Consider the following 57671-nt stretch of genomic DNA (forward strand, 5'->3'; position numbering starts at 1 on the left):
AACGATCAGTGCTTCCAGTACCGCGACCATGTCATCGGCCCGCAATATCGGGCCGTTACACATATGACGAACTAAAGCCAGACGCCGCTGTTTTTCCGTGCGACGTTTATTCCAGTGCGGTCCGGGTGATGCGCTCGCTACCATGGTTGCTCCAAGAATTCGATCATCTTGCAACCATCTTAGGGATGTGACCGGCGGGCAACAATCACTCCCAAGCGCACTTTATTACTGTAGAGTTAATTGTTGTTCGTGATTTGGGCTTTATCCTGGCGCCAGTGTTTCACATAATGCTAGCGTCAGCGGCATCTTGGCGGCGGATCATTTTTCATGCTGGTGCGTGAATCAGTGCGACAAAACGAGGGAATCATGGCAATCGATGAAGAAATCACGCTGAAAAAGCTGGAAGTGTTCTTGGCCTTCATGCAGACGAACAAATTGGCAAGCGTCGCGGAAACGCTGGGGCAGAGCACCGTCAGCGTGCACCGCGCCTTGCATTCGCTGGAGGAAGGCATGCGCTGCCCTCTGTACAAACGGGTGGGGCGCAATCTGGTCCCGCTGCATACGGCGTATAAGTTCGAGGAGTACGCCAAGCGCGTTTTGGATGAATGCGAAGAAGGCGTACGCAAGGTGCGGGAGTTGGCGGGTGTCAATGCCACGCGGCTTAAGATTGGCTCCCTGTACTCGCTCACCTTGCACTGTATTCCGCAGCTCGTCATCGGCGTCAAGTTGCGTAAGCCCGGACTCGACATTGATTTAACGCTCGGTTCCAATCAGGACTTGCTGCTGCATCTGGAAGAGGGCAGGCTGGACGCCATTGTTATCGGCATCCAACACCCCATTCACAATAGCGAACTGATGTCCGTTCCACTTTTTAACGATGATATTTTTCTCGCTGCGCCTTCGGAGTCACCTTATTCCGGGCTGCAGCAGATCGACCTGCAAGATCTGCGCACCGAAAAATTCGTCACGCTCAATGAAGGTTTCGTCACCTCCCAAAGCTTCACCCACGCATTCGAACTTGCGGGCTTTGCGCCAGATATCACGATGCGGGTTGGCGATATCTTCTCGCTAATCAATCTGGTCAGCGGCGGCATCGGATATACCCTGTTACCTGGCCGTGTCCGGACGTTCAGTCCGCGTATCCGACTCATCCCGTTGGCCCAAAAATACTCCTCTCACCAAAGCATCATTTTGCTTATGGCAAAATCCCGCGAACGAGACCCGAATCTACTCGCGCTGGCCGCGGAGTGCCGCATGTACGGACGACGCGATTTGGGCGGGCAAACAGCTCCGCTGCCAGATGATAGCCATTGCTAAACAGCTGTCTCACAGAGGCGTCGTCGGACCAGGTCGATAACAAGCAGGCCGCCCCCTGGCGTTCTGAGATAGGCGTCACCGGCTGTCACTTGTCAGCGATGCATGAGCTTACTTGTAGACGCCGCAGGTAATCACCACATCACCGTATTTTTCAATATACAAGGACTTAGGCTCGATTTTTTTGCTCACGGGATTAACAAAACTATAGTCCTGCCAACCTGTCCCTTTTGTCTTGGCAATTTCTAGCCGCTCTCGTATAAAGTACACCCCATTTTGATCTTTGATATCGATGAGATCCTTGCCCACCATCCGTGGGTTGGCCCCATGGGCCAGATTTTTGCCGGTCATGGTGTAAATCATGACATACAGGTCACGGTCGACGAATTTTCCATTGCGGTCATTGACCTCCTCTATGGTCGTTTCCAAGCCCTTTTGCTTGATCTCGGCGATGGCCTTTTTTACCATCGCAATCGCTTCTTCGCTAGTCCCCTTTTCAGCGCAAAAAGCACTGTCGAAATGGCCGAAAATCAATACTCCGACCATGATGTAGGCGTATAGCTTTTTCATGTTTTGCCTCCTTCTTTTAAGAATCAGTGAGTGATGCGGTATCGGGATGACTGGATTAAAAAATGCAATATATTGCAGCTCCCACATGCAGGATAACGCGCCCAGGTCTCAAGATCATTTAACGTGACAGTAATGATCGACTTTCCGGCTTGATTGATGGGCCAGCCACCGTTCCCTATCTTGTCATCAAGATGATCATTTCCCGGTCGCAATAATGAATGGTCTACCGGCGTCGCCTGCCATAGTGTCGCCAACCCAACCTCGGACCGGTCTAAATGAGTGCTTCGATGCCCGGCAAATCCAGTTCTACAACCTTGGTTTGTCTAGGTTAGGTCGGCGGGGCGGCACACGCGAGATTCAAGAGCTAGATCTGGGAGCAGTCACATGGGCATGAATACGAGAGAAAACGGTTACGGTTATACCGCGCACGACTTACTTTGGGCAGCTGACCCGCGCGACCTGACCGTCATGGCACCACTTCCCCATTGGATTGATGCCGATTGGCTCACTTGTGCGCCGGTTGTCGTCCGTCGCGAATCGGCCCCTGGCACGGCCCCGATTCCCGTCGGGATACGCGGCCAGGCCCGCAATGAACGTCACCAGACCTATCTGGCCAGAAAGTCTGTCATACGCAGCGTCAAGCCCGAGATGCTGGCGCGCGCGATGGCTTGCGGGTTGATGGCATTTCACCGTGAGTTCGCGGCATTGCGGACCTTACAAGTCCTTGCTCCTCAGCTTGATGCCATGGGTTTAGTTTGGGGACCAACCGGAGGCGTCGGCTTCGAATTGGCCAGCGGCTTACCGGTGCTACGTCCTGATAGCGACCTGGATCTGGTCGTCCGCGCAGCGGCGCCACTTTCCGTTGAGATAGCCGACGCGCTAAGGGCGATGAACCGGTCCGCGGGATGCCGGCTTGATATCCAAATTGACACGGGCCATGGCGCATTCGCATTGATGGAATGGAGAGCCGACTGTCGACAGATCTTGCTCAAAACTGACTCTGGTCCTCTGCTGACCAGTGATCCATGGCGTTTGCATATGCGAAGGACATCAGGTGAGGCGCGCCAACCATAACCATCGTACCTATTCCTAGTCGGGATGCCGCGCGCGCCTACATGCCGCAGCAACTGTCGAAACACGACGACGTGAGGTCTAGCCGCACCAGGTCGCTGCCGCTCCACACAGCCGCTATGGTGGTACCGCTGGGGCATCTAACTGTTTGTGCATCGACAGCACGGTGATTACAACGGCCACTTTGATTGCCCGGAACGTTTACTTCCACATTTTTTAGTGATATTGCGGTCCAAGCGTGTGCCGCGACTGACAGCAAGCGAGTAGTGACCGCCTGTTAAAACGTCACCGTTTTCGGCCAGATCGGTTCGGCGGCATATTGATTCATAGGACCTTGTAATGCGCGAAATGCGGCAATCCATTGCCCTACAATTTAAGGAGGCCAAATTGGACAGCATTTCTGCTGCAATCAAAGTGTTCAATTTAATGGGGGGCTCAACACGGACTACTGTTTTACGGCGATGCCCACCGTTATGTAAACGGATACTTATCATGCGGCTATGCATGTCGAAGCTCCTGAAATACGTGACCCCGGTCGTATTGGGTATGTTTCTATGTTCAGGCCAAGGCTGTTGCCTCACAAAAATTCGCGTCGCTGCTCAGTTAGGAACGGATCCAAAATTCATACAAATGGACGACGGCAGCATCATTGGTTTATGTATCGATATCATGCGTGCAATCGAACACGTGGATCCGACCTTGAAATTTATCGGTGATCAACACTGGATGCCGCTAACCAGGATATCTGCGGAACTGACTGCCGGCCAACAAGACGCAGCCTGCGCGATGCAATATACGGAAGCGCGTAACAACAAATTTCTTTTCCTGGAGCCAGCGCTTTATCCGGTCGACTTCATGCTCTTGGCTAGGGCCGATGATCCGATTCGAATCAGTAATTGGGACAATCTCCGTGAATTTATTCCCAAGCCTATCGTATTAGTCAATCGCGGATTCGGTGCCAGCGCCATTTTGGCAGAAGTGGGAGGGATTCAGGTCGACGCCAATACCACCGATACCAAACAGAACTTGAATAAATTGGTCGCGGGCCGCGCTCGCCTATATTTTCATCGAGGTCCAGGGTTGGTCCATATCCTGGAACGGGCGGGGGTCGTCCGGAAAATACGAGTCCTGCCAGTGTCCATGCTGCACACCACATTCCATTTCGTAGTCGGAAGGCATTTAGCCCCGGAAATTGTCAACCATATCCGATACGCGCTAGTACTGCTAGATCAAAATGGTGAACTTGACCGTCTGTATAAAAAGTGGAACTAGCGTAGTGGATTGTACAGAGGGAATGCAGAGCGCACCAAAGCACTTGCCCCAGCCTGTCTGCGCTGGGCGAGTATGAGGCATGAGGTTTGAATTTATGAAACGATGACGTAAGCCAACTGAACACGGAAATTGGAGAAAGAAAAATGAATATTGGAAATCTGAAAATCGGCACTCGTCTGGGTGCGGGCTTCGCCATCGTCCTGCTGCTGTTATTGTTCATCGCGGGACTCGGGATCAGCCGTCTGGCTGCCCTCAAGGACAATATGGACGAAATCGTCAATATCAACGATGTCGAGGGACGTCTTGCGATAGCGATGCGAACGACGATTAGCGACCGCGCCACCGCAATCCGCAATCTGATATTGCTCACAGACGAGGCAGAGATGCAGCCCGAAATGGGCCGCGTCAAGATGCAAAATGCGCTGTATGCGGAAGCGGAGGATAAGTTGGGAAAAATGTTCGCGAATTCACCTACCACTTCGAACCAGGAAAAGGCGTTGTTTGCAAAAATCAAGGTTGAAGAGCGCGCCGCGATGCCTGTATTGATGCGAATCGCCGAACTAGGACTGGCCAACAAAAGTGAAGAGGCTACCAAGCTCCTGTTCGTCAACCTTCGCCCGATGCAGAGGGCCTGGTTTAATAGCGTTTCCGAACTGGCCGACTTGGAAGACAAGATGAATCAAGAGTCCATCTCTGATGCGGAAAAGGCATATTCCAGCGCACGCACCCTGATGATAACGCTCAGCATCTTCGCCACAGCACTTGGCGCATTTGTCGCATGGCTAATTGCTCGTGGCATTACCCGTCCGATCGAGCAAGCGGTGCGCGTGGCGCAGATTGTCGCTTCAGGTGATTTGACCCATCAGGTCAACGTTGAAACTAGCGACGAGACCGGTCTGTTGTTGCAAGCGCTCAAAGAGATGAACGCCAGTCTGGTCAATATCGTTGGCCAGGTGCGCACCGGCACTGACACGATCGCCACCGCGTCTAGTCAGATTGTAGCGGGCAACCTTGAGCTATCCTCCCGCACCGAGCAGCAGGCCAGTTCGCTGGAGGAAACCGCATCCTCGATGGAAGAAATGACCTCGACCGTCAAGCAGAATGCCGATAATGCGCGCCAAGCCAACCAGTTGGCGATATCGGCATCCGAAGTCGCGATCAAGGGAGGAGCGGTTGTGTCGCAAGTGGTTGGTACCATGGAGTCGATCAACGCATCGTCCAAGAAAATCGTCGATATCATCGGGGTGATTGACGGCATCGCGTTTCAGACCAATATCCTGGCACTGAATGCGGCGGTGGAAGCGGCCCGCGCCGGGGAACAAGGGCGCGGGTTTGCCGTCGTCGCCAGCGAGGTCCGCAACCTGGCTCAACGTTCGGCCAGCGCCGCCAAGGAAATCAAGACCTTGATTGGAGATTCGGTAGACAAGGTCGATATCGGTACCAAGCTGGTCGACCAGGCCGGGTCGACCATGCAGGCCATCGTCGAAAGTATCAAAAGCGTGACAGACATCATGGAGGAAATCACATCGGCCAGTCAGGAGCAGACCTCCGGCATTGAGCAAATCAATCAGGCCATCACCCAGATGGATCAAGTCACCCAGAAAAATGCTGCGCTGGTGGAAGAGGCCGCCGCCGCCGCTGGATCGCTACAAGACCAAGCCGGCGGCTTGGCGCAAGTGGTCAGCGTATTTAAGCTCAACTCTATGCACGCAGTGGTCGTCGCACCGTGGCAGGCGACCGGCCCAGGGATTAACGCTGTTCCGAATCCGACCTCGTCTCGCAAGGCCAGCCTGCCGACGAAGAGCGTGAAGCCGTTGAAACAGGTAACGAATTCGTCCGCCTCCACAGGTAGTGATTGGGAAGAATTCTAATGCCGGTTGTCGTGGTGTGAGACTTGAGTCCGGTGGAGAACAGGGGGATGGCGTAAATTTTTGAGAATGTGTCCCTCGGGCGTGGGCGCCTGCCAGATCGATACGCATCCAGCCGTTGACGACGACGACGTTATCACGTGCCGTTGACTTGTTCAGCGCCGCAACGACCGAGGGGAACCGGCACAGCGGATTTTATCACGGAGTCGGACAGCACCTGGATGACGCAAGCGTCCAGCATCAACTTACCTTGGTTAGAGGCGCTATCACTAACACGTTTCTGCTAGCCTGAACTCATTGACGACTTGCGCCAGACCGCTGGCCTGATCTCGCAAGGATTGTGACGCAGCGGTGGCCTCCTCCACCAACGCGGCATTTTGCTGAATTGCTCCATCCATCTGAGTAACAGCTTGATTGATTTGCTCAAGGCTGGAGGCCTGCTCTTGACTGGTCGCTGCGATTTCATTCATCGCGACAGTCACGTTGTTAATGCTTGCAACAATGACTTGCATCGCTGTTCTTGCCTGCTCAACCAGCTGCGTGCCGGCATCAACCTGCTGTGCAGAGGCGCCGATCAATGACTTGATCTCCTTAGCTGCCCCGGCAGAGCGCTGCGCTAGGTTGCGAACCTCGCTGGCGACGACGGCGAAGCCCCTGCCTTGCTCTCCCGCACGGGCAGCTTCCACTGCTGCGTTTAAAGCCAGGATATTGGTTTGGAAGGCAATCCCGTCAATGACACCGATGATGTCCGCGATGGTCTTGGACGATTGGTTAATCGAGTTCATCGTATCGAACACCTTGAACATCACCACTCCCCCTTCGTCCGCCGCGTCGGAAGCGGACAGCGCCAGCTGGTTGGCTTGCCGCGCCCGATCGGCGTTCTCTCTCACGGTCGAGGTCAGTTCCACCATCGCGGCAGCAGTTTCTTCTAGTGCACAGGCCTGCCCTTCCGTTCGGATGGAGAGGTCGAGGTTGCCGCTGGCGATCTGGCCGGACGCGGTAACGATCGCGTCCGCGCCGCTGCGTACTTGCGAGACGATATTGCTTAAGCCGCCGTTCATATTCTTCAGCGCAGCCATCAGCTGGCCCGACTCATCGCGGGAATGTACGGCGATGTCGGCGGTCAAATCGCCATCGGCAACACGGTGGGCCACGGTGACCGCTTCGCCGAGCGGACGAGTAATACTTTTCGCCAGCCACCAGACGAAGACGACGCTAAACATCAGCGCCAGCAACATCAGCACCACGATCAGTATCGTGGCGGAGCGCGCCGCCGAGTCGATTTCATCTGCCATCGCATCAATCGTAGTGCGCTGTAATTTCAAAAAATCTTGCATGAGATTTTTGTATCTTGCGGTAGCGGGTACGAGTACTTGCGTGAAAATACGCTGGCTCTCTTCCAGTTTTCCGGCACTCTTCAGTCTGGACAGCTCGGTTCGGGAAGACAGATAAACCTTGCGCTGTTCGGAAATCTGCTGAAATAGCCTGGATTCGGCCTCGCCCTTGGGCAGCGCCGCTAGTCTGTTTTGAAATTCGGATGAACTCTTGGAGGACGCCGCCATCTCCTCAGTAAAATAGGCGGCCAACGATGGATCGCTGCTTTTCGCGATCGCTGTGGCTCTGGCCAAGGATGTGCTTAAGTTGCCATACCAGTCGGAAATCAGTCGCTCCTTAGCCAGCGGCAACTCCATCATATCGCGCGTTGCTTTGGCTACCGCGTGGAGATGCCAGATACCGATACTGGTAACGCACATGAATATTGCCAGGATCATAGCCAACCCAAGTCCCAGTCGTTTGCCGATGCCAAAATTATTGAATATATTCATTTTTATCTAAAATCCGTTCAATACGGCCGAGCATATATTGTCGGTAGCAATGAGGTTCACACGAAGGTAGGAACCAGCGGCCCGGGATCGCGTGTGATTTTTTACATTGCGAGGCGCGCTATGTGCCTAAATAAGAAAGCCCGATCTGACAGGTTCAGGTCGGGCTTTTTTCGTCACCGAAGCTCGGTGATCAGTGCTTTTCAGGCATGGCGGACGAGTGGTGGCTGGTGATCAGCCACTCCTGGCCGAACCATTTGTAAGTGAAGCTGTAACGGGCCTTCACTTCCTTGCCATTTGCGAATTTAAACGTGTACAGGCCGGCGTCAACCGCGCTGTTGCATTTGACCTCGATATGGCTGCTGTCGATCGTTCCGACCGGTTTCCCTTCAAGGAAATGCTCGAAATAGTCTTTCTTTTCTTCCGGGGTCAGACGCGGCTTGTTCGACACAGTCGCCAGCAGGACAGACTTCTTGGCGTAATTGGCCACGACCTTGTCCGGGTCGCCGGTCTGCAGCGAGGCGTTCCAGCGATCGAACAGAGCGGAGATTTCCTTTTCCGAAGCAGGGTGGCAGGTTTCGGTCGTCGCCGCGTAGGTATTCGTTACCAGAATAAAGCAAGCCAGCGGGAGCATACTCAAATAGCGCATCTAATTCCTTCGTAATGGATTGGTCAAGCGGGTTGGGAGACGCGAAGTATTGTCGTTAATGCCTCGCTGCGCCATCAGGAAAGCTGGTAGGTGATCGTAAGGAAGTCCTGAAATTCTTGTAAGGGAAATGGCCGGCGCGTCTGCGCTGCTTTGAAAAAAGGCAGGCGTGGTGAAGCCGGCGTCTGATCAAATTTTTTAGCGACAGCAAGACCTGCAATACGATCACCAGCAGCGGCTGGCGCGGGAGCGCCGTCCGGCAAGAGCGCACGTTCGAGCACCATTTATTGATGCGAAGTTCGATCGCCACAAACGAAGGCCGCGCCCTTCGGCATGAAATGGCTGATATATCCTGCGGTCTTCCGACACTCCCGGTGGATGAACCTGTCAAAGCTCATATTCTGGTGAGTTCGGCCAAACATAGCATTGAGTCGGAAGCGAAAGTGGCCAGGTTGGACAGGAAACCACTCTGCAAGACTTCATGCATATCGTAAAGTACCCTTACACGGAGCATCATTAATGAAACCAAACAAAATTTTAATCGCCCTGGCCGTCGCGGGATCAGCGAATACCTATGCCTCCGATGCCGCCGTCAATACGCAATGGGGCCAAATCGCCGAACCGGCCTACCCCGCGGCCATCTGCGGCCAGCCGCTGCCGGCGCGACTCATCCCGGTGAACGCATCGCTCGACACCCTGGATAACGATCCATCCCGCTCGCAGCCGGATACGGTTCGTATCCAAGCCGCGATAGACGCCTGCCCGATCGGGCAGGCGGTGAAGCTGGTTGTAGGATCCGCCGGAGAGTCCGGGTTTCTCAGCGGACCATTGAAGCTCAAGTCGGGCGTGACGCTGTGGGTTGACGCCGGAGTGACGCTGTTCGCTTCGCGCAATCCCACGGACTACGATACCGGCTCCGGCACCTGTGGCACCGCCGGAAAAACCGGCGGACGGACCTGCAAGCCGTTCATTCTGGCCGATAAAACGGCCAACAGCGGCGTCGTCGGCGGCGGCATTATCGACGGACGCGGCGGTAGTCTGGTCACCAGCGGAACCAATGCCAACGCGCGCAGCTGGTGGGACGTGGCTTACCAGTCGCGCTCCGCCGGCCTGACGCCGCAAACCTTCCGCATCCTGCAAATTCAGAACGGCACGGACTTCACCCTGCATGGCATTACACTGCAGAACTCGCCCAACTTCCACGTCTGGGGTTATGGCGTGACCGGGCTGACGGCTTGGGGCATCAAGGTGCTGACGCCCAGCCTGGTCTACACCAAGAGCGGTTATCAGTGCCCCGCGGGGACGACGCCCGATGTCGTCACGCCGGCCACCTGCTTCACGCCGGACACGGCGATCAACACCGACGGCTTCGACACCGGCTACTCCAGCAAAGTGTTGCTCGCGTATTCGTATATCAGCGTGGGCGACGATCATGTCGCGATCAAGTCGAGCTCAAGTCCGGGCGCCCATAATCACAGCTACGCGCATAACCACTTCTATTACGGTCATGGGCTCTCGATCGGCAGTGAAACCAATGCGGGCGTGAGCGACATCGCGGTCACCGACTTGTCGATCGACGGCTTCGACAGCGGCACCAGTGGTGGCCTGCGCATCAAATCGGACTCCTCCGTAGGCGGCAAGGTCTCCAATGTCAGCTACAGCGGCATCTGCACGCGCAATATCAGCCACCCGCTCACCTTCGATTCGTTCTATAGCGCCTCAAAGGGATCGTTGTTTCCGAGCTTCACAGGCATCGCGGTCCGCGATTTCCATCATCTGGGTAGCGTCAAGTATAAAGGCGGTACGCTGACCTTCGCCGGCTACGCGCTGAATGGGCAAAACAATCTGCTGGCTATCACGTTGGACAATGTGGTTTTCGACGCCACCCAGCCGACCTACACTACCGGCCACAACGGAATATCGCTTGATCCCTACGCCACGCAGTTTACGCTGGGCGCTGGGCCGGTCAGTTTCGCTTCGTCCATAGTGGCAGCTTCCGCCAGCAAAGTGACGATCACTGGCAGCGGCACCGGTCCAGGCACCGCCAGAGATTGCAGCACCGCGTTCGTACCATTGAAATCTGTTTTGCGTACGTCGCCGATCTGACGGCGGCACTCCAAACAGTATCCTGCGAACCCGATAACGGCAGTCGCCGTTATCGGGTTCACGCACGAATATATCCAGGTATGCGCCCGTCGACACCTGGTTCCTGATCCCATCCCAGACGGCATCGTCATCTCGTTTGTATCCAAACGCCTATTGGCCTTGGTCGACACCTCACCCATTCCCGCGATATGGGCGAGGGTCGCCCAAGCGCGCCTGCCATGATCTGCCGCAATGTAAGAATCTCCCTACCGCAATATGGGCATTTGGCGGATATGTAGAATTTTACCTATGTGATATCGTTAATTCCTGTAGGAAATTAATTAAATCATGAAAAATGCCACGTAGGTCGCACTATGGAAAATAATATTATTACGCCCGCACATACGCATGCCAGCACGGACTACGTTCGCGAGTCTCCCCGCTTGCGCTTACTCTGCGCCCGAAGACCGGGCTCAAACCTCGAGTGACGTTTGCGTCAGCAGCTACCACGCCAAGCCGCCGTTAGTTTGAAACGGTACACATACGCCCCGGTTCTGCGCACTATCCCTTTCCCACTCAAATCAGCCCAGCCATACGCAGTAACTCGTTCGCATGGATGCGCCGATGCAGTACATGCCGATCCTGATCGTTGTGATCATGTTCGTGTCTTTGAAAGACATCAGGCTAATCGAAAGAGCAGCGGCGCGGAGCCTGAGTGTCTGTTGATATTACCGAAATCAAAAAAGGAATGAAGTATGAGTATCGGAAATTTGAAAATCGGAACCCGGCTGGGCTGGGCTTTTGGTCTGATGCTGGCGCTATTGGCGACGAGTACGTTGTTTGCGATCTCAGGCCTGCAAAAATTAAATGAGGGCACTGATAAAATCGTTAACGACAAATATCCCAAGGCGGCGTACGCGTATGAGGTCTTGGATATTGTGAATCGCAATGCGCACGCCATGCGCAACATGCTGCAGTGGGACGATGCAACGGCAGTGGAGAAAGAGCATCAAATTATCCTCAGTAATAAAAAGGAAAATAGCAGCACTATTTCCAAGCTTGAGATGCTGGTCAAGTCAGATGAGGGCAAGGCCCTGTTAAAAAATGTCCTTGAAGCCAGATCGCAATATGGGGTCTCGCAACAAGAATTCATGACGCTAGCGCTCGCCGGGAAAAAAGAGGAAGCCAAGGCCTTGCTGCTAGCCACCGTGAACAAGGATCAGCGTGCGTATTATGACGCCGTCAAGAGCTTGATTCGGCACCAGACTGAAGCGGTCACCATTAGCGGGCACCAAGCCGAGGTCACCTATCAGAACACGCGCGTGACGCTGCTATGCCTTGCCGCTTTGGCCGTCGTACTGGGAAGCGCCGTGGCGATTTGGATTACGCGATCCATTGTTATTCCCCTGCGCAAAGCGGTAGACATCGCGCATACAGTTGCAGCCGGAGATTTGAGCAGTCACATCGAAGCCACTACGCAAGACGAGACCGGCCTGTTGCTGCTCGCGTTGAAAGACATGAACCTCAGCCTCGTCAAGATCGTTGCCGAGGTACGTACCGGCGCGGATACGATAGCTGCCGCCTCCGGTCAGATAGCCAGCGGCAACCTAGACCTGTCGTCGCGTACCGAGCAGCAAGCCAGTTCACTTGAAGAGGCCGCATCTTCAATGGAGGAACTGATCACTACCGTTAAGCAGAATTCCGACAATGCACGTCAGGCAAGCAGTTTGGCCGCATCCGCGTCCAGAGTCGCCGTCAAAGGCGGCGCGGTGGTCACCCAGGTGGTCGACACCATGGGTTCCATCAACGAATCGGCCAGAAAGATCGTCGACATCATTGGCGTCATCGAAGGCATTGCTTTCCAGACCAATATCCTCGCGCTCAATGCGGCAGTGGAGGCCGCCCGTGCCGGCGAGCAAGGTCGGGGCTTTGCCGTCGTCGCTTCCGAAGTGCGGAACTTGGCCCAGCGTTCGGCGGCAGCCGCCAAGGAAATTAAAACCCTGATCGACGATTCGGTTGAGAAAGTGGATGCCGGCAGCAAGCTGGTGGGCCAGGCCGGAGCGACCATGGGTGAGATTGTCGATAGCGTAAAACGCGTCACCGATATCATCAGCGAAATTACCACCGCCGGTCTGGAACAGACGGCAGGGATTGAACAAGTCAATCAAACGATCGTTCAGATCGATCAGAGCACCCAGCAAAACGCCTCATTGGTGGAAGAAGCCGCGGCGGCCTCTCAATCGCTGCAGGATCTGGCGGGAAACCTGACTCACGTGGTCAGCGTTTTCAAGATTGATGCCGCGTATGACATCATCGTCGCGCCGCTGAGCACAAATCGCCACTCAACTCAGGCCGGAGGGCGCGCGCCGTTCATGCAGCCTCGGTTAACGCAGTTTTGACACCCGCGCGCTGGACAGATACCGGCCGGCGGCGGGAGGGCGCCGGCTTCCCGCATCTCCTATTCCGAACGAGCGCCGCCGTGCCGCTTGACGGATGCAAGCTTGAGCGTCGGCCCTGCCCTGCCTGCCTGTACCGCTTCATTTCGCTTGGCGCCGGTGTTGATCTTGACAAGCTTGCCCGCGTCGGTGGCGATTGACGCCGTTGGCAGCTTGAACACGCTGACCACCTGGGCAAGATGGCTGGTCTGCTCCCGCATCGATTCGGCAGCGGCGGCGGTTTCCTCGACCAGGGCGGAGTTTTGCTGCGTGGCCTGGTCCATGTGCGCGATGGCTCGGTTGACCTGATCGATGCCATGGATCTGTTCCCGGCTGGCTGTCGTGATGTCGCTCATGATGTCGGTTACCCGCCTGACGCTCGTTACAATCTCATTCATCGTACTGCCGGCCTGCTCGACCAGATGGGAGCCGATCTTGACCTGCTGCGCGGAGTTGTCGATCAATATTTTGATTTCCTTCGCCGCGGCGGCGGAGCGCTGCGCCAGGTTTCTTACTTCGGAAGCCACTACCGCGAAGCCGCGTCCTTGTTCGCCGGCCCGCGCCGCCTCGACGGCTGCATTCAGGGCGAGGATATTGGTCTGGAACGCGATCCCCTCGATCACGCTGATAATCTCGACGATCTTGCCGGCCGAGTCATTGATGGCCCCCATGGTGTCGACCACCTGCGCGACCACGGCGCCGCCCTTGGTCGCCACTTCGGAGGCCGACAGCGCCAATTGGTTGGCCATGTGTGCGTTGTCGGCATTCTGATTGACGGTCGAGGTCAGCTTTTCCATTGAGGAGGCCGTCGCTTCCAGCGAGCCGGCTTGCTCCTCGGTACGGACGGACAGCTCATGATTGCCGGAGGCGATCTGGCTGGAAGCGGTAGCGATCGTCTCGCTGCCGCTGCGTACTCCTCCAACAATGCGCGCCAGGCTCTCGTTCATGTCTTTTAGCGCACGCGCCAACTGCCCGGCCTCATCGTCGGAGGTGACCGCGATCTGGCTGCTCAAGTCGCCCGCCGCGACGGTCTGCGCCACGCGCACCGCATGTTTCAATTGCAGCAGCAGAGCGCGCGCCACCGTGATGCCGAAGCCCAGTGTCAGCACCAGGCTGATGCCGCCGAGCGCCGCGCCGCTGACAATGGCGCTGTCGGCGTCGTTGGTCGCGCTGCCGATGGTGGAAGTAAAGCGCTGGTTGGCGGCTTCCCGAAATCCCAACAAGTCCTTGCGGTAAGTGGCGAGCTGTGTCGACATGGCGCTGACTGCGTGCTCGTCGGGTGCGCGCTGTTCCGTCAGCGCCTTGGCGAGCGCGTACGCGCTCGCATAGTAGGCATCGAACTCGTTCGCCAGCCGCTGCAAGGTTGCCGCTTGCTCGCCGTCGATGGCGCGCAGCCTGGCGTAGTTGGCCCTGACTGTGACGGCGATTGCGGCAGCCGCCTGTAGTTCCTCTTTCTCTCCAGATATCGCAGCCCCATTCAGGCCATTGATGATTTTGTCCAGCGAACCGACGTTTTCCGTGGTTGCGTCGAGTACTGGAAATTGCACATCGCGCACACTGGCGAGTCGCTGGTTGTTTTGTCTGAGCACGACGGTGCTGGTACCCAGATATGCCGCCATACACAGCATTGCGATGATGGGGGGAAGCAGCACTTTCCAAAGCAAGGGTACGCGACGCAACATTTTCATCAAACAACCTCATGGGGTAAGTGGAGACGGTCGGCACCTTAGGGCCAACTTCTGGGGTGTATATTTTATTTTGGAAATATTTATTGTAACTTGGGAATATCGAGATTTATGTAGGGAAAGCCTGATTCCTTGGTAGGAAACGGACTGGGCAAGCTGCCTGCTGCGCAAGGTGGTGTGGCGGTTCAGGATATTCCCACCAGAGATTGAGGATTTCCCTATGTTGTCAAATGGAAATCTTAGTTACTCTGGGCTGAGTGTTGCCAGTGGATCTCCGCGCAGTCGGTGCGGACGCGGTTCGGCAGCTTTTTTTAAATCAAAGGAATCAACATGAGGTTTAAACACAAGGCGCTTAGCATCGCCATCGCTACATTCAGCGTGGGTGCCGCGCATGCGGAAGACGCCGGAGAGAAGATGTTCTCCTTCAGCGGCTTCGGCACCATCGGCATGACGAATTCGAGCGAGAAGTCCGCCGACTACGTGCGCATCGTCGATACCCCCAAAGGGGCGGGTCACAGCAGCGCTACCAGCGCAAGCGGCGAGTCGCGGCTTGGGGCGCAGGTTGACGGGACCTTCAGCGACCGCTTGTCCGGCGTGGTGCAAGTGGTCAGCGAGTACCGCCCGGACGGCTCATATCGTCCAGACATTGAACTCGCCCAACTGAAGTTTCAAGTCACGCCGGCACTCGATTTCCGCGCCGGGCGCATGGCTATTCCCTGGTTCGTGGTATCGGACTACCTCAAGGTTGGCTACGCGGTGCCTTGGCTACGTGCGCCGAGCGTGGTCTATCGCACGGCCATGTCGCATTATGACGGTGCTGAGACGCGCTACAAGTTCACCGTCGGCGGCGCGGCACTGACGGCCCAGGCGCTCTTCGGAACGACTGGCACGGACATCGCCAGCAACCCGGCGGGCGGAGAAGCCACCAAGCTCAAACTCCATAATTTCACCGGCCTGAATCTGCAGGGTGACTATGGCGCATCGAGCGCGCGCATCGGGCTCATGACTTCCACCATGACCCTGAAGAACTCTGGACTTGCCGGTATCTTCGACGCCTATCGCGCGCAGGGCGATACCGCGCTGGCCACGACCTACGATGCCAACGGCTCGCGCACCAGTTACATTGCGCTGGGCTATACCTACGATCCGGGCAACTGGTTTGTGCAAAGCGAAATCACCAAGCTGTTCGGCTCCAAGAGCATGGTGCCCATGTACACCAGCGGCTATGTCAGCGGTGGCTACCGCTTTGGCAACTTCAAGCCCTACGTGACGCTTGGCCGCTTCCGCACAGACAGCGACACCAGCATCGGCAGCGCCGACCCCGGCGTTGCGGCGTTCGGCGGTGCCCAGGTCATTAATGCGTTGCTGGGCAATGGCATTTCCTCGTCTCACAGCACCTTGTCGGTGGGCGCGCGCTGGGACTTCAAAGACAACATGGCTTTGAAGGTGCAAGTCGATCACACCAAGAACGATGCCCATTCCAACGGCGGGTTGAAGAACCTGCAACCGGGCTTTATTCCGGGCGACAGCTACAGGCTGATCTCAGCCGCAGTCGACTTTGTATTTTAAAAAAAGGATCCAGGCATATGCATTTTTATAACATCGAAAAACTGGTTCTATCCACAGCCTTGGGGATGGTGGTGGCGCTGGCCAGTGCCGCCGCCAGCGCGGAGGTGGTGGTGGTGGTCTCTGCCAAGAGCGGTGTGGCTAGCCTCACCTCGGACCAGGTCAGCCAGATATTTCTGGCCAAGTCGGTCGCGTTTCCCAACGGCGATACGGCCACTGCGGTGGATCAGTCTGATGGAGCGGCGCGTGCCGAGTTCTACAGCAGAGTGACCGGCAAGGATCCCAGCCAACTCAAAGCCTATTGGTCGCAGCTCATCTTCACTGGAAAAGCCAAGCCACCCAAGGCCGTGGCCGATAGCGCCGAGGTCAAGAAGCAAGTGGCCGGCAACCCCAACGCCATCGGCTACATCAATAAAAGCGCGGTCGACGCCAGCGTCAAAGTGGTGCTGACTCCTTAGTAGCGATGAAGGTCTGGTCGGGACCGGCCGCCGCGGCGGCTCAGTCCCGACGTCTTGGCGCCAGCCGATTGCGGTAGGCGCTCCCGAATTTCTCTGCCATGTGACTCCCTTCGTAATTTCGGCGTGCACTTCGGTACCCTTGCAGATTTGCCGTGCCGCCACGGCTACCCTGCAAGGGCTGTTCGATGCCCGATTAACCGCTTGGCGGCCGCTGGTTCGATGGTCTTGTTTTCGAATACAGCCGCGACATCGCTAAATAGCCGGTTATGGCGGGTTCTTTTAACCACAGACAGGAGAAATCATTGTTTAAGAAAATAATTGCAGGTATTGCTATCGGCTGCGCCACTCAATTGGCGCTGGCCTCTCCGACGACGCCGCTGACGACGGTCAATGATCTCGAGAGGGCGTTGATGAGCGGCGCCAACGTGACCGTGACGCTCGATTTTTCTAAATGCACCAACAATGACGTTTCCGCCGCGCCGTCGAGCACGCGTGGCGGATTGAAAATCGAGGCTTTCCGTATTTTGGCGAACGGGACAATATCTTTTGCCGATCATCACGAAACTATCGACAGCAAGGGACTGCCCATCATGCAGATTCTCCGCTATCAGGTAAAGACGGACGGCGGCGTCGCGTTTACCATGAGTACCTTCTCATTGCCGTCATACAGCACGATTCCGAACGTGGCGTACACCTGCGCCGTGAACCAGGGCGTGTATTTCTTTGAGGACAAGGGACCGGACGGACGGCGCTAGCACTGTTGCTAGTGAAAGCCAGGCCGGCCCATGCATCATTCGGCGCCGGCGCTTTCGTAACCTCGGCTATACAGCGAGGACCATTGGCATGGATCTGCTCGACAAGCACCGGAATAGGTTATCACCAAAATCTGTGGATAAGTCTGTTAACAAGCGAGCCGCACCATCGCCAAGCCTCTGTTTTCATTCAGGTAATCATCCTTGCCCTTATTCTAGGCGCCGATGCATTCCGTCTGATACTTCACCATTACCCAATCCCTACAACTCCTTCAGTTCCGTATGGAGTTCCTCGATTCGTATCAGTCGCTGCCGCCCGGCGATGCCGGCCTTGTCGATCACTTGCGACGCCAGCACATGGCACATCGCCATCACGGCGGCATGGTTGTCCAGCGGCGTGGTGCTGGTGGTGTCGCACTTCAGCACCCATGTCGCCCCCAGGTCGCTGCGGTTGGCGGAGTCGGTGATCAGCAAGGTCCGCACGCCGGCCCGGCTGACCGCCGTGATCAGCGCCGCCAGCCCCGGCGTGCGCCGGCGTAGTCCAAACACGATAAACAGGTCGTCGGGCTGCAAGCCCACCAGGTACTCGCCCATGGTCTCGCCCGATACCGGCAGCAGGTAGACATTGTTGCGGAATTGGATAAATTGCCAGCGCAGATAGGCAGCGAAGAAGTAATTGTTGCGCTGGCCAAACACCCGCACCTGTCGCGCCTCGGCGATCGCGCCGCCGATGACGTCGATCTCGGCGGCCGACATGCCGGCGAAAGTGGCGTGAATGTTCTGCACGCTGGCCGCAACATGTTGTTCAAACGGACCTTGCGCCTCGGCCGCCTCAGCATCCGTTCCCTTGCGGTCCAGCAAGTACAGCGGCGATCCCCATTCCATGTTCTGTCGCGACAGCCGTCGCATCTGGTCGTAATTTTCATAGCCCAGGCGCTGCACCAGCCGCGTCATCGTCGCATTCGAAACACCGGCCATCTGGGTCACTTCGGACGCCGAGTAACTGGCCAGTTGGCCCGGCGCTTCCAGGATGACAATCGCCAGCCGCCTTTCCGCCTGCGGCAGGTGGTCCAGATTTTGCTGTATCCAAGTCGACAGGTTGGCGGTGGAGGAAATTTCTTTTGTCATGGCAGGCATTTTAAAGCCATCCAGTCCCTGCGTGTGGACGTCACGCGACTATCGGGCCGCTATTTCAACAGCATGCACGTGAAATGATTGACTCTGAATGAAAAATAATTTTCAATGATAAATCACAAAGAAAATAAATTACCGGAGACCTTCAATGAATATGTCGGATTGCACCAAAAGTAACGAATTTGCTGAAGCGGCCCCGCTCTTCTCATGGGATGAGTTGGGCGCCGGCATCATGGCGCGCGCGCAGGCGCTGGCCGCCCACACCGAAGCGCCGGGCATGATGACGCGCAGCTTTCTCACGCCGGCGCATCACTCGGCGGCGGCCCGGCTGGCCGCATGGATGGCCGAAGCCGGCATGAGCGTGCGCCGCGACGTCGTCGGCAACGTCATCGGCCGCTACGAGGGTATCGAGCCCGACGCGCCGGCGCTGTTGACCGGTTCGCATTTCGATACCGTCCCCAACGGCGGCATCTACGACGGCATCCTGGGCATCCTGCTGCCGATCGCCTGTGTCGCCCGCTGGCATGCGCAGGGGCGGCGCTTCGCCCATGCGATCGAGGTGATCGGTTTCGCCGAAGAGGAGGGCGTGCGCTTCAAGGCCACGCTGCTGGGCAGCCGGGCGATCGCCGGCGCCTTCGACTTGCGCGTGCTCGACCACACCGACGCCGCCGGCGTCACCATGCGCCAGGCCATCGACACCGCCGGCCTGGGCTACAGCTGCGCCGACCTGGGCGCCGCCGCCATGGATCCGGCGCGGATGCTGGGCTTCCTGGAAGTGCATATCGAACAAGGCCCGGTGCTGCTGGACGCCGGCCTGGCGCTGGGCATCGTCACCGGCATCGCCGGCGCCACGCGCATGCAGGTGGAGGTGAGCGGCGTGGCCGGCCATGCTGGCACCGTACCGATGGCAGGACGCCGCGATGCCGCCATGGCGGCGGCGGAAATCGCGCTGGTGATCGAGCAGCGCTGCGGCGGCGTTGAGGGACTGGTGGGCACGGTCGGCCAGTTCGACGTGCCGGGCGGCGCCGCCAACGTGGTGCCCGGCCGCGCGCTGTTCTCCATCGACGTGCGCGCCGAACAGGATGGCCAGCGCGAAGCGGCGGTGGCGGACATCCTCGCCGCCATCGACCGCATCGCCGCGCGGCGCGGCGTCGCCACGCAGGTGCGCCAGACGCACGAGGCGCGCAGCGTGCCGTGCGCGCCCGCGCTGTGCCGGCAACTGGACGCGGCGCTGCGGCGGGCCGGCCTGCCCGCACGCCGGCTGCCGTCCGGCGCCGGCCACGACGCCATGGTGATCGCCGCCCGCACCGACATGGCGATGCTGTTTGTCCGCTGCGGCAACGGCGGCATCTCCCACAACCCGCTGGAAACCATGACCGCCGAAGACGCGGCGCTGGCCGCGCGCGTGGCGAGCGACTTCATCGAACACTTCCAGCCATCCGGCTCCAACGACCACAAGGAATATCCAGCATGACACTCACCCCACTCCAGGCCCGCCTGGCCGGCTGGATCGACGACCACTTCGATGCCCAGGTGGCCTTCCTGCAAGACGTCATCCGCATCCCGACCGACACGCCGCCCGGCAACAACGCACCCCATGCGCACGCGGTGGCCGCGATGCTGGACGACCTGGGCTGGGCGGTCGAGCGCCATGCGGTGCCGGAAGACGCGGTCCGCGCCTACGGCATGGAAACTATCACCAACCTGATCGTGCGCCGCCGCTACGCCGCGCCGGGGCCGACGCTGGCGCTCACCGCCCACGGCGACGTGGTGCCGCCGGGCGAAAGCTGGACCCGTCCGCCCTACGGCGGCGTGATCGAGGACGGCCGCCTGTACGGCCGCGCGGCCGCCGTGTCGAAAAGCGATTTCGCCACCTATGTGTTCGCGGTGCGCGCATTGGAGGCGCTGGGCGTCGCGCTGCATGGCGGCGTGGAGCTGCACTTCACCTACGACGAGGAGTTCGGCGGATTGCTCGGTCCCGGCTGGCTGTTGGAACAGGGGCTCAGCCATCCCGATTTCGTCATCGCGGCCGGCTTCAGCTACCAGATCGTCACCGCCCACAACGCCTGTTTGCAGTTGGAGATCACCGTGCACGGCAAGTCCGGCCACGGCGCGATGCCGGAGACCGGTGATGATGCCCTGCAGGCGGCCACGCGCATCCTCAACGCCATCTATGCGCAGTTGCCGGTGCTGCGCGACATCCGGTCGCAAGTGCCGGGCATCACCTCGCCGACCATGCTGGTGGGCCGCATCGACGGCGGCACCAACACCAACGTCGTCCCCGGCAAGGTGGTGATGAAGGTCGACCGCCGCATGATTCCCGAAGAGGATCCGGTTGCGGTCGAGGCGCGGTTGCGCGCGCTGATCACCGCCGCCGTCGACGGCGTGCCGGGCATACGGATCGAGATCAAGCGGCTGCTGTTGTCGCAGGCGCTGCGGCCGCTGCCGGCGGTGGAACCGCTGCTCGCCAGCCTGCAGCGGAACGCGCTCGACGTCATCGGCGAGGCGATCCCGGCGGTGGGCACGCCGCTGTACGCCGACGCCCGGCTGTACGGCGCGCAGGGCATACCCGCCGTGCTGTACGGCGCCGGCCCGCGCACGGTGCCGGAGTCGAACGCCAAGCGCGGCGACGAGCACCTGGTGCTGGAGGATTTGCGGCGCGCCACCAAGGTCGTCGCCATGACCCTGCTCGATTTCCTGCAAGCCGAAGCGCCGCGATGAGCGGTCGCCCCGGTCCGGTGGCGTACAAAAACTTTTTCAGTTAAACGCAGTCAACAAGGGGTAACAGTAATGCGATTTTTTAAATCACTATTTGGCCAGATTGTGCTGGCGATGTGCATCGGTGTGGCGGTGGGCATGGTGTATCCGGCGTTCGGCCAGAGCCTCAAGCCGCTGGGCGACGGCTTCATCAAGCTGATCAAGATGCTGATACCGTGCATCGTGTTCTGCGTGGTTGTGCAGGGTATCCACGGCGCGGGCGAGTTGAAGAAAGTGGGCCGGGTCGGGCTCAAGGCCCTGATCTATTTCGAGGCCGTCACCACCGTGGCGCTGGCGCTGGGCCTGGTGCTGGCCTATGTCTTCCATCCGGGCGCCGGCATGAACATCGACGCCGCCACGCTCGACGCCTCGGCGATGAGCAACTACGTCAACACCGCCAACACCGTCAAGAACACCGGCTTCAGCGAGTTCATCATGAAGCTCATCCCCACCACCGCGGTGAGCGCGTTCACGTCGGGCGATGTGTTGCAGGTGTTGCTGTTCTCGGTGCTGTTCGGTTGCGCGCTGTCGCTGATCGGCGACAAGGCCGCGCCGGTGGCCACGCTGATCGACAGCCTGGCCGCCGCCTTCTTCAAGTGCATGTCCTTCATCATCAAGCTGGCGCCGCTGGGCGTGTTCGGCGCGATCGCCTTCACCGTCGGCAAATACGGCATCGGCTCGCTCAAGCAACTGGGCATGCTGGTGCTGCTGTTCTACGGCGCGGTGGCCATCCTGGTGTTCGGCATCCTCGGCACGATTTTGCGGCTGGCCGGCTTCAACATCCTGAAACTGATCGCCTACCTGCGCGAGGAGTTGTTGATCGTGCTCGGCACCGCCTCGTCCGACAGCGTGCTGCCGCAGGTGATGCGCAAGCTGAAGTACATGGGCATCAAGGACGCCACCGTCGGCCTGGTCATCCCGACCGGCTACTCCTTCAACCTCGACGCCTTCTCGATCTACCTGACGCTGGCCGCGGTGTTCATCGCCCAGGCCACCAACACGCCGCTGGCGGGCGGCGACCTGGTGGCGATCCTGGCCATCGCGCTGATCACCTCCAAGGGCGCGCACGGCGTGCCCGGCTCGGCGATCGTGATCCTGGCGGCCACGCTGACGGCGATTCCGGCGATCCCCGTGGTCGGCCTGGTGCTGGTGCTGTCGGTGGACTGGTTCATGGGCATCGCCCGCGCCGCCGGCAACCTGCTGGGCAACTGCGTGGCGACCGTGGTGGTCGCCGCATGGGAGAAGGACATCGACCGCGACCGGGCCCACGCGGTATTGAACGACAACCGCGTGGCCATCGAGCGCTACGACGCCGAACAGATCAAGCTCAACGCCGCGGCGGGACAGCCGGGCTGACTAATCATCGCAGCACCACCTCCAAAAAAGAAAAGGGATCTATGAACAAATCGTTTATTGCGCTGGCCACCCTGGCCGCAACAGCCGGCCTGGCGCAGGCTCAATCGGCCGTCACGGTGTATGGCAACATCGATCTTGGCGTGTTCAAGAAGACCCGCGCCACCCTCAGCGAGGGGCGCCGCGATAACAACCGGCTGGGTTTCAAGGGCGTCGAGGATCTGGGCGACGGCTTGAAGGCGCTGTTTCAGATGGAAATCCGCTACGACCCGGATGTCGGCACCATCGAAGGCACGACCCGGCCGCTGTTCCAGGGCCAGAGCCGGGTCGGACTGCAAGGCAGCTTCGGCACGCTGCGCGTGGGGCGCGGCCTGACGGCGCTGCAGGACTCGAACGTGGCGTTCGAACCGTTTCGCGGCACGCCCAGCACGGCGGGCTTCATCACCGACCTGATGGTGGCCGGCTACACCAGCCAGCCGCTCGATCCGGCCGGCTCGTCGGCCAACCGTTTTTCCAATGCGGTGTTTTACAATTCGCCCGAGGTCGCAGGCCTGCAACTGAACGTCACCGTCGCCACGCGCGAGGCCAACGGCAATCCGGCGCTGATCGGACGCGGCACGGCGGCCGCGCCGCAATATGCGGCCAACGCGGCGCTGACCAGCAATCCGTACTCGGTCTCGGCCACTTACCGCGCCGGCATCTTAGGCGCGATGCTGGCGACCGAACGCAACGCGGCCGAAACCAGGTTGTGGTCGGTCGCCGGCTCGGTACAGGCGCGGCCGGACCTGAAACTGGTGGCGTCCTACCAAAGCCAGGATCAGGAGCACACCGTGGCCGTCAATCCGGTCACCAAGGCCTGGGTGGTAGGCGCCAATCTGGATATCGGTCCGGGGACCTTGTTGGCGGGCTATGGCCGCAAGACGCCGGACGGCGCCGTGCCGACCAAGCAGATAGGGCTGGGCTATGAATACTATTTGTCGAAGCGCACCTTCCTGTACACGGATGTTTCCAACCGCAAGGCCGCGACGTCGGTCAATTTCTACGGCGTAGGCATCCACCACAAGTTCTGATCCAGGGCATGAAGGCTGCAGCGGATAGGGGAATTGTCACCGCTGCAGCCACCCGCAGTTACCGCACCGCATCGTCCAATCGCGCAGGCCCGGCATTTTCAACCAGCGTGGATTTGCGTTTCAAGCACGAGGTCTTCGCGCGAATGAGGCGCAAGATAATCACATCAAGCTACGATCCCGTCGTAAATCATACTTAGTCGTGCAATTGCAGCGCAACGCTAAAAGGGAGTTGAATGGGCGGTTTTTCTTCGATTAATAGACCTGCTATAAACCATGGCTCCAGCAATTTCCCTGAGGAGGAAGAGGCCATAGTACATGCCTCAAACCGCGGAGAGGACCGGACACGCATGCGGCCGCGTAGCTCCATACTGGAAGCGTTATCGCCACGCGGGTCTTCCCCGGAAGATAGCGACGCCTACAGTCCAGGCAACCGGATGGCGCCGCGTATCGGTCCCGGTCCAAAGAACGTGGAGATTCTGCAAACGCGGGGATATCACGCCCTTTTGATGAAAGCATACAAGAGCGGACAAGCTCCGACGAAGCTCTATGACGGCGCATTCCTGCGCGACCTGGTCAAGGCGGAAAATGCGCGCAATGGCAGTTTGGATCTCGCTGTCTGCAGTGTCGGGGAAAATCCGGCGCTGCGCGACTGGGGCATACACGACGCCATGAAAAAGGCACTGCTGCGACCGGACGAACCACACAGCTGCGTGCTGACCGATGACCACTCGCATGCCGCCGCGATGTCGATGCGAGTGCTGGGAAAACCGAACCCGACGACGCTGTCCATCGTCGTGCTCGACAGCATCAAGCCAGACGATCTCTCGCAGGTGAAACTGCACAAGACGCTTCTTTCCGAGATCGGCAAGTCGCTGGATGATGCCGCGTTGAAGCATCTCAGGATTCAGGTCACCATATTGCCCATGGGGGTACAGGTCAGCAATGAAGGGTGCAACATCTTCGCCCTGGTTGCCGCGAAAAAGGCGGCCAAGAGTCAGAGCGTCCAAGATCTGCACGAATGGGGCCATGACATGGTGGGACATGCCGCCCCGGGCATCCATACTCAATCGATTCCGCTGGAACCGGAAATGCTGCTTGAGCCGGAATTCTTCAAGCATGCGATGAAGCGCAACGTCATCCAGAACGTCGTGGATGCGGGTGAAACGCTGGGGCTTGCCAAAGAGGTGCCGGTGAACAGGAAAGGGCAGACCTTGCTGGAGCGTTTCGAGAAATTCGAGCGCGCCACCATCGTGAAGACGCTTGACCGGGAGATCCACACCAGGTACAGCCGTTCCTATGAAGAAAAGCGCCTGGATAAGTTGGCCAGGCTGATCGAGCACAAACAAGCGCTCTTGGCCGAGCGGAAGGCCTAAGAAACTGTGCTTGCACGCGCTAAGGCGGGGGAAACTGCGCCGCGGTGCGCTGTGATTCGACGCTGGACACCCGCTGCGCGCGCAAACCATAGTTGATCCCGTTTTCCTGCGCCTGCTTGCCCTTCTCGCGCACGATCAGCATGAGCGGGCGCCAGGTGGAAGGATGCTGGAGGATGGCGTCGGTCGCCTCTTTGGTTCGTCGCGCCATGGCCTTGTCGTTGCGCATCCCCGCTACATCGCCCAGGTGGTTCAGTGCGTCGATCCAGGTGGAGGCCTGGGGACGCATCGAATAGTTGATATTGTACTGGCAATAGTTGCTGGTTTTTCCGAGGTGCGTGATGTCGGCCACGAATCGATCGAGCAAGCGGACGGCCTCTTCGCGGTTTCCGGGCGTGTCAACGTTGCCGTCAACCGCAGGCAAGGTTTGCATGCAACGCGCCAGCCACTGGCCGCGATTGCTCTCAATCTCGGCCAGCATTTCATGGGGAGTGAAATAATGGCGGTCGATGTCGCTATCCTGCTTATTGCCGATCCTAAACGGCGATAGTCCGTGCTTGTCCATGTGCTGCAGCGCCTGGTGAATGGCCGTAAGCATGACTGGCACGCTGCCGCCGGACAATGTGCCGCGGGGCGAGCGGTCCGCCGTGATGGAGTAGGATGAGGCATTTTCCGGCAGCGGCGACAGGAGCTCGGCGCTCAGACTCACAGTCTGCCTGGCGGTGCTGGTCTTATCGCTGGTCACGTTGACGCCGGCCGCAGCCTCGCTGCGGCGCTCCAGACCGAGTTCGGCCTTGGCCGCCACGCCCAGCGTCATGCCGATGCCCTGGCGGGTATTGGCGCTGGTGGGTTTGCGGTAGCGCGCGGCGGCGCTCAACCTGGCCTCGACGAAATGGGAATCCGCGCCAGCGTTCAGCTTGGTCAACACTGCCTCGGGGCAGCGCGACAATAGCGCCTCGACCGGTCCGGCGAACTTGGCGTCGCTATTTTCCGGCGCCAGCTTATCCCACAGGACCACGCTTTCCAGCGCGGTATGCATATTCTTTCGTTGCGCAGCGTCCTGGTGGCGTGGACGCAGGAAGCGCACGATGCTGCCTTCCATCGTCATTTTACTTTTGCTGAACTTGAGGGCGCCGCTCAGGCCTACTTTGAAGTTGCCGCCCTTGCCGGCGCCGGAAGTCTTTTGGCCGCCGACGGTCCATACTTTGCCGACGCTGGCGGTGGCGTCGGCGGATACGGTCTTGCTCTCGCCCACCATCATTTCTATGCCGAGGATGGGCTGGAAAAATTGTACGAAAGCCTCATCCTTGCGGACCGCGCCGAGGCCTGCCGAGATGAGCGCATCGATCTTCGGTGGCGCATATGGCAGAAACGGCAGGCCGGCGCCGAGCGCGCCGCCCGCGGACAACTTGATCTTGTCTCGCAAGCCCCATTCGGCCAGCATGGGCTCGAAGTATTTGAGCACGTCCTCGCCGCTCTCGAAACGCCTCACCTCCGCCCGCTCGAAATGCTCGCCGGCCTGGTCCAGCCCCAGCATGCCCGCTAGCGCCGCATGCTGGTCCGGCTTCAAGCGCTCGGCGTTGCGCTCGGCGAACTCCTGCGCCACTGTCCGCAATACCTCTGTGGCTGACAGCCCGTGGCGGGAATTGTTCCATGGCAGCGAGGCGGAGGTCATGCCGGTCGCCGCGGCGTCGGCGGCCAGCGCCTTCAGGTCCGGCGGCAGGTCGGCCGCACCGGGTATTTCCTTCAGGTAGAGTTTTTTGATTGCCTGGAAGTCCAGCTTCGTTAAGTCTTGCGCGCTGTCGTGCCGCACCTCGCGCTGGCCCACGTACTGGGCCAGCACCTTGACCGCCACGTTGAACGCCTGCGCGTCCGACGCCGGCGGCGCCGGATTGCCACACATGGCCTGCGCCAGCTGAGCCAGTTGAGTCGACGCCTCCCTGACCGCGCGGTCGGCCAGCGTGCGATGGGTGGCGATGCCGAAGGACTCGGCCAGCGCGGCGCCGTGTTTGAGGTTGTTTGTCTTGAAGGGCGTCTTGCCGCGCAGCGGAGACAGTCCGCCTATGCCGGTCTCGGCGAAACGGTGGTCGGCGCGGGCCACCCAGGACTGTGTCATGTTCAGCAGGCGCCGGTTGTGCTGGTCGTATTCGGAGCCGGGGGCATTGCTCGTCAAGCCATTGCGCACGGCGTTGTACGCGCCGAGCTTGCGTTGGTCGAATGTCGCTGCGAGGTGGCTGTCGAGATCATCGCCCGGGGCGGCGTCGGGCCGCCAGTGCAGACGCTCGGCGGCGACATCGCGCGCCGCGCCCAGCCAGGTTCGGACGTCGGCGACCGGCTCGCTCTCGATCGCTTGGTCAGCTTGCCAGTAAGCGCGCAGGGCGGCCAGACCCTTGCCGTCAAGAAGCCCATGATCGTTGCGGCCCATCATCTGAAGCAGTTCGGCGCCGCGCGGCAACGGCGCCATGTGCCTGAACAAGGCCCGCACGTCGGCCGTGACCGGCGGAGGCGCCGTCGAGGATGAGGCCTTGCCGCTATGACGCGAGATGAAGGCCAGCGTGGGCGCCGTCCGCACGCGATCGAGCAGTTGTAGAGCGCGCGCGGCGTCGCCTCCGGTGACGTCGGCCAGCGCTTGCGTCACCAATTCGGCGACGGCCAGTTTGGGCAGCGCGTCGGCGTTGGGATTGTCCGGCCAGGTATCGATCATCTGGCGCAGTGATCGCGCCAGGCTTGCGGTGGCGGGCGACGGATCGAAGCCGGGTGGGTGCAGCAACAGCTTGTCGACAAATTCCGCCTGCAAGCCGTTGAAACTGTCCAGGGTCTGTGCGTGCCGCGACTCGGCCTCGCGAAGCTCGCAGTGCGTCTCGGCCATGGGTTCCAGCAGGGTTTGGATGACCCGGGTGGCGGCGCCACGCCGTTCCTCGGCGCTGGAGAGCGCCGCCGTCAAGCTTTCCATGACGACGTCGATCGCGTCGACCTGGTCCAATAGATGCTCGATTTGCGCCTCGGCATCCCGAACCCGCGCCTGCGCGTCTTCCAGGCCGGTGCCGGTGTCGTCCTTGAAGGCCAGCAGCCCCGGCAAGGCGTCGTTGATCTGGTCCAGCCGCGCCGCCACTCGGTCGGGCTGGTCCGTACCGGAGTCCAGTTGCTCGCTCAGCGTGGCGGCCCGGGCCTGTCCGCTCGCCAGCGCGCTGTCGACTTGCAGCAGGTCGTGTGTGAGGCGCGCGACATGGTCTTGCTGAACCGCCAGGTTGGCGCGCGCGGTTTGCATGGCGTCGATGGCGTCGGCGCGGGTGGCGCCATGTTGCTGCAGCAGTCTTTGGGCGGCGCTGGCATCGTTGTCGGCGTCGCTCAAATGTCCGTCGATCATGCCTCTAAGGTGGCGCAATTCGTCATGCACGAAATCCAGGTGCTGTCTGGCGATGTCCGCGCTCAGGACGGCTCCGGCAACGTCGTGCAGTTGCGAGACATGCACCGCGCTGTGCAAATGCGCGGCGGCCTCCATGACTTTGCTGCGCGCGGCGGCCAGCGGCCCGGCCGTCAGCGCCGCGGTGTCCGCCAACCCCTCCATGCGTCCCTCGATCAGCGCCTTGCTGTCGACGGCGTCCCTCAGCGCCTGCTGATTGCCCAGGGTCAGCTGTTGCACCTGCCGGTGGCGTTTCAAGTGCGCCAGCCGTTCCGGCGAGAAGCTGCCGCCGCTGTTCGCCAGCGCTGACGCCGCCGTCTCCAGCGCTTGATGGAATTCGGCCGCGCGGGCCGTCAGCGCGATGATCTGCTCGTTTATCCGCGCCAGGTCATGCCCGGCGGCCTCCAGCGTCGACCCGGCCTGGAGATGGTCCGTCTCGACGGCCTGGTATTCCTCCATTGCCTGGCGATGCTTCTCGGACCGTTGCGCGAGGTCAGAGACCAGATGGGCCTGGATCTCGCCCGGTGCGCCGGCCACGGCAGGTTTTACTGGCGCGGCCTTCAGCGGACGCTGGTCCAGGGTCGCAAGCTTCATGATGGGCTTAGCCTTTAGCCAAGGCAAATGAGAAGCCAGCTTGCTCATGGCCGAGCGCCGGCCGGGCCGCTCAAACAGCGAGTGCGTCGGTTCTAGCGCGTGCTGCAAGATCGCGTGGGCCTCGCCGGCGACTCGCTCGCATTCGGCCATGACGGGATCGGCGGCGGCCGGCTCCGGCGCGGCGGGACGCGGCGGTGGTGAGCTGCGTCCGGGGTGTTCGATGGTGACCGAAGAACCTGGCAAACCGCGGCTGATATTGAGCGGTTTTGCCATGACCGCTGTTTTAAGCTTGCCCAACAGGCCTTGCACCGGCGCGCGCTTGCTCACGGACGGCTTGGCGCCCCGCGTCCGCATGGATGCGTTGCTCAACTCGCCGTTCTTGAAGTTATTCGGCCTCGGCGGTGCAATGGAAGTGGCGGCATCAGGCGCGGCAGTGGTCCCTCCCCCACGCGTAGGTGACTCCAGGACTGGCGTTATGCTGCTATGTGAAAATAAGCGTGAGCGCAAAATAATGTGCCCTTTCAATACGCTGTGCCGTTCCTATTTTTTTAACGCGATGATCACAACGCGGCAATCTCCGTTGCGCTCAAGGCGCCGTTGTATATGCGGAAGTCGTCCACCTTGCCGTTGAAATACGGCTTGTTCGCGTACTGCGCGCGGCCTATCCAGTTCTGGCTGGTGCTGCCAAGGCGGAATGGCGCGTATCGCATCGCCGTATTGGAACCGACGGCGCCGCCGTTCACGTACAGCGTACCCAGGCTGCCCGCGACTGTGACCGCGACGTGGACCCACTGCCCATAAGGCAGCTCCGCAGTGCCGTTGATCCTTTGTTCGCCGTCGATTCCGTCGAGCGTGAAAGCAAAGCGGATCACGTTGGCGCCGGCGCAGTGCGGTATCAGACACATGTAGTGGTTGATGTCCCAGCCGAAATCGAATATCCGGGCCTCGACCTGCGAAGAACTCGCATTCCAATATACCCAGGTTGCGATCGTGAAATCGCCGAGCTCCGCGAGCGCGCCGTCCGGCAGGCTGACGTAGCCGTTGGCGCCGTTGAGCGACACCGCATTGCCTTTCTTGCCTGTCGCCCATGCGGCATTGACCAGCGTTCCCGCATGGCCGTTGCCGGTCGCGTCGGCGGCAGTGGTGCCGCTCCCCTCGTCAAAGCTCAAATACGTATGCAGCCCCACGGCTGTCGACGCTTTCGCTTCGTTCGACGCGACGGTTTCCCCGGTCGGCGTCATCGCCGTCACGACATAGTAATACGTACCGGCGGCAAGGCTCGCGTCCCTGTAGGTCAGCAGGTCGCTGATGGCGGTCGCAATCGTTGTATAAGGGCCGCCGGCCGCGGTGCCGCGCTTGACGCTATAGCTGGTCGCGTATGCCGTGCCCCACCAGGACAAGGTGACCTGTCCGCTCGTCACACTTGCGGTCAATCCGCTCGGCGCGGCGCCACTGGCAATCGCATTGCGCGTGTAGGCCAGCGTGCCATAGCCCAGCTGATCGTATCCGCCGCTGCTGGAGCCGTAGTTGCCACCGCCGCCTTCCGGCGCAGTCTGATCGGTGAACTTCTTGCAGTAAGGAGCGTCCAGCCCTTTGCGGTTGACGTAGTGGTTGTAGATCATTGTCCACATCGGTCGGACAGCGCCCTGCAGGACGGTCGAAAACACCGTGTCGGTGGTGTTGTGGTTGACGTAGGTGGCGAACGGCACCGGATAGTAAGTGGTTCCAGACTGGATCAGGTTGCCCTTGGCGACATATTCGGCGCCGGCCAGCACGCGGTTATTGTCGAAGCCGTACAAATCGACGCCCTGGTTCCACGCCATTTCGCAAATGACCGTCAGCAGCGAAATACTCAGCGTATTATGCGCTTGATCGCGCCCCGCCTCTTGCGTTTGTCCGAGGTAGCCAGGGTGGAGGTAGTAGACTGTTTGCTCGACGCAGCCGTTGCCTAGACCGGTCATGAAATAAGTGACGGCCTCATTGAACAACGATTGATTGTCGCACAGCACGCCGATGGCCAGGATGGACGCCACGCAGCACAGGTCCCAGCTGGAGTAGACAACAATACTGCTGGGAAGGAACTTATGATTGACCGGGTAGAACACGTTGAGCATCATGTTCTGAAACCGGGTGAAATCGGCCGGCGCCCACCCGGAATAGGCGCGCATGATTTCGGCGGCGTTGGCGAATTGATAGCCCTGAATGCCGGCCAGCAGATAGCCATCGTTGCCAGGGTTGCCCGCTATGCCGCCTATCGTCGTGAGCGTCGCTGACCACGCGTTCATGATCTGGATCGCCTTGTCCGCATAGGCGGTGTCGCCCGACACCTTCCAGCGCAGCGCGCAGGCGTAGGCAGCCGCCACGTCGTTGAAGAGGATGGCGGAGTTGTCGGCGTAGGTGTTGTCCGCCCCCCGGGAGACGATAGCCTGCGGATTGGGCGTCCATGACAGGCTTGCGTGGCTGTTCGCGGTCAAGCGGTTCCAGCCGCCGATCCACGGCGATGCGTTGGCGGCCACCTTCTGCCGCATCCGGTCGAAGTCGGCCTGGGTGTGCAGCAGTCCCGGATGGACCAACGCTGCGGGACTGCTTGCCGCGCCGGCCCGCAGCCTGCCAGGCGGTTCCGCGGATGAGTCGCCCGCGGCGACTCCGCCGTTGCATGCAGCCAGTCCCAGAGGCCCGAACATGGCCAGTCCCAAGGTGCCTGCGCAGAATGTTCTGCGCTCCAACGATACGTTCCGTTTGTCTTTCGACATACTCTGCCCCCAGAATGACACTTGATAAAATGGTAGATGGCAAGCGCCGCATGCACTACACCGCCCAGCGAAAAAATGACGCGCCTCGCGAACGTCAGCCGATATTGTCTGCGCAATGGCCTGCTTCAGCTGCCGGTTCGACTAGCGCATGGGCCTAATGGCGGAGGCGCTGCGCGCCGGAGACTCAGGGTTCGTCGGCGTCGAACAGCACGCGGTTGCGGCCCTGCGCCTTGGCGCGGTACAGGGCGGCGTCCGCGCGTCCGATCAGTTCCAGCGAAACCGACGGCCGGGCCGGGTCGAACTCCGCCACGCCGAAGCTGGCCGTGACATCGATCGTCTGCCCATCGTCGATCGGGACCGGCGCCGCTTCGATCGCGCGGCGCAGCCGTTCGACCTGCGCCACGCCGCGCGCCCGGTCCAGCTCCGGCAACAGCAACAGGAACTCCTCGCCGCCATACCGCCCCACCAGATCGCTGGAGCGCACGGCGCTGCCGAGACGCGCCACCACCTCGCGCAGCACGCGGTCGCCCGCCAGATGGCCGTAGGTGTCGTTGATGCGCTTGAAGTGGTCCAGGTCCAGCAGCACCACCAGGAAGGGCCGCAGCAGCTGGCCGGCGCGCAGCACTTCCTCCTCCAGATATTCCATCATCGCGGCGCGGTTCCACGCCTTGGTCAAGCCGTCCTGCATTGCGCGCAGCCGCAACGCATCCTGCGACTGCTCCAGTTCCAGCGTGCGCTCGCGCACCAACTCCCGCACCAGTTTCTCCATCCGGGCGTTTTTGAGCGTCAACGAGCGCAAACGGTAACGGTGGAAGGCGACGACGGCGGCTATCGCCGTGATCCCGCAAACGGCGTAAAAAATCCCCGTCTGCCACCAAGGTGGAGTGATGCTGAAGGCGATCTCGCGCGGCGGCGACATCGCGCCCGTTTCCAGGTCGGCCACCCCGTACTGCAAACGATATTGGCCCGGCGCCAGGGCAGCATAGCGGATACCGGGACTGGCCGCGAGCGACCACGCACGCTCCAAGCCATCCAGCCGGTAGCGGAAGCGCAGCCCGGCGCGGTGCTGGAAAGTCAGACTGGCCAGATTGAAGTTCAGTGCGCCTTCCGACCAGGGCAGCGACATGCCAGGTCTTAATCCGAGCGGCTGGTCGTTGCGTGTTACGCTTTCCAGCACGCCGCCTAAGGCCGGCGCCGCAAACAGGCGCTCCGGGCGTAGGAGATGCGACACACCGCCGCTGGTCGCGATCCAGATTGAGCGATCGGTGTCCTCATAAAATGCGCGACCGTTTAAATCATCCCAGACCAGGCCGTCGTTCTGGTTGAACCGGCGCCACTGCGTCCCGTTGCGCACCGCGATGCCGCCGCCGGTGCCGACCCACAACCAGCCACGGCTATCCTCGTACACCGCCAGGACGTTGGTGTTGTGCAAGGGCACCTGCTTCAGTTGCGCCAGTTCCAGCCCTTGCCGGCCCAGGCGCGCCTGCCACAGCCCGGTCGCACTACTGCCCAGCCACAAGGCGCCGCCGGCGCCGCAGGCCAGCGAGTCGAACGCCACGTTGCCAGCTTGTGACTTCAAGGCATAGCGGTTCAATTTCTGCTGGTGGAAGCGCAACAAGGCATGTTCGCTCAGAAACCAGAGCGCGCCTTCCTTGCTGCGACAGGCGCCGCTGAAATTGCCGTCGGCAAAACCAGCCATGGCCGCCCAGCCGACAGGGCGCCGGGGCCGGCCTCCGCGTTCGGGATGTTCCAGCACATACACGCCGTTATTGGCGCCGATCCAGAGCGCACCGTCGGCGCCGAACAACAGGCGGTAGATGATGGTCTCCGGCAGGATCGCCACCTGCAACTCGGCCCCGGACTGCGCATCATGCTTGAACAACAAGCCGGAATAGGTGGCGCTCCAGACCTGGCCGCGCACATCGATGGCCTGGTCCGCCCATTGGTGATTGGTATGGCCCGTCACTGCGCGCAGCGCTATCGGGCCGGACCGGTGCTCCATCAGCACCGGCCCGGAACGGGTGCCGACGTGCATGCGCCCCGCGCCGTCCCGCGCGAACGAAAGCGCCACGTCGTCGGGCAAGCCCTGGGCCGTGGTCCAGTTTTCCCACATGCCATAACCACGCCACCGGATCAGGCCGTGTCCGCGCGTCCCGACCCACAGGCCCCGATCGCGGTCCGACAGTACGGCAGTTACACCACCGCCGGTTTTGAGGCCGTTACGCTGCTCGAACAATTCCCAGTGATCCTGGCGCCAGCGCGCCAGTCCGGTATCGATGCTGCTGAGGATATTGTGATCGGCGTCGGTAGCCAGCGCCGCCACCTGACTGATCTTGCGCATCAAATCACCCGGCGGCGTGCGATCGGCGAACCGCGCCGCACCGGCGGCCAATGCCACGACGTGGTGCGCGCCCCGGCTCCACAGCGCGCCGTCGGCCGCGCGGATGATGTTGTTCCAGTGATCGGCGGGCAGACCCTCTTCCCGGCTCCATACCGTGATGCCATCCGCATTGCCATGGCACAGGAATTCACCGCATCCCAGCCACAAACTGCCGTCGACATCCACGCTGATGCTGATGAGATTGCCCAGCACGGGCTGGCGCTCAATCTGTCGCGCCGAAAAATAAGGCGTGATCGTTGTCTTGCCGCCCGTCTCAGAACGCCTGAGCAGCTTACGTTCACTGATAAACAGCAGCGTATCGGGGCGGGGCGCGGCCAGCATCTGGCCCGGCCAGACCGGCAAGCGCTTCCCCTGATACAGAACAGGAACCAGACGTCCGCCCTCACGGCGATACAGGCTGTCGTAGGTACCCACCCACAATTGTCCATCCTGCGCCAGCAGGGCCGTAATGCTGGTCTGCTCCAATCCCTCGGCTTGCGCAAAGCGCTCGAACTGGACGCCGTTGTAGCGGAACAGGCCGTTCTCAGTGCCCAGCCAGATATAGCCAGTCTGGTCCTGAGCCAGGGACGTGACGGTCAAATTGCCCAAGCCGTCCTGTTGGCTGAAAGACTGCAGCGGTAATTGTTGCCCCCGCGCCGCGCCCAGGCACAGGACGCAGCTGGCTGACAGGTGGAGCAAGGTCCAGCCGAGGGTGCGGAGAGTCCATGAATTTAATATCATTGCGACATAGGTCTGGCCATTCGTTACGCGGGCACCCGGGTTAAAACTCTTCCCAATCGCTGCCGGCAGAAGCTGGAAACTGCGCCAGCTGTTTCAATGCCTTCGTGTTTCTCCCCACGCGCCCGGCTCCACCCACGGCGGAAGTCACGGACATCGCGGCAATCGAAGCCGGGCGTCTTGGCAACTTCGTTGGCGTGCCGGCCGCGCCATTCACCGCGTTGATCTTGAACACGCCGACCACCTGAGCCAAGCTGCCAGCCTGGTCTTGCAGCGACTGGGATGCGGCGGCGGCTTCCTCCACCAGCGACGCATTCTGCTGGGTCACGTCATCCATCTGGGTGATGGATTGATTGATTTGCTCGATGCCGGCGGTCTGCTCCTGGCTGGCCGCCGTGATCTCGGCCATGATGTCGGTCACGCTCTTGATGCTCTCGACGATGTCCTGCATGGTCACGCCGGCCTGATCAACCAGCCTGGCGCCGGCCTCGACCTTCTCCACCGAATCGCCTATCAAGCTTTTGATTTCCTTGGCGGCTCCCGCCGAACGTTGGGCCAGGTTGCGCACTTCGGTGGCGACTACGGCGAAGCCTCTGCCCTGCTCCCCCGCGCGGGCCGCTTCCACCGCCGCGTTCAAGGCCAGGATATTGGTTTGGAAAGCGATACCGTCGATCACGCCGATGATGTCGACGATCTTCCGGGCCGACTCGTTGATGGCCCCCATCGTGCCGACCACTTGGGACACCACGGCACCGCCCTTGACCGCGACTTCGGAGGCCGAGATCGCCAACTGATTCGCCTGGCGGGCATTGTCGGCGTTCTGCTTCACGGTGGAGGTCAATTGCTCCATCGATGAAGCGGTTTCCTCCAGCGAACTCGCTTGTTGTTCGGTGCGCGAAGATAAGTCGAGGTTGCCGCTAGCGATCTGGCCCGATGCGGTGGCGATGGTGTCGGTGCCGCTGCGCACCTCGCCAACAATTTTTACGAGGCTATCGTTCATGTTCTTCATCGCCGCCATCAGGCTAGCGGTATCGTTTTGCTTGAGCATAATGTTCGCGGTCAAGTCACCCTGGGCTATCCTTTGGCTGATTTCCATCGCATACTCAGGTTCGCCTCCCAACTGACGCAGCAGCTTGTTCGTGATGACCAACCCTATCGTTCCGACCATGGCAAGAGTCACTAGCACAAGTGCGATCGACATCCGCGCCGCCGACCTCTTGGTTGATGCCGCATCACCGGCTGCCTTGGCTCCCAATTCTACGTTGTATTGGCGGTGGGCCTCAAAAACGGCATAGGTTTTTTCGAAGTCCGTTTTCAAGACCAGGGTCAACGCCCGCGCTTCATCAATCTTGTTGGCACGCGACAGGGCGAGAAGCTTTTCTCGCGCGACGTCATAGGCAGCCAATACGGCACGATCGTCGGCCAGCATAGACCGATCTTTTTCGTCGGTAATATCCTCCGCCTCATATTTTTTCAACGCCTCATTAATTTTTGTGCGCTCGTCGATAATCGCCTTGTCCAAGCTTGCCATCGTCGCATCGTCGGTATTGATGACGTGCTGGTAGACCATTTCTTGCGTATGGCTGTATGCCTGAATCGCGTAGTCAAGTTGCACAATGCTGGGAACCGTATTGGTTGTGGAATAATTCGCCGCCTCGTATACCGAAGTAATATTTCGTTGAGCCAAACCTGCCAGCACAACAATACCAAGCAGTGCCGACAATAACAGCAGCAGCATTTTTTTTCGGATAGTCATGCAGGGCCTTAAAATTAAATTCTCATACTAAAGCCTGTTTTATTCAGGACGCTTGCTTAATTTCTCTCGACAATTAACGTTACCATAAGTAGAAAATTCTCAGCATCGGCATATCCCGATATGGAAGTAAGGTAATCCTTACCAAGCAGCAACTTGTACATTGGACGATGTAGTGTCTGTCGGACTTGGTGGACGAGGTAAGGATTACCCTACAACACAATCAAGATCGCCCGATGGAAGAGGTCAAGCCACTCAGGCACACTGCCGCTCCTAGGCATTAGCCGCAAAGTGTCACCTGGTATCCCCACCGGCATCCTGTGCGCGACAAGGAGGAAGTGAAATGAGCAAACCCTTAGCAGTATTGATGTTCGCAGCAATCAGCATCACGAGCACCATCGCAGGTACTGCACCGCTATGTCCAAGCTAAACCTCCATATGCCAGTCCCCCTCACCCAACACCGCGCCGAAAGAACCTAAGGCTTCGCCAGAAGGTCGTGCGCTTCGCTCGCGCGGCCATTTTTCGGCCTGCCGTCCACTACGATGGGCGCCGCCGTTGCGTCCCCCTCAATCGGCGGCAATACAGAATTGGAGCAGCAGCAGTGGCCACCAGCCGTCCCCCGACCAGTACAACGAGCAACACCGTCTCCGCGCAGTCCTTATCGCGCACTCCAGCCATACGCCAAGCCCCGCGCTCCTCAAGGTTTCCCTCCCGACTCCAAGGGGAAGCCTCGGACTTGGCGACGTTCGACCACCTGGCGTCTCGATTAGACAATGAAACGAATAGGGATTACGCGCGCCGGCTATTTCGATCGCACCCACAGCTGACACTCGACCAGCTATCGCTGCTGTCTGGCGTCGTGAAAAGAAACCTTGCGCAGGATCCGGCGTTCCGCGAGCTGCCCTCCGAGCTTGCGGTCATCCTTGACCAAACACCTCGGCGCGACCGGGAGAGGAACCAGCACTACGCGCGCCGGCTATTCCAGTCGCATCCGTATCTGACGTTCGAACAACTCGCGCTGCTGTCGGGCACCTTGAAAGGCCATCTCAAGGCGGATCCAATGCTCCAGGAACTGCCCGCCGAACTCGCGGTCATCGAACGCCGTACGCCGCGGCGCAATGGGGAGACGAACACGGCTTACGCACGCCGGCTGTTAGAATCGCACCCGCGGCTCACACTCGAACACCTCTCCTTGCTGTCGGGCGCATTGAAAGGCAACCTCATCCAGAATCCGGCGTTTCACAAACTCCCCGTCGAGCTCGCGCTCATCCACCGCAACCTCCCCCGGGGCGACGGCGAGGCGAAACAAGGCTACGCGCGCCGCCTGTTCCAGTTGCATCCGCAGCTCACGCTTCGGCAACTCTCCTTGCTATCGGGCGCGTTGAAAAGCAGCCTCGCCCAGGACCCGGCGTTCCGTGCATTACCTGCCGGACTGCTGACTATCCGAGACCGGACGCCGCAGCACGACCTTGAAACGAACAGGAACTATGCGCGTCGGCTATTCCAGTCGCATCCGCAACTCACGCTTGACCAGCTGTCACTGCTGTCTGGCGTTGTGAAAGGCAGCCTCTCCCAGGATCCGGCATTCCGCAAGCTGCCCGCCGAGCTCGCGCGCATCAGGCATCAGTTACCTCAGCTTGCCCACGAAGCGAACCAGAGTTATGCGCGTCGGCTGCTCAAATCGCATCCACAGCTCACGTTCGATCAGCTCTCGCTGCTGTCGGGCGCTCTGACAAGCAGCCTTGTCCAGGATCCTACCCTCCGCGAGTTGCCCGCCGATATAGTCTTCATCGGCAAGCAGATGCCTCAGCTCGACGACGAGACCAAGACCGGTTACGCGTGCCGGCTGTTCCAGTCGCATCCATACCTGACGCTCGATCAGCTCTCGTTGCTGTCCGGCGTAAGAAAAACCTTGCTGACAAGGTTCCACGCCAGCGGGCGACTGACCAGCGCCCCCTGACGAAAGCGCTCGTGGCGACGCGGGCGCCGGACCGCGATAGTTGCGGAAATCCGCATGACTGATATGCGAAAGGTTTTTTGGCGTCAGGCGGCGCCATCCGGCCAGGTGCGCGCGGGAGCGGGCCGTTGGCCCGGATCGGCGCGCTCTACCGGCTCGTACTGCACCCACTGGCCAACCGTGCGCTGGGATTCCGCCAATCTGTTTCTCTGCACCTTGACGAAGAGGTCGATGCCGCGTTCAACCTGCATCCTGGTCTTCTCCCGCAAGACCAGGATGGCAGGCTCCCATAGCGCGGGCTCGGTCATCAGGTCATCGAAGTCGCGCTCCGCTCTTTGTACCAGATCCTCGCGCCCGGCCTTGCGCCCAAGGCTGGCTTCCGCGCGCAAGGCATCCAGTATGGGCGCAGCTTCGGGCTTCAAGGTGTAGTCGACATACATGGTGGCCAGCTTGTTGATCCTGGTGAAGGCGTCGGCCTGTTCGAGGAAATTTTCAAGTTGTCTTTCAGCGACCACGTAACGCATATTCTCGTCTACCTGGGAAGCCAGTTTCGGTATGCCATAGTGGACCCAGGCATCCCAGTTGTCGCGTACCTCCTGCTGAAATTCCTTAAAGCTTTGAAAGTCGATGGCACGGTCGGTACGCACCGGATCGATCTCGTCGTCGAATGTAAACACGGTGCAAAAGTGCGTCCGCCCCTTGGCCCGGATCTCCCGTCCATGGCTGAGATCAAAGAACCCGGTGGACAAGCCGAGCTGCCGCTTGTCCTCGTGCACCGTGCTTTGGACACTGGCACCTAAGCGTGCGACGACATCTGTTTTGTTCTGCCCGGTCGAATCCCTGTAGGTGGTGGTCATGTTGCCGGCGACCACGCCGCTGCTGCTGCTTGCGTCCTGCCGGGACTTCAGCCCGGCCGTGCCTCCGGCCCGAAAACAGGCGGCGCGCAACAGCGCGGCCACGGAAATATTCGATTCGGTGCCTATCGTTTTCCGCGGAGCCCGATCAATCAAGCCCACGTTCAGATTGGGATGGTGAGCGAGCAGCTCGCGCATCCAGTCTCCGTCCGTGCGCGACGCATCCGCCTGCGTTGCCAAGTGCGTCAAGTGTTCGAACAGATCCAGGAATTGCGTGACGATCGCCACATCCTGTCCCTTGGCGCGACGCGGAATGCGCAGTTGCACGCCTTGCTCGATGCCGCTCTCCCGCCTGACCCGCAGGTCGGCGGACCACCCCATCCCCATGCGCAGCTTCTTGCCCAAGGACCAGATACAACCGCCATTCAGTCCGGCGCCTGCCTGGGACAGATGGGCCTTCTGCTTGCCGATCTGGATGTAGGGGCCGGTACGTCCCATATAGAATTCGATTACACGCTCCGTGCTGATCTGCAGAGAAAGCACCATCTTGGCGCCGAGGGGGAGACCCAGCACCGCAAACGCCGCCGCCAGTGGCCCCAGATTGACGCCGCGCGCATGTTGTTCGGTGAAGCGTAGTTTGTCGCGCCATTCGAGGTGTGCGAGCATGTCTTCGAACAGGTCATGAAAAGTCTGGCCGGACACCCGCTTGTCCAGGTCGCCATCGTACAGCAGGCGATTGGCCTTGCCGACGGCAGCATGAAAGCGGTTCCGCTGCGCCGCTTCCTGCTTCGCCCAGTGCGCGGCTTCTCCGGTCAACTGCCGGAAGGCCGACGCGGCCTGATGCGGCGACAGTAATTGTCGCTGTATCAGCGACATGGCCTCAGGCAAGGTGTGCTCAGTCGCCTGCAACGCCCGCCACGCCGCATCGAATCCATCATGCGGTGAGGCCTTGGCCTTCGTCACGTCGCCCTGTTCGAAGTGCCGCCGCAACTCGCCTTGGCGTTCGGCGATGGCTGCCAATGCGGCAGTGTCGAACTTCAAGGTCAGCAGATCGGTCCCGATCGGTGTTCTTTGCACCTGTTCGGCCAATGCCTGCAAGGCCAACTCTCCGTCCGTCGGCCGCTGGCCGGGGGGCAGTTGCTGCCGGCGCGCCGACACGTAGTCCATCAGGCAATCGGCGGCTTTGGCGAGTTCGTCGCGCGCGCGGCGTTTGGGCGTCGGCAAGCCGGTGGCGGTGGCAAGCGTCAGCGCCTCGCGTAACGCATGGTAGGGACTGTGGGCACGGGCTTGCCACGGCCTGCGCGAGGAGGCGGCATCGTGCTGCCAGTCCGCCAGCATCCGCAAGTGCTGGTTTGCCTTCTGATAGTGTGAATCCGCTGCGTTATCCTGGTAGCCGTTGCGAAATCCATGATAGGCCGCACGTTCGTCGACTGTCGCGGCAGCGAGTCCCAGGGCAACCGACGGCGCCTGCAACGCACATCGCACAGCACGTTTGGCGTTTTCCAGATAGCGCCGTCCCGCCCCGTCCTCCGGCGACGCACGGCGCAGCGCATCGTCCGCTTGCAGATAGATCCTGGCCGCGTAGAGCTGTTCTTTTGACCGCACCATCTCCCCCGGCGCAAACAGATGGCTGACGACTTGCATCCCCCGCGGCACGGAGGCCAACAGGCCGAGCATGACGCGCGATTTTTCCGACAAGCCGGGCATGCCTGTCAAGGCAGCGCCCGGCCCACCCTGCGCTGAAATCAGGTCGCTTAAGGAGCACGCTCGCATTTCGCACAATATGGCATCGGCCTCGACGGGGTCTTCGCCGCTCGCGATGCTCAGCGCCTGCATGCCGATGGCTAACACGGACGATGCCGCCAGCGCATCCACCCCGAAGGCGCCAACCTTCCGCTCCAAGCCATCGGCCCAGATGCGCAAGGCCGGCGGCGACCACGCGGTGGCCACCCCGGTCTGAAAGCCCGGCATATGGCCGAGCAGCCTGGACAACAGCGCCTGCGATTCCCCGCCTAACTCCATACGGGATTTCCGCGCTCTTGTGCTGGTTTCCTCAAGTACGGCGGCATTGCGTTTCATCACCTCCTGCAGTGGCGGCAGCAGCACCTCCAGATCCGCGATCCCGTCGCCCACTTCCCATAGGTGCGCCGCGTTGACTGTTGATGAATGACGTGTCTGCATGAGCTGCGTTTCGACCTCGCGCAGCCGCTGTTCGAAATCATGGATGCGGGCCTGATGGAGCCGCGCGGCGGCAAGCTGTTCGCTGTTGTCCCGCTTCGCCGGCGCCGCCCGCGCATGCGCCAGTTCAGACTGCATGGCCTCGATCTTTTCGTTGGTGTGGGTGATTTCGCGCTCGTGCAGCGCGCGCGTCGGACTGGCTCGGTTGAAGTGCAGCGACACGGCCGTCTGACGCGCATGCCTCCGCAAGCCATCCAGTTCCTGTTCCAGGCGCGGCACGTCGGATACCGCCGGCTCATGTTCGCGGACTGCCAGGAGTAGCCCGCTCATCCGCGCCATCGCTGCTCGCTCCCTGTGCAACAAAGCCATCAGCGCGTTGCGTTGCTGCTCCAGTCTGGGGATGCGATCGGCCAGGTTGGCCATCCTCAGGATGGCAAGGCCTTCCTCCTCCCGTATGCGATGGATTTCGGAGTCAAGTGCCGCCTCCACGCCGGCGGTGTGGTTCACGTCGATCTGCGCATGCAGCGATACCTCCTCAAGCTCTAATGTCCTCACCAAGGCGGGAATCACATCGCGCAAGGCCGCCGGTTCATGTGGCGGAGTGGGCCGCTCGCTGTTGCCGGGCCGCGTGTCGGCATAGCGTAGCAGTTGCGCATGGGGCTGGGGCTTGCGGTGTTTCAGTCCGAGCAGCACGGCTGTCTTTCCAGACAACTGGGAAAACACTTTCGCGACGCGCGGTCGTCGTTTGGCTGGCTCGGCCGCATGTGCGTCAGCCCCTTTTTCGATCAGTGACTTTGCTTTCTGGACCGACTTCCCGCTATCCGACCGCAACTCATTCAGTGCGGCCAAGGGGCCGAGGGTCGCCAGTTTGTGTGTTGTCTGGCGCGTGCTGGACCGCTGGTCGTCATGGGCCTTGCTACGGCCGATGCCGGGCAGACCGCACGTCAGCGATTGGGATCTTATAGAGATGCGGGACATGGCGGGATGAGTGGGAGCGTATGTTGAACGGGTAATTCGTGCTGATCGGTTTCCTTTGAAAGACCGCGGAAATCCGGCCCTGCAACTCTACGTCAGCCAAGGCCGAAGCAATGACTCCCACAACGAACTTAGGGTGCGTTTTATGAACCCGCCTCATGATAAGTTGACGCATAGACCAGCAAAATTTTTAATTTCAAATCAGTTGCGTTTGAAATTATGATGCAACTCAGTTGTATTAAGAATTCAATCTTTGGAGTGTTTATGTTTTTTGCAGTCCCCTCATCACGCCTTGCTTTCTGTCTGACGGTCGCCCTGCCTGTCTACGCGGCCGCCGATCCGCTTGATCTTGCCGCCGCCCCCCAAGCCATGGATGCAGTCGAAGTCGTCGGCGTACGCCAGCCATATCGCAGCTTGTCGGCCACGGCCGCAACCAAGACTGAAACGGCGTTAAAGGACCTGCCGCAGAGCGCACGCGTGCTGACTGCCGACTTGTTGCGCGATGCCGGCGTTGATCGCTTTGCCGACGCGCTCGACTTGGGCAGCGGCATTTCGCGGCAGAATAATTTCGGTGGCGTCTGGGATAGTTACGCGGTGCGCGGATTCACCGGCGATCCGAATTACGGTTCCGATTTTCTGGTCAACGGCTTCAGCTCCAGCCGGGGCTACAACGGACTACGCGATCTTGCCAATGTGAGCAGTATCGAGATCTTGAAAGGACCTGCCGCTGCGCTGTATGGTCGAGGGGAAGCCGGCGGTATCATTAATATCATGACCAAGAAGCCCGGGTTCAGCCCCTCGTACACCATCGAACAGTCGGTTGGCAGCCACGACATTTACAGGAGCGCGGCGGATCTGACCGGCCCTCTGGGCGAAACCGTCGCTTATCGTGTGAACGCGGCCTATGAGCAAGGAGACAGCTTTCGCGACACGCTGTCATCGAAGCGCCGCCTGATATCGCCGTCGCTGATCTGGCGCGTCTCAGACAACACCACGGTATCGTATGAGCTCGAACAGATCGAGCAGCAGGCTTATCTTGATCGGGGTGTCGTTGCTGTCCAAGGCGTGCTGGGCCGGATACCGAACTCGCGCTTTCTCGGCGAGCCGGCTGACGGCCCCATGACTATCCATTCGAACGGGAACCAAATATTCGTCCAACACGATTTCAATGCCGACTGGTCGCTGCAAGGCGGCCTGTCGTACCGCAGCAGTTTATTGCTCGGCTACTCGACCGAGGCATCGGCGCTACAGGGCGATGGTCGCACCTTGTGGCGCCAGCGTCGCTTCCGTGATTTTTCCGCGCAAGACTGGTCGGGGCGTGCCGAGTTGCTGGGCAAGGTGGTGACGGGCGCTGTCCAACATCATCTGCTGGTGGGGGCCGACGGCTATCGTTTTGTCGACGACCGTCTTCAGTTGCGCAAGAACCCGAGCGCCAGCGCGCCCTATGCCATCGATATCTACCATCCAGCCTACGGTGGCATGCAGCCGACGGTTCTGGGGCCATCGCTCGACACCAGGGAACAGCAATGGTCGACGGCGGTCTATTTGCAGGACCAGATTGAGCTCGGCAGCGAATGGAAGGCCTTGTTCGGCCTGCGGCGCGACAGTTACCGCCAGACCATCATCAATCACAACAAGAATGGGCTGGCCAATCGGCAATCGCTCGACGCCAGCAGTCCGCGCGTCGGCCTGGTGTACCAGCCCAACCGCCAGGCATCGCTGTATGTCTCTGCGGGGAAAGCGTTCCGCCCGAACAGCGGCATCGGCATCGACAACGAATCGTTTCCGGCCGAAAGCAGCCGCGCCTACGAGGCTGGTATTAAATTCGATAGCGGCAACGGAAAGTTAAGCAGCACGCTGGCGCTGTATTCCATCAAGAAAAAAAATGTCCTGACGCTCAACCCGCTCGACACCAACTTCTCGCTGGCAGCGGGCGAGGTCGGCAGCATGGGTGTCGAGCTCGACGTCGCGGGCGAGTTGGCGCGCACGTTGCAGATGTCGTTCTCCTATGCGTACACGGACGCCAAAGTCTTGCGTGACAATGTACTGGCGGTGGGCGGAAGACTGGCTAATGTGCCAAAGCAGAGTGCGAATCTGTTGCTGACACATGAGATCAAGCTTGGCGGTGCGAGTGCGTCGGTCGGAGGTGGCTTCAATTATGTCGGTGAGCGCAATGGCGACGTGGCGATCAGCAGTACCTTCAAACTCCCGGCCTACACCACGACCAAGCTGTTGTCGTCCTATGCGCCGAATAGCAGGCTGCGCCTGTCGCTGGAGGTAGACAATCTGTTTGACAAAGCCTACTACCAGAGCGCATACCAGCAGACGTGGGTCGCGCCTGGCGAAGATCGCCGAGCCAGGTTGACAGCGCGGTACACATTTTGAACCCCGGCATGGGCGGTGGCGCCATCCCGTCCATGCGAGGTCCGCGGTTGGCATCGATAGACATCATGCGCGGGCTGGTGATGATGATGATGACCGTCGATCACGTACGGGAGACGTTCTTTCTGCGCTGGCAAGTCAGCGATCCGATGGATGTCGCCCAGATTGATCCGGGTCTGTTCTTCAGCCGCCTGGCGGCGCATTTCTGTGCGCCGATGTTCGTCTTCCTGACCGGCTTGTCGGCATGGCTGTATGCGCACCCGGCGTCCGGCCCGCGTCCGGTGACGGGCTTTCTCGTCAAGCGCGGCTTGATGCTGGTAGCGCTGGAGATCAGCGTGATCGGCGTGGCGTGGACCGGCAAAATCCCCCCTCCCGTGATCTACCTGCAAGTGATCTGGGTCATTGGCCTGGCGATGATCGCGCTGACCCTGCTGCATCGTTTGCCCAGTCCGCCGCTGATCGGGGGCGCGCTGTGTATCGTGTTTGGCCACAACCTGCTGACGCCCATCGCATTCGAACCGGGAAGCCCCGCCTACATCCCCTGGACCATCCTGCATGATCGTGGTTTCCTGCTGGCGCAAGGGCCGTTGATGATCAAGGTCAGCTATCCATTGCTGCCATGGATAGGCGTTATCGTGCTGGGGTACGCGACCGGCCCATGGTATGCGTCGTGCATTGATCCGGCGCGCCGGCAGAGGTTCTTGATGTACAGCGGGATTATCGCGGTGTTGCTTTTCCTGATGCTGCGCGTAAGTAATTTCTATGGCGAGACATTGCCATGGACGGCGGGCGAGACGGCAATGCGGACAGTGATGTCTTTTCTGAACGTAAAGAAATATCCTCCGTCGCTGGATTTTTTGCTGCTCACCTTAGGCAGTGGCTTGGTGTTGCTGTCCAGGCTGGAAACCTGGAACAACCGGCTGTTGCGAGGCGCGGCAAATTTCGGTAGCGCGCCGCTGTTTTACTACGTGCTGCATTTGTACTTGTTGCTCATACTGCAAAAGCTGCTTGCGTGGGGCTTGGGAACCAACGATGGCAACCGTTATGAGTTTCAAAGTCTCTGGACGATTTGGCTGGTGTCGGTATTATTGCTGGCATCGCTCCATGCTCCGGTGATGGCTTTCGCGCGCTTCAAGCGAAAGTCGACCATGGCTTGGGTGCGCTATTTCTGAGCGTACAACTGGCTCAAAAACGGCACTAGCGATGCCGTCATGGCGGCGTCGCTGGTGCGAGGCCATGCATGGTCGAAGCTATGCTTATTTGCGCTTGCTGTGGTGGAATGCGTGCTTAGCTTCGAGCTGGACACTGTTTGATTTGTCATATGGCGTTTGGCGGAAAACGATGGTAGAACCATCCGTGGGAAACACATTGCCGTTCTGATCCAAAATATCTAAAGTTGCATTGGCCATTGAGTTTCCTAGCAGATGATCACGTATGGGGTGACAAGCAGTACGTCTTCAATGTACCCGATTCCTATTTGTAAAAATGCGCTCTTTGTCACTATTGCGGAAGGAACGAATGCGGTCTCAAGCTTCAGGCTGGCGCGATGCCATCGTTTGGTTTTGAGAAGGGGTTATCGTCCTCCCCCAGTCGAGAAGCATCACCGCTTCCTACAAGAAAATCAGGATTTCCCGAGATGAAATTTCATCAGGTCACGCTATCATTGAATTGCGCTCACAAGAAATCTTAAGTTACTCAAGAACATGCAGATGCTTCACAAGTAAGCTATTGCAGCTGCATATCTGCTCACAGTATAAAAGTAATGGCAATGTCGCAAACGTTGCCGATGCCTCTCTTAGGCCGAAATCCCGCCGCTGTTGGTCCTTGGTACGTAAGCCCAAAATTCTGCTTAGGCCTCACGCAAGTCACGATTAGCTCATACGCTTTAATTTTTCTACAACCAATAAAAATTAATCAAATGAAAATTGAAAATTTTAAAATCGGCCCCCGCTTGATCGCCTCTTTTAGCGTCGTGCTGATGATGCTGGTTATCGTTGCAGCATTAGGTGTAAGTCGGATGAGTGCTATGCAGCGGTCTATGGTGGACATTACAAAAGGGAATGACGTTGAGTCCAGTTTAGCATTCCAAATGCGCTTAAGCGTCGCCGATAGGATGATCGCACTGCGTAATCTCGTCCTCTTCGAAGATCCCACGCAAATGCAAACGCAGGTTGATCGAGTTCGAAAGCAGGCACAACTTTATGAAACTGCCGAAAAGAAAATCCGCGAAAATTTTGCTGTTTACGGCATTCAGGATGACGAAACCAGGATACTGACAGATATCCAAGGGCAAAATGTCGCAGCTACCCCACTCATTGAAAAGGTTCTTCAATTGGGACTGGAGAATAAGGATGCCGAGGCAACGAAGATACTCATCGGTGATCTGCGTGATGTCCAAATTAAATGGCAAAATGGCCTCGATGCCTTGGTCTCCAGTGAGAAAAAACAAAACGAAGAGGCAAGTGCCGCAGCGGACGAGGCATATTTGTTCGCACGGAATACGATGATTGGGTTGAGCTGTGTTGCTGTGTTCATCGGAATGGTGGTTGCGTGGATCATAACTCGCAGTATTGTGCTGCCCATTCAGCATGCCGTAACGATCGCTCAGACGGTCGCTGACGGCGACTTAACGAGTCAAATTGAGGTTACCGGCAAGGATGAAACCAGTATATTACTGGCGACCTTGAAGACAATGAATGAGAGCTTGCAAAGAATCGTCAGCCAGGTGCGCGCTGGCACGGATACCATGACGACGGCATCCAAGGAAATCGCGGCAGGCAATTTGGATCTGTCGTCGCGCACTGAGCAACAAGCCAGTTCGTTGGAGGAGACTGCGTCGTCGATGGAACAGTTGACCAGCTCCGTAAGGCAAAATGCTGATAACGCTCGTCAGGCGAGCAGTTTGGCGACGACCGCATCTGAGGTTGCCATTCGAGGTGGCGTGGCGTTCGCCAATGTCGTCGAAACGATGAGTGCAATTAGCGCATCGTCGAAAAAAATCGTCGAGATTATAGGCGTCATCGATGGTATTGCTTTCCAGACGAATATCCTCGCTCTGAATGCTGCGGTCGAAGCGGCGCGTGCGGGCGAACAAGGCCGAGGTTTTGCAGTGGTGGCCACCGAAGTGCGCAGCCTGGCCCATCGAAGCGCCGCTGCGGCCAAGGAAATTAAAACGTTGATCAGTGATTCGGTTTCCAAGGTCGATTCTGGATCTGCCCTGGTAAATCAAACCGGGGAGACCATGAATCAGGTCGTTAATAGTGTTCGCCAGGTTGGCAGTATCATTACCGAAATCACTGCGGCAAGCCAGGAACAGAGCCTGGGTATTGAACAGATCAACCAAGCGATTATTCAGATGGATAGCGTCACCCAGAAAAATGCAGCGTTGGTTGAGGAATCGGCGGCGGCTGCCGAATCTCTACAGGGCCAAGCGATTGAGCTTGTTGACGTTGTCGGGAAATTCGTATTGAATCCAGCATCGATAGCCAGAGTTGCCGGAGAATTGAAGCAAAATGCATTTGCTGCCTCCAATCGATCGCAGACTTTGGCGCTCACGATATCGCACAGATCGGGTAGCACGGCGCCCCCTGCAATCCAGCGGAAATTTCAGACCAAAGTTCATGATTCGGAGTGGTGCGAGTTCTAAGTTTTGTGATGCGTCGAGGGGGGAATGTCTACTTTTAACACGTTCTATAATGGGGATTATCGCGTGAGCGCCGAACATCCGGCCGCAGGTAGCCTATTTGCGTGTCGCTGCGGTATATTTATAGATGATTTTTTGATAAGTTCCATCCAATTTCATCGCGGATAGCGTTCTATTGTATTTGGCGATCACGTCGGAAAATTCTTTTTTCTTGCTAAACGCAACATAAGTAGGAACACTTTCCACCGCTGGCACCAACTCTTCTATTTTATCCAGAGCGTTAAGCTGCTTTGCAAGAAAAAGGATCATATAACGACTACTGGGAATTAAATCGACTCGATTTGCCAGCAATTTTTTAAGTTGGCTTCGCTGCTGTTGGCCAAATTAATTCGTTTGAATATGTTGGCTTTCATTGCTCCGTCGAATTTCTCCCCATAGCTCATCTGATTGACCACACCAATGCTCACGCCCGAATATTTTTGTAAATCTCCTTCAGAATTGAGCGCGGAGCCGGTTCTGGAGAAAAGCGAGATGGTCTGGGTAAACAATGCTTCGCCCGCGAAGGACATGAACTCCTCGCGCTCTGCTGTTTTATAAAGCGGGAAAACACCACCGATGACACCCGCTTTGAGTGATTGAATCGCACGCGAGAGCGGCGTGATTTGAACACTGGCCGTATATCCACTAAGGCTGAGTGCCTCGATCATAATGTCGTAGGCAATGCCGGTGATCTTGTCATCCTTGCGATAGCCAAATGGCGGGCCATCGGGAACCATGAATTTCAGTTCGGAATATTGCGGCTCGGCCCATATGGCATGACTTGGAAGAAAAGATAGTATTGTGAGAAAAATGGTTGTGATGACAATGAATTTTCTTGTCATTTCTTCCTCCCTGATGCTCTAGATTCTTGTTCTCACGTCCTGTTGCCCAGCATCTTCCATTTTTGTGCTCAGCCCACCAGCGAAGTGGAGTTGCATCATCATTCTCGAACGGTACTATTGTATTTGCGGGCCTTGTTGAGCTGGCCTCAAGTAAAGATATTTATGCTTTACTTTTTGATCGAATACTGGCCTGTGGTGCAGACGGACGTCGCGTTGTTCACCCCGCAATAGTACAATGATTCCAGCCGATGTTGGCTAGAGTAGATTTTATTAAAAGGAGCATAAATGACCAAGATCACTGGCGCCGAATATGTTACATCCACTGGCAGCGAGCATATTACACCTGCGGGGGGCAATATTTTCGCGGACCTGGGCTTTCCGCCTTCGGAAGCAGAAAAGCTACACGCTGACGCAGTGCTTATCATTGCCCTGAAATTGGCGTTGAAAGACAAAGCTGGTGCGGATATTCCAGTTACTAAAACGCTCCCCACCCAGCCTTAGGCTCCAGGGGCGTTACCCCCCCCTCCGGGCAAAGCGATATACGCTGATTAACCTTTAAGTATGCCTACTTTAACTCAGTAAAATGGATAATTTCTCATACTGATTTATGCTGCCAGCATGAAATTTAGGCTTTCCAAAATTCACTGTGATCTCAAATATAAAATTATAAAAATTAATGGTGAGCGGTAAATCTCATTTACAGGAGAAATAAGCGAATGAATGACATTAAACAAGCTTTTGGCGAGGGTTTGAGAGAAGGCTGGACTCTTTTTTGGTCCCCTTTCGTCGGTGTTTATAAAACCGCTAAAAAAATTATTTCATTCGGGTCTGCTAAGGCTGACAATGGAAGCCCTTTCAATAATGGTCTTCGCGATGGTTGGATCATGTTCTGGTCAATATTTACGGCATTCTATAGGGCAGCCAAGGCGATTCTCACATCTAGGTAGCCTGTGATACGACCGCGCGACTCGCAGGCCGAGTCGCCCATCATTTTTCATATGCCAAATCGGCAAGTCCATGATGCTCCGCCGGGGATCTAACGTCCGTGGAAACCCAGTAGCGGATGGAACCTCAGCATAGGGCGTGGAGCTCACTTTTTCGGGCTATAGACGAGTCTGAGAACGACTTTCGCAATACAAATTCGCTGGCATATCAATGAAGCTAGAGATCTTTGACTGCTATTCGCCCTCGCTAGAAAGTTGCAATTCCACCAAGCGGACTAGCTCTGATGGCGCAACTCCCAGCGGAGTTGCCAGTTTGAAGATGACTCGAATTGTTGGTTGATTAATGCCGCGCTCAATCAAGCTGACAAAGTTCCGCTCAACCCCGGCCGTCAATGCTAATTGCTCTTGCGATAGCCCAGCTTGCTTTCTTAGAAAGCGCAGAACTTTTCCAAAAGCGATAGCTGGATCCAAAAATTTCTCCCAATATACTGGGAGAGATGTTCGTCTTGCGCTATCATTTAGTCTTCACAATATATTGGTAATCCAATGGTTTAAATGCCATAGATTCAACTAAAATGCTGACAAAAATGAAACTTCAACCTCTGCTGACTCTGCTGTCTTTGGCTTTCCTTGCTACCGGCTGCGGCGAAACTGTCATGGAGAAACCCGCAAATTCTGTTTCGTACTATTCCAAGCATCTAACAGAAGCATTACAAGTCAACGCGAAATGCGTGGCATTCCAAAATAATGAATTTAGTGTTATGACTCCAAGCAAACAGCATGCTTGGAAGGAGACCACGGAAGGTATTAACTGTGCGAATGCTGAAACGGCCAAGGTCTATGCCGCGATGGCCGCACGTCATCAGAGAATGATCGATGCGGATGCACCATTCCAACCTGCTCCTGAGAAAAAGACGGGTAAATAAGCTGAGGCCATGATTGCAACGAACGAGCAACATGAAATCCAACCGTTTCCTTTCATGCGTACGCCAGGATTCGAGTCCTGGCGTACGTCGATCACAGCGCCGATGTGGCCGAACGTTAGGCGTTGCATGAAAGCCCGCGAGATAGCGGCTGGGTTGGTTGCCTAACCCGCTCCGGTTCCGGCGGCAATTCCCGCGCGCACGCGCGTGACAATGTCGCTTACCAGACCGGTGACGCTGCGTTGCGCAAGAATGCGCTCCTCGTCGTCGTCCGGGTCGAGCCCCAGCTGGAACCGGGCGGCGGCTACCGGACCATTGCGCAAATGCCCTTCGACGCCGTCGCCGTCACAGAACCGTGTCTCGAGCCGATCGAGGGCATCGAGAATCGCCGCAGTATGCCGGCTGGACTCGTAGCGAACCATGATCTCTTCGGCGATCTGCGTCGGCGTGCCCGCGTACCGCATCACATGCACGAGGTCGCCGGCGTCCTTGTTCTCGCCGCGCTGGTCGAACGAGATCGCCTTCAGGATGATGAAGGCCGTCAGGTCAGCATGGCGTACCACTTCAGTCGAGCTGCCCGCGCCATCGAGCAGCTCCGCCGTGACCCGCTGTTCGCGGAACCATTCGTGCACCACACCTGCATGCCGAATACCCAGCGCCGATACCTTTTCTCCCTCGATCGGCAGCAGCTTGCCTTCTTGCGCGCTTTCGGCGGCGTCGTGCAGGAAATCCACGATGACGCTTTCGTGTCCTGAGAGTTTGCATTCCCATTGCCAGCTGCTCGGCGACTTGGCGCCAGGGCGATGGTAACGCACAAAGCCCCGGGCTTTGAGCTGGTCGGCCAGTGAAGCATAACCCTCGCCTTCGGCGATGACCTGCAAGTTGAACACGATATCAACGTCTGTCGTTCCGGCGTGGGCCGGCACGTCTGGCGGCGACGCCGGTGTGAGGTAGCGCGGCACCAGTCCGCCGACCAGCCGGATCGTGTCCTTGAGGGTACCGAAGGCGCCGAGCAACGTGACCAGCACCCGCTCGCATGCCAGAGTTTGTGCGGTATCGTAGCCTTCCGAGGTCTTTGGTTTTTCAGGTGTGGCCATGTCAGATTTTCAGATGATGTTGACGGAGCTGAGTTGCCAGCTCCTTGTTCCGGCCCTTGCCGTCCAGGAGATCCAGGTACAGGATGAAAGGGCTGGCGAATACCGCGCCTGGGACGGGAGCGGGCTTGGTGAATAATAAGCTGGCGCCACTGCGTTCGATCAGGTTGAGATTTGCGCCCTTATCGACCGGTTTCAAGCCCAGCACATCGACATAGGTATCAGCTTGTCCAGGCGGGATGATGAGGTCGACGATGTCAGTGCGGGTCAGGTGCGGATCGACCAGGTTGGCCGCCGCAGCGCCTGTGAAGATCCCATCGACTTTTGACGAGTGATCGAGACGTTCCGCGACATGGGCCAGCGCGGTGCTGGGATTCTGGTTGTAGAAGAACCAGCGTGACCGGCTGTCGCGGCGCTGGCGCCACGCGTCGGCCCAGGCGTCGAGCAGCTCCGCCGGGCGGGAGACTTTGCGGCGCAGCGTGCGGCCGCTGCCTTCGCTGGCGAGCCACTCCAGCCGCTCCAGTTCGTTGAGCACAGTGGAAACCGTATAGGTCGAGGTGTTGGACAGCTCAGCCAGCTCAAGGCCGCTCAGGTACTTGTCGTGGGCATGCAGTAGCGCGTGCACCACCTGCTCCCGCGCGGCAGTGAACAGTGGCACCGTGCTGCGGCGAGCAGCCGGCTTGGACGGCCGCTGGATATCGATAAACCAATCCTGGTGTTTGAGAAACAACGTGCCGCCGGCGTCAAAATAAGCGATACCATGATGGCGCAAAGTCTCCTTGGCACCATCGCTTAGATGAAGTGCGGCGACCATCAGAATCAGATCGGTCGCCGCAGGATGATTCTTGCGAAAGCTTTCAAGCTGCCACACGGCATCGCGGATATCACGCGGATAGGCTTCGCGTTTCATTTCGATGGCCAGTCGCCTGCCCCCTGCCGGTGTACGCAACTGCAACAGACAATCGAGATGCCCGCCATAGTGAGGCACGTCAAACTCTCGGGCGGTAACCTGCATCAGACCGGTCGCCTCGATGGCTTGCGAGACCGCTTCGCCGAGCTGTGTTTCATAAATTTGCATGTTGTTTATCTGCACAGATGGATAAATAGATCTGGCATTACTTTATGTATACAAGGCAGTTTATCTGCGCAGATAAATGAAAGCAAGTAAATCCGGTGATATAGCTGGTAGCAATCGACTGTGCAGTCGTCTGAGGTGACGCACATTTTCTGCCTGGCTGTCATGAACTCTCAATTCCCGAAGAGGAGTTTGTTTCGAATGCCTGGGGTCGTGCGCCGAGCGTCGATGCATCGACAGGACTTACCTCGGAAGATCGCCAATTCAGCAACTCGACGCGCCATCAGCATATCAATTCGATTACGGCCTTGATCGCCGCCGGAAGCTGGTGCAGCGATCAAGGCCGTATGGCGATCACAGCCATCAATGGCACCACCAAGACAAGATCATGACTGAGAGTTAAATGATACAATCCCGACACAATTAACGGAGGTGTATTGAACACCATAAGAACAACGCGCTCACGCGCGCCAACCCCAGTCTACAAAACAGGCCACCCCTGGCAAGCCGACCCGCGGGCCTCATTCAAGAAATGGCTTGCCAGCGCGGAGAACGATGACGGGTGCGGTTTCAGCGACGGGACGATCAAGGTCTATGCGGCGATGTGGTCCACGTTCATTCGGCACCTGGAGAGCCGACGCGGCCGCACCGCCATACTGGCCCGCGCCGACGACGTCGCCGACTTCCTGGACCACGCCTCCGCTTGCCGCCGGGAGCAGGGTCGCCGGCGCTACCAACTACTGCTCGAACGCGCCTTCCTTGCCATGGCCAAGGAAGGCGCCATCCATTGGACGCCCGCCCCCGCCCCCGCTCTCCAGACCCAGAAGGCGGCGGACAAACCGATGCCGTTTTTGACCAGGCAGGAGCGCGAACGGGTTTTTGCGGCTCTGGCCGAACCCTCTAACTTCCACAACGAGGATGGTTGGATGCAGGCCCGAGCCAAAGCGCTCTGCGCGCTTATGCTGGGAGCGGGGTTCAAGCCTGGACAAGCCAATCACTCCTCCGTTAATTGTTTCGAAGATGGACCGCAGCGGTTCGTGGTGGCCCCCGCCATTGAGACAATGGCAACACATCGGGCCCTGGTGGCGCCGCAGGCTTGGCCCGCGATACAATCATGGCTCAACGCCGGCGTAGACGGTGCTGGCCCGATGTTTCCAGGCCGCGGAGGCGCGGGAACGGTCGATTACGCGCGGACGTTCGTCGGCGCAAAGGAGCTTCTACGGGGACTAGGTCAGTTGGCCGGCGGTGAGCGGGTAAGCCCGCAAACGCTCAGGAATTCCTACGGTGCGAGCCTGATCGAAGATGGCTTCAACCTCGCGGACTTACGCGAATACATGGGATTTTCAAGATTGGAGTTCGCGAAGCGCTTCGTCGACGCGCACTCTGCATGGGTGGTGCGGATGGCGCGGGCGAAGTCCGCCATTGAAGAAAGCGTAGAAATTGGAGGCGAGGAATGAATTGCACGGAGTTTGAACAATACACGGCAGGCGCCGAACGGGTGACCGAGTTGGAGGATGCGCTGCGCAAGGCGATAACGCACATGAGAGCAATGACGCTGTCGCCGGTAACCTACCATGCGGCCAATGCGGCCGAACAGGTCCTCAACAGAGAGACCCGCCCCGCGCCAGCGCCCTGCTACGAGGGCGCTCTCCACATAATCGCCAGCGCCCCGCTCATCATGGCCAAGCTCGAAGGCAATCTTCTGACCCTGCGCACCCCGGATCCTGGCTCCATGATGGAGCACCACCGCAAGCACCATGCAGCCGCGTTGCGCGACGCACTCGTCCGCGGAGCGACGCTTGCGCTCATGCCTAGCTGATCTTTGACGCTGTGGCGCACCTGCGATTAAAGGGAGCTTTTCCGGGGACTGATAAGGTCCTCCGAAGGTGAGTCACTACAGGGACCATGCGCCGCGCTACAAAGGGAGCCTCCACGGGGACCTTGAGAAGGGTCAACGCGGGCCGAGACTGAACTGCTCGATGAAGTGAGCCAGCGATTCCACCGTCGGCTGTCCCCACAACTCCTGCGCATACCAATTCGAGAACAGCGAACGGGCGGTGGCGTTGTCGATGCCCCGATCAAGCTTGACGGCTGTATTCGTGTTCTGCTCACGAAATCGCTCGAAGATCGATTTGCGATCGTCATCATCAAGTTCCTTGTAGACGGCAAGGGCCTCCTGCGCTCGTGCGGCGAGGAACTTCTCCATGACCGTCGGGCCCTCACCCTTCTTCGGCGGCGCGCCCTTTGCGGAGCTCTGTTGCAGCTGCAAGTCCTTGGCAGCGGCGGCGCCCTGCTTTAGGCTCCATCGGAAATAGGCAGCCGGAGAATCTAGCTTGGAGCTGTTCTTGTGATCAATGCGGGCCTGGACGAACGACACGGCGTTGCGGACCTTGTCATCACCATGTTGCGCCATCACATCGGCCGCCTCGGACTGCGACAAGCCGAACTTCATAATTTTGCCCATCAACTCCAGGTCGATCACCGGCGGCGCCGCGAAATCCAGCTGCGGCTGTTTGGTGTGTTCGACGCGAAATTGGATACGTTCGACGCGCCGCCCGACCCTATGCTCGATAAGCTCGACTTGGATATCGGTGAGCGCATTGATCTCGGCAATCGCCGGACGGATCACATCCCGTTTAAAATATTTGTAGAGCGGCGGAGGATTTTCCAGTGTCACGGGATTGCCGGACAAGACTCCATACCAATGCTCGTAGGCCTCGACCAAGGTGAGTTTCGACGGATTAGTTGCATAGCGGCGGCAAATTTCATAAAGCGCCAACGAGGAACCCGAACGAAGCAAGCCTTGGTAGAAAATGCTGAACCTGGTATATGTGCCCGGGGCCATCACCAGCTCGTGAACCTCCGGGGGGAAAGCGAAGCCGAACCACACCTGGCCCGAATGCTTTTTGAGACCCATCGGATTGACCAACGTAACGGACGCGACCAGACGTTCGCTTGTCCATTGCCGCTCGTTCTCCATGAGAAGTTTGATATTTTGAAGCTCTTCGAGCTGCGCCTTGAGAAACTCAGTGTCCTTGCTGTCATAGTGGGCGTCACGCGCCAAGTCTGACAACCGCATCCAAAAATATTTTTTTGCGGCCGGCGTATCGATCGGAGCATTGACGCCTGGATCTTTGAGCTCTTGAGCGTGATACATCATCACGTTGAAAACCTTGCGAGTAAGCAGTGACAGCTTGCCCTCGCGAACACGAAGGCCGATAGCCTCGTTGGTCTTACGGAACTCCATGGGAGGCGCTGCGGCAAGCTCTCCGCCTTCCGCCGCCTTTGGTTTCCTTGTCGCCATCCGTCCTCTCCATGTCGCGCGATAAGGGAAATCACCCCCTCTCACCATTGCCTTAGGTGCGAACTATAACGCGAATCGCTTCACCTTTGAAGAGGAATGTAAGAGGAATACGCAAAGTTCACCTTAAACGGTGACGTTTACGCACCACTTAGCATCACCTAACGGTAGTCCCCGAAAAAGCTCCCCTAATGTTCTTATTATCACCCAAGGTCCCCGTTGAAGCTCACCTTCAGCAGGCCCTCATCCATCGACAATGTCAATCCAAGGGAAACGCAGCGACAGCACTAAAAGTAGCTCCCTGTGAAAGCTCCCAATAACAAACCATGACGGTCCCTGTCAAAGCTCCCTTGGTGATCGAACCTAACCAGGCAACACCAAATCATTCACATCTCCAAGACAAAAATCCAAAACATCCGGAAAATCACCAAGGTCCAGCCACAAATCAGATATTCTTGACCTCAAACCCTGTCACAGAAATGACTTCGAAACTTTCCGCAAGTTATCCACAGCTTGAATAAACATGGTCCCCGTAGCCACTCCCCCAAGAGCGTCTAGGTCACCGTATCCACTCCCCTTGACACCTGTGGAAGCTCACCTTAAATCGCCACGG

At 58.8% G+C, this 57671-nt stretch carries 42 protein-coding genes (1 of these 42 only partly in view); 23 read left to right on the top strand and 19 right to left on the bottom strand.

Translation table 11 applies throughout. The features are described 5' to 3' along the window. A protein-coding gene (gene mdcA, locus D0T21_RS28135; RefSeq protein WP_116993097.1) for a malonate decarboxylase subunit alpha crosses the window boundary here: on the bottom strand, positions 1-144 show its start. Its footprint begins 1518 nt before the window's first position; only the first 144 of its 1662 coding nucleotides appear in the window; it begins with the start codon at positions 142-144; its stop codon lies beyond the left edge, outside the window. 222 nt (positions 145-366) lie between these two features. Here mdcA and D0T21_RS28140 point away from each other — a divergent pair, with 222 nt between their 5' ends. Continuing rightward, positions 367-1317: a LysR family transcriptional regulator gene (locus tag D0T21_RS28140; protein WP_116993098.1), complete on the top strand. Its 951-nt coding sequence runs from the start codon at positions 367-369 to the stop codon at positions 1315-1317. A 108-nt stretch (positions 1318-1425) separates the two neighbouring features. Here D0T21_RS28140 and D0T21_RS28145 read toward each other — a convergent pair whose 3' ends face one another. Beyond that, the gene (locus D0T21_RS28145; protein WP_229211667.1) at positions 1426-1884 is read right to left on the bottom strand and encodes a cache domain-containing protein; all 459 of its coding nucleotides are present in this window, start codon (positions 1882-1884) and stop codon (positions 1426-1428) included. Positions 1885-2268: 384 nt separating this feature from the next. Between D0T21_RS28145 and D0T21_RS28150 the strand changes: the two genes are divergently transcribed. The 3 genes from D0T21_RS28150 to D0T21_RS28160 all read left to right on the top strand — a co-directional run bounded on the left by D0T21_RS28150 (position 2269) and on the right by D0T21_RS28160 (position 6098). Beyond that, positions 2269-2958, top strand: coding sequence for a malonate decarboxylase holo-ACP synthase (locus D0T21_RS28150; protein WP_229211668.1), 690 nt, complete (start codon positions 2269-2271; stop codon positions 2956-2958). Between the two features lie 501 nt (positions 2959-3459). Beyond that, a complete protein-coding gene (locus tag D0T21_RS28155; RefSeq protein WP_158568066.1) occupies positions 3460-4227 on the top strand; it encodes an ABC transporter substrate-binding protein in 768 nt (255 codons plus the stop codon). A 143-nt stretch (positions 4228-4370) separates the two neighbouring features. Beyond that, positions 4371-6098 carry a methyl-accepting chemotaxis protein gene (locus tag D0T21_RS28160; RefSeq protein ID WP_116993100.1) on the top strand — a complete coding sequence of 576 codons (1728 nt, stop codon included), beginning with the start codon at positions 4371-4373 and terminating at the stop codon, positions 6096-6098. 266 nt (positions 6099-6364) lie between these two features. On the opposite strand, the gene D0T21_RS28165 is transcribed toward D0T21_RS28160, so the two are convergent. The 3 genes from D0T21_RS28165 to D0T21_RS31890 all read right to left on the bottom strand — a co-directional run bounded on the left by D0T21_RS28165 (position 6365) and on the right by D0T21_RS31890 (position 8848). Continuing rightward, positions 6365-7921 (bottom strand): methyl-accepting chemotaxis protein, encoded by a 1557-nt coding sequence (locus tag D0T21_RS28165; protein ID WP_116993101.1) that lies wholly within the window; start codon positions 7919-7921, stop codon positions 6365-6367. A gap of 190 nt (positions 7922-8111) precedes the next feature. Further along, entirely contained in the window at positions 8112-8552 is a 441-nt protein-coding gene (locus tag D0T21_RS28170) for an SgcJ/EcaC family oxidoreductase (protein WP_373886637.1), read from the bottom strand. A gap of 89 nt (positions 8553-8641) precedes the next feature. After that, complete coding sequence (locus D0T21_RS31890) at positions 8642-8848, bottom strand: hypothetical protein (RefSeq protein WP_147328192.1); 207 nt, start codon at positions 8846-8848, stop codon at positions 8642-8644. A gap of 235 nt (positions 8849-9083) precedes the next feature. Between D0T21_RS31890 and D0T21_RS28175 the strand changes: the two genes are divergently transcribed. Continuing rightward, positions 9084-10670, top strand: coding sequence for a glycoside hydrolase family 28 protein (locus tag D0T21_RS28175; protein WP_116993103.1), 1587 nt, complete (start codon positions 9084-9086; stop codon positions 10668-10670). A 734-nt stretch (positions 10671-11404) separates the two neighbouring features. Continuing rightward, positions 11405-13048, top strand: coding sequence for a methyl-accepting chemotaxis protein (locus tag D0T21_RS32785; RefSeq protein ID WP_116993104.1), 1644 nt, complete (start codon positions 11405-11407; stop codon positions 13046-13048). A 59-nt stretch (positions 13049-13107) separates the two neighbouring features. Here D0T21_RS32785 and D0T21_RS28185 read toward each other — a convergent pair whose 3' ends face one another. After that, positions 13108-14772, bottom strand: a complete 1665-nt coding sequence (locus D0T21_RS28185) for a methyl-accepting chemotaxis protein (protein ID WP_116993105.1) — start codon at positions 14770-14772, stop codon at positions 13108-13110. Positions 14773-15099: 327 nt separating this feature from the next. Here D0T21_RS28185 and D0T21_RS28190 point away from each other — a divergent pair, with 327 nt between their 5' ends. The 3 genes from D0T21_RS28190 to D0T21_RS28200 all read left to right on the top strand — a co-directional run bounded on the left by D0T21_RS28190 (position 15100) and on the right by D0T21_RS28200 (position 17548). After that, on the top strand, positions 15100-16338 hold the full coding sequence (locus D0T21_RS28190) for a hypothetical protein (RefSeq protein ID WP_116993106.1): 1239 nt from the start codon (positions 15100-15102) through the stop codon (positions 16336-16338). 17 nt (positions 16339-16355) lie between these two features. Further along, positions 16356-16793, top strand: a complete 438-nt coding sequence (locus D0T21_RS28195; protein WP_229211669.1) for a hypothetical protein — start codon at positions 16356-16358, stop codon at positions 16791-16793. 302 nt (positions 16794-17095) lie between these two features. Continuing rightward, complete coding sequence (locus tag D0T21_RS28200; protein ID WP_158568067.1) at positions 17096-17548, top strand: VirK family protein; 453 nt, start codon at positions 17096-17098, stop codon at positions 17546-17548. Between the two features lie 258 nt (positions 17549-17806). Here D0T21_RS28200 and D0T21_RS28205 read toward each other — a convergent pair whose 3' ends face one another. Next, on the bottom strand, positions 17807-18673 hold the full coding sequence (locus D0T21_RS28205) for a MurR/RpiR family transcriptional regulator (RefSeq protein WP_158568068.1): 867 nt from the start codon (positions 18671-18673) through the stop codon (positions 17807-17809). Between the two features lie 160 nt (positions 18674-18833). Here D0T21_RS28205 and D0T21_RS28210 point away from each other — a divergent pair, with 160 nt between their 5' ends. From D0T21_RS28210 to D0T21_RS28230, 5 genes are all read left to right on the top strand, one after another. Then, positions 18834-20153, top strand: coding sequence for an allantoate amidohydrolase (locus D0T21_RS28210; RefSeq protein ID WP_116993283.1), 1320 nt, complete (start codon positions 18834-18836; stop codon positions 20151-20153). Then, on the top strand, positions 20150-21400 hold the full coding sequence (locus tag D0T21_RS28215) for a M20/M25/M40 family metallo-hydrolase (protein WP_116993110.1): 1251 nt from the start codon (positions 20150-20152) through the stop codon (positions 21398-21400). The genes D0T21_RS28210 and D0T21_RS28215 overlap by 4 nt, the downstream gene beginning before the upstream one ends. A 69-nt stretch (positions 21401-21469) precedes the next feature. After that, positions 21470-22792, top strand: a complete 1323-nt coding sequence (locus D0T21_RS28220) for a C4-dicarboxylate transporter DctA (protein WP_116993111.1) — start codon at positions 21470-21472, stop codon at positions 22790-22792. Positions 22793-22833: 41 nt separating this feature from the next. Further along, positions 22834-23859 carry a porin gene (locus D0T21_RS28225; protein WP_116993112.1) on the top strand — a complete coding sequence of 342 codons (1026 nt, stop codon included), beginning with the start codon at positions 22834-22836 and terminating at the stop codon, positions 23857-23859. Between the two features lie 434 nt (positions 23860-24293). Continuing rightward, complete coding sequence (locus D0T21_RS28230; protein ID WP_158568069.1) at positions 24294-25232, top strand: YopJ family acetyltransferase; 939 nt, start codon at positions 24294-24296, stop codon at positions 25230-25232. A gap of 19 nt (positions 25233-25251) precedes the next feature. Here D0T21_RS28230 and D0T21_RS28235 read toward each other — a convergent pair whose 3' ends face one another. The 4 genes from D0T21_RS28235 to D0T21_RS32790 all read right to left on the bottom strand — a co-directional run bounded on the left by D0T21_RS28235 (position 25252) and on the right by D0T21_RS32790 (position 36853). Then, a complete protein-coding gene (locus tag D0T21_RS28235; protein ID WP_147328193.1) occupies positions 25252-29595 on the bottom strand; it encodes a hypothetical protein in 4344 nt (1447 codons plus the stop codon). A 191-nt stretch (positions 29596-29786) separates the two neighbouring features. Beyond that, complete coding sequence (locus D0T21_RS28240; RefSeq protein WP_116993115.1) at positions 29787-31979, bottom strand: LamG-like jellyroll fold domain-containing protein; 2193 nt, start codon at positions 31977-31979, stop codon at positions 29787-29789. A 184-nt stretch (positions 31980-32163) separates the two neighbouring features. Continuing rightward, entirely contained in the window at positions 32164-34968 is a 2805-nt protein-coding gene (locus tag D0T21_RS28245; RefSeq protein WP_158568070.1) for a ligand-binding sensor domain-containing diguanylate cyclase, read from the bottom strand. Between the two features lie 172 nt (positions 34969-35140). After that, complete coding sequence (locus tag D0T21_RS32790) at positions 35141-36853, bottom strand: methyl-accepting chemotaxis protein (RefSeq protein ID WP_116993117.1); 1713 nt, start codon at positions 36851-36853, stop codon at positions 35141-35143. Positions 36854-37587: 734 nt separating this feature from the next. Here D0T21_RS32790 and D0T21_RS28255 point away from each other — a divergent pair. Beyond that, positions 37588-38811, top strand: a complete 1224-nt coding sequence (locus D0T21_RS28255; protein WP_116993118.1) for a hypothetical protein — start codon at positions 37588-37590, stop codon at positions 38809-38811. 83 nt (positions 38812-38894) lie between these two features. Here D0T21_RS28255 and D0T21_RS28260 read toward each other — a convergent pair whose 3' ends face one another. Continuing rightward, positions 38895-42818, bottom strand: a complete 3924-nt coding sequence (locus D0T21_RS28260) for a hypothetical protein (protein WP_116993119.1) — start codon at positions 42816-42818, stop codon at positions 38895-38897. Between the two features lie 261 nt (positions 42819-43079). On the opposite strand from D0T21_RS28260, the gene D0T21_RS28265 reads away from it, so the two are divergent. Both D0T21_RS28265 and D0T21_RS28270 read left to right on the top strand, forming a co-directional pair. Further along, positions 43080-45200: a TonB-dependent siderophore receptor gene (locus D0T21_RS28265; RefSeq protein ID WP_116993120.1), complete on the top strand. Its 2121-nt coding sequence runs from the start codon at positions 43080-43082 to the stop codon at positions 45198-45200. A gap of 8 nt (positions 45201-45208) precedes the next feature. After that, positions 45209-46369, top strand: a complete 1161-nt coding sequence (locus tag D0T21_RS28270) for a DUF1624 domain-containing protein (protein WP_116993121.1) — start codon at positions 45209-45211, stop codon at positions 46367-46369. 84 nt (positions 46370-46453) lie between these two features. Here the strand turns inward: D0T21_RS28270 and D0T21_RS32125 are convergent, their stop codons facing one another. After that, positions 46454-46606, bottom strand: a complete 153-nt coding sequence (locus D0T21_RS32125) for a hypothetical protein (RefSeq protein ID WP_158568071.1) — start codon at positions 46604-46606, stop codon at positions 46454-46456. A gap of 353 nt (positions 46607-46959) precedes the next feature. Between D0T21_RS32125 and D0T21_RS32795 the strand changes: the two genes are divergently transcribed. Next, on the top strand, positions 46960-48843 hold the full coding sequence (locus D0T21_RS32795) for a methyl-accepting chemotaxis protein (protein ID WP_301546349.1): 1884 nt from the start codon (positions 46960-46962) through the stop codon (positions 48841-48843). A gap of 93 nt (positions 48844-48936) precedes the next feature. Here D0T21_RS32795 and D0T21_RS32800 read toward each other — a convergent pair whose 3' ends face one another. Both D0T21_RS32800 and D0T21_RS32805 read right to left on the bottom strand, forming a co-directional pair. Continuing rightward, positions 48937-49149: a hypothetical protein gene (locus tag D0T21_RS32800; protein WP_373886691.1), complete on the bottom strand. Its 213-nt coding sequence runs from the start codon at positions 49147-49149 to the stop codon at positions 48937-48939. Positions 49150-49166: 17 nt separating this feature from the next. Continuing rightward, a complete protein-coding gene (locus tag D0T21_RS32805) occupies positions 49167-49721 on the bottom strand; it encodes an ABC transporter substrate-binding protein (RefSeq protein WP_116993124.1) in 555 nt (184 codons plus the stop codon). A 285-nt stretch (positions 49722-50006) separates the two neighbouring features. On the opposite strand from D0T21_RS32805, the gene D0T21_RS28290 reads away from it, so the two are divergent. Both D0T21_RS28290 and D0T21_RS31895 read left to right on the top strand, forming a co-directional pair. Beyond that, on the top strand, positions 50007-50222 hold the full coding sequence (locus tag D0T21_RS28290) for a hypothetical protein (RefSeq protein WP_116993125.1): 216 nt from the start codon (positions 50007-50009) through the stop codon (positions 50220-50222). Between the two features lie 215 nt (positions 50223-50437). Then, a complete protein-coding gene (locus D0T21_RS31895) occupies positions 50438-50668 on the top strand; it encodes a hypothetical protein (protein ID WP_147328194.1) in 231 nt (76 codons plus the stop codon). 231 nt (positions 50669-50899) lie between these two features. On the opposite strand, the gene D0T21_RS28295 is transcribed toward D0T21_RS31895, so the two are convergent. Beyond that, positions 50900-51136 carry a helix-turn-helix domain-containing protein gene (locus D0T21_RS28295; RefSeq protein WP_116993126.1) on the bottom strand — a complete coding sequence of 79 codons (237 nt, stop codon included), beginning with the start codon at positions 51134-51136 and terminating at the stop codon, positions 50900-50902. A gap of 116 nt (positions 51137-51252) precedes the next feature. On the opposite strand from D0T21_RS28295, the gene D0T21_RS31900 reads away from it, so the two are divergent. Continuing rightward, complete coding sequence (locus D0T21_RS31900) at positions 51253-51591, top strand: hypothetical protein (RefSeq protein ID WP_147328195.1); 339 nt, start codon at positions 51253-51255, stop codon at positions 51589-51591. A 161-nt stretch (positions 51592-51752) separates the two neighbouring features. Here the strand turns inward: D0T21_RS31900 and D0T21_RS28300 are convergent, their stop codons facing one another. Both D0T21_RS28300 and D0T21_RS28305 read right to left on the bottom strand, forming a co-directional pair. After that, positions 51753-52685 (bottom strand): hypothetical protein, encoded by a 933-nt coding sequence (locus D0T21_RS28300; RefSeq protein ID WP_116993127.1) that lies wholly within the window; start codon positions 52683-52685, stop codon positions 51753-51755. Position 52686: 1 nt separating this feature from the next. Next, positions 52687-53760 carry a type IV toxin-antitoxin system AbiEi family antitoxin gene (locus D0T21_RS28305; protein WP_116993128.1) on the bottom strand — a complete coding sequence of 358 codons (1074 nt, stop codon included), beginning with the start codon at positions 53758-53760 and terminating at the stop codon, positions 52687-52689. A gap of 434 nt (positions 53761-54194) precedes the next feature. On the opposite strand from D0T21_RS28305, the gene D0T21_RS28310 reads away from it, so the two are divergent. Then, a complete protein-coding gene (locus D0T21_RS28310) occupies positions 54195-55214 on the top strand; it encodes a tyrosine-type recombinase/integrase (protein WP_116994573.1) in 1020 nt (339 codons plus the stop codon). Next, positions 55211-55576, top strand: coding sequence for a hypothetical protein (locus tag D0T21_RS28315; RefSeq protein WP_116993130.1), 366 nt, complete (start codon positions 55211-55213; stop codon positions 55574-55576). The genes D0T21_RS28310 and D0T21_RS28315 overlap by 4 nt, the downstream gene beginning before the upstream one ends. Positions 55577-55708: 132 nt before the next feature. Here the strand turns inward: D0T21_RS28315 and D0T21_RS28320 are convergent, their stop codons facing one another. Continuing rightward, entirely contained in the window at positions 55709-57061 is a 1353-nt protein-coding gene (locus D0T21_RS28320) for a replication initiation protein (protein ID WP_158568072.1), read from the bottom strand. Between the last annotated feature and the right edge of the window lie 610 nt (positions 57062-57671).

This window comes from Duganella sp. BJB476 (assembly GCF_003416895.1).
Lineage (GTDB): Bacteria > Pseudomonadota > Gammaproteobacteria > Burkholderiales > Burkholderiaceae_D > Rugamonas.

Excerpts from the sequence above, each read along its gene's own strand:
- D0T21_RS28240 (WP_116993115.1), bottom strand. The coding sequence starts at position 31,979 with ATGTCGAAAGACAAACGGAACGTATCGTTGGAGCGCAGAACATTCTGC.
- D0T21_RS31890 (WP_147328192.1), bottom strand. The coding sequence starts at position 8,848 with ATGGTGCTCGAACGTGCGCTCTTGCCGGACGGCGCTCCCGCGCCAGCC.
- D0T21_RS28225 (WP_116993112.1), top strand. The coding sequence starts at position 22,834 with ATGAACAAATCGTTTATTGCGCTGGCCACCCTGGCCGCAACAGCCGGC.
- D0T21_RS28300 (WP_116993127.1), bottom strand. The coding sequence starts at position 52,685 with ATGGCCACACCTGAAAAACCAAAGACCTCGGAAGGCTACGATACCGCA.
- D0T21_RS28175 (WP_116993103.1), top strand. The coding sequence starts at position 9,084 with ATGAAACCAAACAAAATTTTAATCGCCCTGGCCGTCGCGGGATCAGCG.
- D0T21_RS28215 (WP_116993110.1), top strand. The coding sequence starts at position 20,150 with ATGACACTCACCCCACTCCAGGCCCGCCTGGCCGGCTGGATCGACGAC.
- D0T21_RS28315 (WP_116993130.1), top strand. The coding sequence starts at position 55,211 with ATGAATTGCACGGAGTTTGAACAATACACGGCAGGCGCCGAACGGGTG.
- D0T21_RS28220 (WP_116993111.1), top strand. The coding sequence starts at position 21,470 with ATGCGATTTTTTAAATCACTATTTGGCCAGATTGTGCTGGCGATGTGC.
- D0T21_RS28170 (WP_373886637.1), bottom strand. The coding sequence starts at position 8,552 with ATGCTCCCGCTGGCTTGCTTTATTCTGGTAACGAATACCTACGCGGCG.
- D0T21_RS31895 (WP_147328194.1), top strand. The coding sequence starts at position 50,438 with ATGAATGACATTAAACAAGCTTTTGGCGAGGGTTTGAGAGAAGGCTGG.
- D0T21_RS32795 (WP_301546349.1), top strand. The coding sequence starts at position 46,960 with ATGGCAATGTCGCAAACGTTGCCGATGCCTCTCTTAGGCCGAAATCCC.
- D0T21_RS32805 (WP_116993124.1), bottom strand. The coding sequence starts at position 49,721 with ATGACAAGAAAATTCATTGTCATCACAACCATTTTTCTCACAATACTA.
- D0T21_RS28145 (WP_229211667.1), bottom strand. The coding sequence starts at position 1,884 with ATGAAAAAGCTATACGCCTACATCATGGTCGGAGTATTGATTTTCGGC.
- D0T21_RS32800 (WP_373886691.1), bottom strand. The coding sequence starts at position 49,149 with ATGATCCTTTTTCTTGCAAAGCAGCTTAACGCTCTGGATAAAATAGAA.
- D0T21_RS28185 (WP_116993105.1), bottom strand. The coding sequence starts at position 14,772 with ATGAAAATGTTGCGTCGCGTACCCTTGCTTTGGAAAGTGCTGCTTCCC.
- D0T21_RS28165 (WP_116993101.1), bottom strand. The coding sequence starts at position 7,921 with ATGAATATATTCAATAATTTTGGCATCGGCAAACGACTGGGACTTGGG.
- D0T21_RS28155 (WP_158568066.1), top strand. The coding sequence starts at position 3,460 with ATGTCGAAGCTCCTGAAATACGTGACCCCGGTCGTATTGGGTATGTTT.
- D0T21_RS32785 (WP_116993104.1), top strand. The coding sequence starts at position 11,405 with ATGAGTATCGGAAATTTGAAAATCGGAACCCGGCTGGGCTGGGCTTTT.
- D0T21_RS28140 (WP_116993098.1), top strand. The coding sequence starts at position 367 with ATGGCAATCGATGAAGAAATCACGCTGAAAAAGCTGGAAGTGTTCTTG.
- D0T21_RS28265 (WP_116993120.1), top strand. The coding sequence starts at position 43,080 with ATGTTTTTTGCAGTCCCCTCATCACGCCTTGCTTTCTGTCTGACGGTC.
- D0T21_RS31900 (WP_147328195.1), top strand. The coding sequence starts at position 51,253 with ATGAAACTTCAACCTCTGCTGACTCTGCTGTCTTTGGCTTTCCTTGCT.
- D0T21_RS28270 (WP_116993121.1), top strand. The coding sequence starts at position 45,209 with ATGGGCGGTGGCGCCATCCCGTCCATGCGAGGTCCGCGGTTGGCATCG.
- D0T21_RS28305 (WP_116993128.1), bottom strand. The coding sequence starts at position 53,760 with ATGCAAATTTATGAAACACAGCTCGGCGAAGCGGTCTCGCAAGCCATC.
- D0T21_RS28150 (WP_229211668.1), top strand. The coding sequence starts at position 2,269 with ATGGGCATGAATACGAGAGAAAACGGTTACGGTTATACCGCGCACGAC.
- D0T21_RS32790 (WP_116993117.1), bottom strand. The coding sequence starts at position 36,853 with ATGACTATCCGAAAAAAAATGCTGCTGCTGTTATTGTCGGCACTGCTT.
- D0T21_RS28205 (WP_158568068.1), bottom strand. The coding sequence starts at position 18,673 with ATGACAAAAGAAATTTCCTCCACCGCCAACCTGTCGACTTGGATACAG.
- D0T21_RS28260 (WP_116993119.1), bottom strand. The coding sequence starts at position 42,818 with ATGTCCCGCATCTCTATAAGATCCCAATCGCTGACGTGCGGTCTGCCC.
- D0T21_RS32125 (WP_158568071.1), bottom strand. The coding sequence starts at position 46,606 with ATGGCCAATGCAACTTTAGATATTTTGGATCAGAACGGCAATGTGTTT.
- D0T21_RS28290 (WP_116993125.1), top strand. The coding sequence starts at position 50,007 with ATGACCAAGATCACTGGCGCCGAATATGTTACATCCACTGGCAGCGAG.
- D0T21_RS28190 (WP_116993106.1), top strand. The coding sequence starts at position 15,100 with ATGAGGTTTAAACACAAGGCGCTTAGCATCGCCATCGCTACATTCAGC.
- D0T21_RS28320 (WP_158568072.1), bottom strand. The coding sequence starts at position 57,061 with ATGGCGACAAGGAAACCAAAGGCGGCGGAAGGCGGAGAGCTTGCCGCA.
- D0T21_RS28230 (WP_158568069.1), top strand. The coding sequence starts at position 24,294 with ATGGCGCCGCGTATCGGTCCCGGTCCAAAGAACGTGGAGATTCTGCAA.
- D0T21_RS28195 (WP_229211669.1), top strand. The coding sequence starts at position 16,356 with ATGCATTTTTATAACATCGAAAAACTGGTTCTATCCACAGCCTTGGGG.
- D0T21_RS28210 (WP_116993283.1), top strand. The coding sequence starts at position 18,834 with ATGTCGGATTGCACCAAAAGTAACGAATTTGCTGAAGCGGCCCCGCTC.
- D0T21_RS28160 (WP_116993100.1), top strand. The coding sequence starts at position 4,371 with ATGAATATTGGAAATCTGAAAATCGGCACTCGTCTGGGTGCGGGCTTC.